This is a genomic window from Streptomyces sp. NPDC017520 (assembly GCF_044329855.1).
Taxonomy (GTDB): domain Bacteria; phylum Actinomycetota; class Actinomycetes; order Streptomycetales; family Streptomycetaceae; genus Streptomyces.
In genome coordinates, this window is record NZ_JBIRKB010000010.1 from 115344 (window position 1) to 173014 (window position 57671).

The window sequence follows — 57671 nt, forward strand, 5'->3', positions numbered from 1 at the left end:
CGCCACCCGGCACATCATCGCCACCCGCACCCCCGATCTCGCCCTCTGCTACCTGCCCCACCTCGACTACGACCTCCAGCGCTTCGGCCCCGACGACCCCCGCTCCCACCGGGCAGCCGCCGACCTGGACCGGGCCATCGCCCCGCTGCTGGCCGACGCCCGCGCCGAGGGACGTACCGTCGTCGCCCTCTCCGAGTACGGCATCACCCGCGTCGACCGCCCGGTCGACATCAACCGCGCCCTGCGCCGGGCGGGCCTCCTGGAGGTCCACACCCAGGACGGCATGGAATACCTGGACCCGATGACCTCCCGGGCCTTCGCGGTCGCAGACCACCAGCTCGCCCACATCTACGTACGCCGCCCCGAGGACCTGGAAGCAACCCGCGCGGCCCTGGCGGACCTGCCGGGCATCGAGCAGCTCCTCGACGACGAGGGCAAGAAGGCGCACCACCTGGACCACCCCCGCTCCGGCGAACTGGTCGCCGTCGCGGAGAAGGGCGCCTGGTTCACGTACTACTACTGGCTCGACGACGCCCGCGCCCCCGACTTCGCCCAGCTCGTCGAGATCCACCGCAAACCCGGCTACGACCCCGTCGAGCTCTTCATGGATCCCCAGGACCCCTACGTCCGGGTCAAGGCCGTCTCGGCGGTCGCCCGCAAGAAGCTCGGCATGCGCTACCGCATGGCGGTCGTCCCCCTGGACCCCTCACCTATTCGCGGCAGCCACGGCCGCCTCCCCGAGAGCGACGACGAAGGTCCGCTCATCCTCTGCTCCACCCCCCACGCGTTCCCCGACCGGGTCAGGGCCACCGAAGTGAAGTCCCTGCTCCTCCAGCTTGCCGGACTGCACTGACAATCCCCGTCACGCGCCCGGCACCGCACCACTCACCCCGTCAGGTCACCAAGGGAGATACCCGAACATGAGCCGCACCCCCAAGGACACCGAACTCGCCCGCAGACTGAGCCGCCGCAACATCCTCGGTGTCGCCGCCGGAGCCACCGCCGCCACCATCATCGGCACGGCGAGCGCCCAGGCCGACAGCCGCGACCGAGGCCAGGGACACGGCAACGGTCACGGCCATGACCACGGGCACGGCCACGGCCACGGCAAGGGCAGGCCCGTCCTGCCGCCCGGCCGCCTCGGCATCCAGCTCTACAGTCTCCGCGACCAGATCTCCACGCTGGGCTTCGCGCCGGTCTTCGCCGAACTGGAGAAGTACGGCTACGACGAGATCGAGCTCGCCGGCTACACCCAGGGCTCGGCCGGTCCCATCACCCTGGCCCAGCTCAAGCGGCTGGCCCGGGACCACGGCCTCAACCCGATCGGCAGCCACGTCGGCTACTACGACGACAACCCCGGCGCGTACACCTTCGCCCAGAACCTGGAGAAGGTCCTCGACGACGCCCAGGCGCTCGGCCTCAAGCACATCGGCACGGCCTCCGGCCCGTTCCGTTACGGCTCCACGGTCGACGGCTGGAAGCGGGCCGCGGAGGAGTTCAACACCTACGGGGCGGCCGCCCGCAAGCGCGGCATGAAGTTCTACCAGCACAACCACGCCGAGGAGTTCTCCTTCGCGACCGACAAGCCGAACGTGCGCCTCTACGACGTCCTGCTCGCCGAGACCGACCCGGACCTCGTCTACCTGGAGCTGGACATCTACTGGGCCTACTGCGCGCAGTTCCGGTTCAGCAAGCGGGTGGACGGCAGCCCGGCCCCGCTCGACCCGCTGAAGTACGTCCTGAAGCACCCGGACCGCTACCCGCTCTTCCACGTCAAGGACGGGGTCCGCGACGAGACGACCCGCGACGGCTACCGCATGTCGGACGTGGGCGACGGAGACATCGACTACAAGACGTTCCTGTCCAAGGTCACCCAGCGCACCCACCGCGGCCGGACCTACCACCACTGGCAGGCGGAGCACGACAACCCGGTGGAGTCGCTCGCGTTCGCCCGCAAGTCGAGCGAGCACCTGCACTCGCTGCGCGAGGGCCGCTGCGCCGACTGACGGGCGAAGCCCGGACCGCCGGAGCCCCTCCGGCGGTCCGGTCGCACCGCTCACCACGGTCCGGCCCCTACCCGATGCCCTGCCGGTCGGGCAGCAGGGCGAACTCCCGGTCGGCGGCCACCGCCACCGTGCGCTCCACGGTCTGGACGAGCAGCGCACGGTGCCTGACCAGCGGCCTCTTCCGTTCCTCCGGGACGAGCAGCAGCAGGTCGTCCAGCCCCGCCAGGAGCCGGCGCGTCACCTGGGGACTGCCGGCGACACACCACCGGATCTCCTCGAAGGCGAGGTCGACCAGGTCGTCCCACTCCGGACCGGCCTGCACCAGTCGTACCCGCCCGTCCCGGTCCCGGTGATGAACGGCGCCGAGCGGCAGGTGCGCCGCGGCCGCCAGGAACTGCACGATCCGGTCCAGGCACTGCACGGCGGTGGTCGGATCGTTCACGGACGTCGACAGGGCCCGCAGCGCGATGTCCGCGAGCTGACGCAGCCCGAACGCCGGATCCTGGTGCAGGGTCCGCTCCACCGAGACGGAGACCGCGTACCGCAGTCGGCGCGGCGGCGGCACGGACCCGCCGTGGACGGCGAGCACCGGCGTCCCCGGCACCACGAAGTCCCCGATGCGGGGAATGAGCCGCAGCACGACGTCCTGTCGCCGCGCGGCCCGGACCAGCCGCGCCGTGTTCACGTCCCGGAGCACCCCGGCCCGCCCCTCGTGCAGCACCCGCGAGGTCTCCGGCCCCGGCTCGTCATCGCCCCGCGGCCCCCTCGGCATCCGGCCCAGCACCCGGAACGAGTCGCGCGCGATCCGGTCCACGACCGGCCCCACCTGCATCAGCCGCAGCGTCGCACTCACGTAGACGACGAAGAGCAGCAGACTCAGCCCGAGCATCACCAGGATGAGCAGGCTCTGCACCAAGGGGACCGAGACCACCCGGCGCGGATCGCTCTCGCTCTCGTACGAGGAGAGCACCAGCAGCGAGAAGAGGAACGTCGCCAGGAACACCGTCAGCGTGAGCTTGCTGATCCGGCTCCTGACGAAGATCCGCACCACCCGGGGCGTCAGCTGGCCGCTCGCCATCTGCACCGCGACCAGCGAGATGCTGAACACGACGCCGATGAAGGTCATCATCGCCGAGCTGATCGTGGTGACGATCGTCTTCGCGTCCTGGGAGAACGCCATCAGGTCGCCCAGGACGTCGTACGCCTCCTCCCGCTGGAGCAGCGTGACGATCGCGTCGTCCAGTTCGGTGGCGATCAACCACAGCACGAACACGCAGGCGAACCCCATGATCGGGGCGGACCAGAACGTGTCGCGCAGATGCTCGCGCAGAGGGGACAGCGGACGGGGCCGGCGGTAGCCGCGATCACTCATGGACGCGAAGGTAGCCCCGGGACCTCCGAGGACCGGGGAGGCCGAGCTCCCACCGGCACGCCGCACCGCACTGACCACCGGATATGCGGGTGAAGGGCGCGCCGAACCCCTGGTATTGTTTTCCATGTCGCCGCGGGGAACACGCCGCGAACGACAGACACCTTGTCCGGGTGGCGGAATGGCAGACGCGCTAGCTTGAGGTGCTAGTGCCCTTTATCGGGCGTGGGGGTTCAAGTCCCCCCTCGGACACCAGCCAGGGGGACGTTCATGCGATCGTCCTCGATACGTTCACGAATTACCGGTTGAGTCACATGACTCGCCGGTTTTTCGTCGTTCCTGGGGCCTTCGGGTCGTTGATCGGCTCGGTGAGGGGTCCATCGTGGGGAGTATGGGGAACAAGAAGCCTCGGCGCCCTCGCCGCTCATTCACGCCGTAGTTCAAGGCCGAGATCGTCGGGGTGTGCCGGCGAGGTGACCGTTCGGTCGGCCAGGTCGCCAAGGACTTCGAGCTGACCGGGACGGCGGTGCGGGACTGAGTGAAGCAGGCTGAGGTCGATGCGGGCGAGCGCACCGGGCTGGCCAGCAGTGAACGCGAGGAACTGGCCGCGTTGCGGCGGGAGAACCGCCGGCTGCGCGAGGACGTCGACATCCTCAAGCGGGCCACAGCTTTCTTCGCGAAGGATGCCCGGTGACGGTGCACCCGTTCATCGAGGCGGAGAAGCGTACAGGTCACAGCGTCAAACGGGCGTGTGAGCTGATGAAGGTCTCCAGGACCGCCTTTTATGCCCGTCTCTCCGGACCGCCCGGCCCCCGTGCGATGCGGGATGCCGAGCTGACCCAGCAGATCACTGAGGTCCATGCCGAATCGCGCGGAACCTATGGGTCCCCGCGTGTGCATGCCGTGCTCACGCGCGAGGGGAGGTACTGACGGAGGTCCGAGCGATCGCCACTTCGGTTTCTGAGATTCGTTTCGAGATCGATGGATACATCGGGGAAAACGACTATATGGCCGTTGAGCGCTCCGCTTACGAGCTCCGTGGAGCAACTGACACCGGTCGGCTACTACCTGTACTGCGGCAGGCCTTGCTTCTCGTGGCACTCCGCGACGGTTCTTCGCTCCCGGACCCCACCTCAATCGAGTCGCTGCCCGAGCTGTCTGACACAGTGATGGAGCACCCGACTCTCAGCCTGGAGGAACTTCTCCGCGACTCCAAGCAGGAGTTGGAAGCACAAGAAGAGTCCTTGCGGACGATCTGGTGTGACGAGGACGACGAGCCCGAACTTGAGGATCACCTTCACGAGGCCCGTTTGGATGCCGTCCGTGATCGCGCGACCCGTGCTGGGCGGCAGCTCATGAAACTGTGTGAGTACATCAGCGAAGTGCTCTGCCCAGAGCTGGTTACCAGCACGGAAGCTGGCAATTCCGAAGTCGCTCTTCGTGCGCTCGCCGCTGTCAGCGCCGCCGGCGAGGAAGCCGTTCCGGCATACAAGATCTACGAAGTGGCGCTCTCGGAGCAGTACGAGCGCAGTCCCACCTCGCTGGGAGCCATGGGCGAGCACCTCATGCTGTTCGAAGGATGGCTGAACACTCAGTAATCGAGCGATGGACCGAATGGGTCGTGGTGAGCTTGGTGCGTGAACGGGAAACGTCTCGGGAATTCGTCCATGATCAGACGGGAGCAGCATGATCGTCAATGCGGGTTTCGCCTGGCAGTTGGATCTCGTGAACGACCCACCAGGGTCAACTGACCAAACGAAGCCGGTCAAAGCGACACTCTGTCGCCTTGACCGGCTTTGTTGTTGTGGTGGACGTGATGTGATCCGGCCCTCTGCGGGTTCGCCGAGAACGCATCCGGGTCCCGCGGTTCGCTTCCGCCGTCCCTGCGCGCCGGAGCGTCCGGACCTCGTCCTCAGCGGGGCTCGTAAGCCTTCGGCAGGTGCATGCCGCGACCGGCCATGATCTGGCGGACCCGGTTCGGGTAGTCGGAGATGATGCCGTCGATGCCCATGTCCATGAGCGCTGCGATGGTGGCCGGGTCGTTGCAGGTCCACGGAATGACCTTCAGGCCCCGTGCGTGAGCCTTGGTGATCATGGCCTTGTCGGGGTAGAAGCGGAAACCCGGGTCGCCGATCTTCCCGTTCTGCGGGAAGCCGTAGTTGGGTGACAGTGCCTTGACGCCCTCGATGGAAGCAGCCGCGTCCACGAAGTCACCGCCGAAGTCGTCGACGTCGATGCCGCCGAGCCACGGGGAGGCACCTGGCCTGCCCACCTGGAGGAAGTCGTAGTTGGTCAGGGCCACCAGTGGCCAGCGGGGAGCGAGCCGGTGCATCGCCCGCAGGGAACCCCAGTCGAAGGACTGGACCGTCACCTGATTCGCCATCCCTGAGCACTTGATCTCCTCGAACACGCGTCGGACGAACAGCTCGCGCGGTGCGGTTTCCTCAGGCGCACCGGCCTCGATCTTGGTCTCCACGTTGAGGGTGACCTTGTGGGCCTTGTAGCGCTTGACGAGGTGCAGGACGTCCTGGAGCTCGACCATCCGGAAACCCTTGACGACCTCCTGGTGCGGGTGTGCGGGGAGGTTCTGGAATCCGCAGTCCAGGGTCTTGACCTGCCGCAGCGTGAGGTCCTTGATGAGCTTGCCGGCATAGGGGTACATGGCGTCGCCCGGCATGACCGGTGCGGTGTCACGGCACTTCTGGGCGCTCACCTTGCGATCGTGGGTGACGACGACCTTGGAGTCCTTGGTGACCTGGGTATCCAGCTCCAGGGTGCTGACACCGAGGCGCAGCGCCTTGCTGAAGCCCTCCAGGGACCCCTCCGTCGTCATACCGAGACCACCTCGGTGCGCCTGAAGGTCGAAGCGCTTCTTCTGGTGCGACGTCTTCTCGGGACCGTCGGACGTTGCCGCGCGGGCGGTGACCGGAGCGGCGAGCAAGGGCACCAGCACCAGGCTCAGCAGAACACGGCGCAGGGACATCAAAGCCTCTATTCAGTCGTTCTACACTTCCGCCCGAGAATCTAGGCGAGGGAGCGAACGCGATAGACATCCGACTCTGACCCAGACGTGAACAGTGGCCTGCCAACCCGAGTCGGTACGACCGGCGTCGAGGTCGGAGGCGTAGGGGTATGAACAGGCTTGTCGAGCGGGCGGGTGCCAGTGCATCCGGTGTCCGACCAGGTTGCGGGTGCGGGTGCGCTGGGTCACGGGTGGGGGCGGACGGGCAGTTTGGCCAGTTTCCAGGAGTTGCAGGCCGCTTCACGGACCAGTTCGTCCGGGGTGACGGCCAGAGCGAGACCGGGGAAGCGGTCCCACAGCGCGGTCCAGGAGAGCTGGGCCTCCAGGAGGGCAAGGTGGTCGCCGACGCAGCGGTGGGGGCCGTGGCCGAAGCCGACGTGCGGGGAGCTGTGGCGGGTGGTGTCGAGGCGGTCGGGATCGAGGTTCCAGAGCCAGCAGCGCGGCCCTCGCCGCGTCACGGACCTCCAGATACGTCCACAGGCCCCTCGCCCCCGCCGCCGGGTCGGCCGTGAGCCGGGCGGCGTGTGCGCGCAGCCGTTCCTCGAAGCCGCCCACATACGGATAGCGCAGGCCTACCACGCTCATCCCGTGCCGCCGCGCCATCATCCGCGCGGTCGCCCGTCGACCTGCTTGGAGCGGAAGCCGTAGCCGTCGTCCATGCACAGATTCGCACGGCTCCACCTCGGCGCTCGGCAGTGGGGGCGCACGGGATCACTCCACCCGCAGCGGCCTGGAAAGCCCTTCTCACCACTCCGTCCGTGGCGCTAACCTGCACCTCGCATGTGCACGGCTACTTTGGGGGAGGGGCCACCATGCCCATCAGACCGCAATACCGGCGGGTATCGGCGCTCCAGCGGCAGTTCTTCAACCGGGAGGGGGTGCTCTCGGCCTACAGCGAGGAACTGCACGCTCTCGGCGAGGGGCCTCGGATTCTGAACGTGGTTGGTGTGGGTGGCATTGGCAAGTCGCGGCTTCTCCAGGAGTTACGCAACCGCACCCCGGACGGATTTCGCACGGCAGGGGTGGACCTGCAACTCCCGACGATGCGGCAGCAGGAAGACGCGTTGGCCGTGCTGCGTATGGATTTCGGCGCGCAGGGAGTTCAATTCGACCGGTTCGATATCGCCTACGCGGTCCTCTGGCAACGGGTGCACCCCCAGTTGCAGCTGAGTCCGAAGAACACGCCGTTCGCCGAGGAGAGCGACATCCTCTCCACGATCCTGGACGATGCGATGGGCCTGCCGGTGTTCGGGACGGCGGCCGGGCTGACGCGACTGGCCGGACGCGCGATCAAGAACAGGCAACGCCGCCAGCAAGTGGAAGCCGACCCCACACTGAGTGAGTTGGACAACCTCAGCAACGCGGAGTTGGGCCACGCGGTCTCCTACCTCTTCGCGCAGGACCTGTGCGCCTCGGCCGCGTCCCGGCCGTACGCCGTGTATGTGGACGCCTACGACGCCCTCGTGCCCACGCCGCTGCCGGGTGGGCGCAGCTACGGGTCCGACGCCTGGCTACGCGACCTGCTGGGCCAGCTCCAGGGCGGCCTCACCGTTCTCGCCAGCCGTGAGGCCCTGCGATGGGCGGCGTACGACTCCGAATGGGAAGCGGTGATCAAGCGCGTAGACATCGACGGCCTGCCCATGGCGGCCCGGCTCGACCTCCTTACGCAGGCCGGCATCACGGAGATTCCGAGGCAGCGGTCCATCGCCGAAGCCAGTGAGGGTGTCCCCTTCTACCTGCACCTTGCGGTCGACACGCACCTGCAAAACCCTGCCAGACTCGAGCACGCCGGCACGTCCGAGGAGATCGTCCAGCGATTCCTCCAGCACGTCGCCCCCGACGAAGTACGGATCCTTGAACTGCTGAGCGTGGCCCGTACCTTCGACTTCGAGGTGTTCCAGGCCATTGGGCGGGCCTTCGATCTGCCGACGAACCTGCTCATGTGGGAGTCGCTCACCGCCTATTCCTTCGCCTACCCGCTGCCGGATGGCTGGCACCGACTGCATCAGTTGATGATTACCGCTCTCCAGCGGCATCTCTCACCGGCGGTCCAACGGCACGTCCACGCTACGTTGCGGACTCACTGGGAGACGCTGGCCGGGCGGGTGGAGCACGGAGAGCGTCGTACTTCTGGCCTGGCCCGAATCTCGCCGCTGCGAGAAGCGGTCTATCACGGCCTTCGCGCTGGTGACATCACACCGGAACAGATCCAGCTCCATGCCGACCGGGCCGTCGTGTTGAACGGGAGGCAGGCGGTGGACGGCGTGGTGAAGGATCTTCGGGACCACCTTGCCGCGCCTGGTACGGGCCAGGCCGGTGCGGGTCTGTCAGCTCTGCGTGATGCGGCGGACTGCCTCGACGCCGAGTCCAGGCTGGAGCTTGGCGACACGGCCGGAGCGATCGGACTCACCCCACGCCTGGATCGTCCCGTGTGTTCTCTCGTCGCCGCGCGTCTGGCCCTGGCCGGTGCCAATGCCCGGCGTATTGCGGGGGAGAGTGCCCTGGCCGCGTCGATTTTCGCGCGGGTCTGGGAGCAACACGAGGGTGAGGCCCGTCCGGCGGCCGGGTATTGCGTGGCTGACATCCGGATGTGGCAGGGCGATTTTCATGGTGCGTTCGAGCTTGCGGAGGAGGTTTACGAGATCTGCTCGCCCCAGGGCCGGGTAATCCGGGGCGATCTCAAGCGGCTCATGCACCTCGGTCACAGGTTCCTGATGAATTTCGACAGTTCATCCCGACTGCTGGCCGGTGCGGAGGCCGAGTACCGGGCGGCGAACGCGGCCGTCGGCCTGGCCAATGTCCTGACGAACAAGGCCGAGCTCTACGCCTTCACCGATCCGGCGGCGGCGATCGAAGCTGCCACCGCGGCCTTGGCGGTCCAGCGTGACCTGGGTGCTCAGCACGAGATCGGAAAGGCTTTCACGGCCATGGCCATGGCCCAGACCCGGCTGGGCCAGCACGACAGAGCGGCTTCCTCCTTTCACAATGCCAACGCGGCACTGGACCGAGCGGGGTACCGATCGGGGAGGGCTAGGGCCGACATGTTCCGTGCGGTCCTGATGCTGAAGCAAGGGGACCGGCGGGCGGCCCGGGAGTTACTGTTCCACGCTGTGCGGGAGTTCGAGGCGTGTCAGGTCTATCCGTCGCTGATCCTGACGATTCATCGCACCGCCGAGCGGATGGATCTGAGTGGTCCCGAGCTGGTGGCAGCGGCCGAGCGGGCGCGCCCTGCCGTGCGACCGCTCGGCTCATTGGACGACTTGTTGATCCGCATGGACTCCGCTCTCTCACTGTTCTTCGAGGAGACCGCGTGAACTGGCTGGATCTCTACGAGCAGGCACGGGCATCCGACGAAGCGGCGGCCGGCTACTACAACCGCAACGTAGCGGTGCGGACCTCGGAGGGGGTGGTAAACGTCCGCATCCCTCTGGAAGCCGCGGACTCCATGGACGTACGTTTGTGGACGGAACAGGATGTGCTGGGCTGCATCCGGCCGTACGTGAGCCGGGCGCCCGAGCTTCGCCATGCCTCTTGGGATCCCCGCTTCCAGGTGCACCACTTCATCGATGGACGAGTGCTGGACAGCTTCTCGCCCCGCGGCAGCGCCGTCCCCTCGCATGTGATCGGCGACGTCGTCGCGGTGATGGATCAACTGGTCCGCATTCCGCAGGAGAAGGCGCCGAGGCTGCCAGCCGACTGGCCGGACTCGGGCGACGTCGGCGGTTTCGGCCGACGACTCGCGAAGCTGACACAGCAGGTGTACGACGCGCACCGAGAGGCGTGCGCGGACATCTTCGAGGATTTCGGCATCCCGGCCGAGCCGCTCGCGGTCCTGGAACCGCTGTGGGACGGGCTGACCTCTCGGCCCTTCGCGGTCCTGCACTCCGACTTGCACCGCAAGAACATGATCGTCTCCGGCGGGCTGACCTGGTTTCTCGACTGGGAGCTGGCGCTGTGGGGTGATCCTCTCTATGAACTCGGTGTCCACTTCCACAAGATGGATTACCCCGCAGACCAACGGTCAGAGGTGCTGCGCCGTTGGCGCGAAGGTCTGCCCGAAGCGTCGACGACCGGCCCTCCGGCCGACCTGGATCTCTATCTGGCTCATGAGCGCGTCAAATCAGCGATTGTCGACACAGTTCGCTATTCGAAGCAACTCGTCGGAGCCGACCGTTTCATGCGTGACTACCTCACGGACCGCCTGGCTCGCAAACTCAACGCGGCCCGTCCCATGTGGGGTGCGGCCCCTGACATGACCCGAGGAAGGGTTGCTCAAACTCTGGCTCCGTGGGTAGAGAGACAGTCATGGACGCCCTAGCCTTGTACGAAGAGTCTCGCGCGCAGAAGACGGCGCTCTCCGGCTTCTACAACCGCAATGTGCGTGTGCGGACGGATTCGGGTCCTGTGCTGGTGCGGATTCCCGGTTCGGCGGCCGAGCCCATGGACCTCACCCTCTGGCCGGAGTCGGCGGTACTTGCGGCGATCGGCCCGTATGTCTCGCATGCGCCGCGACTGCTTCACACCAGTACCGAACCGCGTTTTCAGATCCATGAATTCATCGAGGGGCGCAGGGTCGACGACCTTGCCCAGGATGGCAAGCCCGTACCCGATGCGGTCCTCGACGGCGTCGAGCAGCTTTTCGGGGAGCTGCTGCGCGTCCCCTTCTCCGCGCTTCCCGCACTGCCCGAATGGCCTGACGATGGAGACACCAAGGGGTTCGCGCTGCGCCTGCTGTCCTTCGTCCGTCAGATCCGGAGCCGCGCGGATGCGCCGCTGGACCATCTGTACAGGGTGCTCGGAGTCCCGCCGGACCCCTGCGGTCCGCTGGCGGAACGCGCCGAGCGAGAGCTCACCGAGCGGCCTTTCCGGCTGCTCCACGCGGACATCCACCGCAAGAACATGCTCCTGACCGATCGCCGAGGAGTCGCTTTCCTCGACTGGGAACTCGCCCTGTGGGGCGATCCCGTGTACGACCTGGCCGATCATGTGCATAAGACCGCCTACGCCACGGGCGACCGGCCCAGGGTGCTGGCGGGCTGGGAGGCGGTGGCCCCCGTTGAATGCCGTACGGCGTGGAGGGCGGATTTCGACTTCTACTGCGCCTACGAGGCGCTGAAGTCCGCCGTGGTGGACACGGCCCGGTGGGGGCGCCGGATTGCCGACGAGGCCGGGGCGCAGGAGCGACGCCTGCTGGCAGAGGAACTCCGCGCCAAGCTCGTCGCGGCGAGCCCGCACTGGGGCGGTGGTCGCCCCCCCGCAGCGGAGGTGATCGAGCGCGCTGCGGCTTCCTGGCAAGGCACCGCGGAGACAGGAGCCGCGCAAACCTGACCCGGGCTGCTCGGCCCGGCGAGCCCGATAGATGTTGCCCGTGCAGCGCCACCAGGGCCTCTGGCGGGCTCCCCTCCATCCCGCACCGCTCCCGCCCTCCTCCCGTCACGATCCGGTCTCGGACGCGGGAGGGGGGCTTGTTTTTGGTCGTGTAATCGATTCCAATCGTCCGTGTAATCGATTCCATGGCGTCGAGCCGCTGGTCCGCCACCGGTCGGCGCAAGGGTTTCGAGGTGTACGGAAACCACAAGGAGGTGGTCCGGACATGGCGGGCATCAAAGATGTCGCGGCCGAGGCGGGTGTGTCCGCCGCCACGGTGTCGCGCGTGCTGAACAGCCATCCGTCCGTGAGCGCAGAGGCGCGTACTCGCGTCCTCGCCGCCGTCGAGGCCCTCGGCTACCGGCCCAACGCGGTCGCCCGTTCATTGCGCACCGCGCAGACCCGCACGCTCGGCCTGGTCATCAGCGATGTGCTCAACCCGTACTTCACCGAGCTGGCCCGCTTCGTCGAGGAGGAGGCCCGCGCGCTCGGCTACAGCGTCATCATCGGCAACGCCGACGAGCGGCCCGAGCTCCAGGACCACCACATCCGCACGCTCATCGACCGCAGGATCGACGGTCTCCTCGTCTCGCCCGCCGACGGGGGTTCCCCGCTGATGCGGGACGTCGCCCTGAGCGGCACGCCGATGGTCTTCGTCGACCGCTGGATCCCCGGCATCGACGTCCCGGTCGTCCGGGCCGACGGTACGGGCGCGGTCAGGGATCTCGTCGCGCATCTGCACGGCCTCGGTCACCGCCGGCTCGCCATCATCGCCGGGCCAGCCGCCACCACCACCGGCAACGAGCGCGTCGAGGCCTTCCGGGACGCGATGCGCGAGCTCGGGCTCGACCTGCCCGACGCCTACATCGGGCAGGGTGACTTCCAGGCGGCCAGCGGTCGCCGGGAGACCGAGCGCTTCCTCGCGCTGGCCGAGCCGCCCGAGGTCGTGTTCGCCGCGGACAACCTGATGGCGCTCGGCGCGCTGGACGCGATCCGGGCCCGAGGGCTGCGGGTACCCGACGACATCGCGCTCGCCGCCTTCGACGACATCCCGTGGTTCGTCCACACGGACCCGCCGATCACCGCCATCGCCCAGCCGACCGCCGACCTCGCGCGGGCCGCCGTGCGCGCGCTGGCCGACCGGATCGAAGGACGGGCCCCGCAGTCCGTCGCCCTGCCCGCCCGCCTCGTCGTACGCCGTTCGTGCGGCGGGGCCGCATCGAACCAGAGGAGCGACCGGTGACCGCACCGGAGAAGCCACGGGTGACCGCACCGGACGAGTTGCTGCGCATCGAGGGTCTGCGCAAGACCTTCCCCGGTGTGGTGGCCCTCGACAACGTCGACTTCGACCTCCGCAGAGGCGAAGTGCATGTCCTGCTCGGCGAGAACGGCGCGGGAAAGAGCACCCTCATCAAGATGCTCTCCGGCGCCTACCGCCCCGACCGCGGCCACATCCTGGCCGAAGGGCGTGAGGTCCGCATCGAGGGCGCGCAGGACGCCGAACGGCTCGGCATCGCCACCATCTACCAGGAGTTCAACCTCGTCCCCGACCTCACCGTCGCCGAGAACATCTTCCTGGGCCGCCAGCCGCGCCGCTACGGGCTCGTCGACCACCGCAGGATGCGCGAGGACGCGCAGAAACTGCTGCGCCGGGTCGGCGTCAACGTGCGACCCGACGCCAAGGTCCGTGAACTGGGCATCGCCCGGCTCCAGATGGTGGAGATCGCCAAGGCGCTCAGCCTGGAGGCACGCGTCCTGATCATGGACGAGCCGACCGCGGTGCTCACCTCCGAGGAGGTCGACAAGCTCTTCGCGATCGTCCGTCAACTGCGCGAGGACGGCGTCGGGATCGTCTTCATCACCCACCACCTGGAGGAGATCGCCGCACTCGGCGACCGTGTGACCGTCCTCCGTGACGGCCGCAGCATCGACCAGGTCCCGGCGTCGACCCCCGAGGACGAACTCGTCCAGCTCATGGTCGGCCGCAGCATCGAACAGCAGTACCCGCGTGAACGCCCCGAACACCCCGACTCCGCAGACGCGTTGCTGTCGGTGCGCGGACTCACCCGCCACGGCGTCTTCCACGACGTCAGCTTCGACGTGCACGCCGGCGAGGTCGTCGGCCTCGCCGGGCTCGTCGGCGCCGGGCGTACGGAGGTGGCGCGCGCCGTCTTCGGCGCCGACCCGTACGACGCGGGCACCGTCGACGTACGCGGCGAGCGCCTGGTCCGGCACGACGTGCCCGCCGCGATGGGCGCCGGCATCGGACTCGTACCGGAGGACCGCAAGGGCCAGGGCCTGGTCCTCGACGCCTCCGTCCAGGAGAACCTGGGCCTGGTCACCCTGCGCTCCGCGACCCGCTCCGGGCTCGTGGACCTCAAGGGACAGCGCACGGCCGCCGCCCGCATCGCCAAGCAGCTCGGCGTCCGCATGTCCGGCCTCGGCCAGCATGTGCGCACCCTCTCCGGCGGCAACCAGCAGAAGGTCGTCATCGGCAAGTGGCTGCTGGCCGACACCCGGGTCCTCATCCTCGACGAACCCACCCGGGGCATCGACGTCGGCGCCAAGGTCGAGATCTACCAGCTCATCAACGAGCTGACCGCGTCCGGGCACGCCGTCCTGATGATCTCCAGCGATCTGCCGGAGGTCCTCGGCATGAGCGACCGGGTGCTCGTCATGGCCCAGGGCCGGATCGCCGGTGAACTCCGCGCCGGCGAGGCCACGCAGGACGCCGTCATGGCCCTCGCCGTCGGCACCCCGGCCACGGCCCAGGGCCCCGCCCTCACCGACGTACCGACGTCCACCGACCACCCCGCACCGAAGAAGGAAGAGGAGGGCCCCCGTGGCCACTGAGACAGCCAAGAGTGACGCGGGAACGGGCGGCGGAGTCTCCGTGATACGCCGCGTCCTGCTCGACAACGGCGCGCTCAGCGCACTGGTCGTCCTGGTGGTGGCGATGTCGCTGCTCTCCGGCGACTTCCTGACCACCCAGAACCTGCTGAACGTCGGCGTCCAGGCGGCCGTCACCGCCATCCTCGCGTTCGGCGTCACCTTCGTCATCGTCTCGGCGGGCATCGACCTGTCCGTCGGTTCGGTGGCGGCCCTGTCCGCGACGGTCCTCGCCTGGTCGGCGACCTCGGCCGGCGTGCCGGTCGTCCTGGCCGTCGTCCTCGCGATCCTCACGGGCATCGCCTGCGGCTTCGTGAACGGAGCCCTCGTCTCGTACGGCAAACTCCCGCCGTTCATCGCGACGTTGGCAATGCTCTCGATCGCCCGCGGGCTCTCCCTCGTCATCTCGCAGGGCAGTCCGATCGCCTTCCCCGACTCCGTCTCGGTGCTCGGCGACACCCTCGGCGGATGGCTCCCCGTACCGGTCCTCGTGATGATCGCGATGGGCCTGATCACCGCACTGATCCTCGGCCGCACGTTCATCGGCCGCTCGATGTACGCGATCGGCGGCAACGAGGAAGCGGCCCGGCTCTCCGGGCTCCGCGTCAAGCGCCAGAAGATCGTCATCTACGCGCTGTCCGGCCTCTTCGCCGCCGTCGCGGGCATCGTCCTGGCCTCGCGCCTCGTCTCCGCCCAGCCGCAGGCCGCCCAGGGGTACGAACTCGACGCCATCGCCGCGGTCGTCATCGGCGGGGCGAGCCTGGCCGGCGGTGTCGGCAAGGCGTCCGGCACCCTGATCGGCGCGCTCATCCTCGCCGTCCTCCGCAACGGCCTCAACCTCCTCTCCGTGTCGGCGTTCTGGCAGCAGGTCGTCATCGGCGTCGTCATCGCGCTCGCCGTCCTGCTGGACACCCTGCGCCGCAAGGCCGGTTCGGGAACGGCCTCCTCCGCGGGCACCACCCCCGGCGCACCCGGGGCCGGCCGCAAGGGAGCGCTCAAACTGGCCGGCGCGGCACTCTGCGTCGCCCTCGTCGTCGGCGCGGTCTCCTTCTTCAACTCCGGCTCGTCCGGCGGCACGACGAAGGTCGGCATGTCCCTCTCCACGCTCAACAACCCCTTCTTCGTGCAGATGAAGGAAGGCGCACAGAAGGAGGCGGAGAAGGCGGGCATCGACCTCACCGTCACCGACGCCCAGAACGACGCCTCCCAGCAGGCCAACCAGCTCCAGAACTTCACCAGTTCCGGCGTCTCGTCGATCATCGTCAACCCGGTGGACTCGGACGCCGTCGGTCCCGGCGTCCGCAGCGCCAACAAGGCGGACATCCCCGTGATCGCCGCCGACCGCGGCGTCAACAAGGCGGAGACCGCGACGCTGGTCGCCTCGGACAACGTGGCGGGCGGCAAGCTCGCCGCCGACGCGCTGGCCGGCAAGCTCGGCGGCAAGGGCAGCATCGTCATCCTCCAGGGCACGGCGGGCACCTCCGCCAGCCGTGAGCGCGGGGCCGGTTTCGCCGAGGGACTCAAGGCGTACCCGGGCATCAAGGTGGTCGCCAAGCAGCCCGCGGACTTCGACCGCACCAAGGGCCTCGACGTCATGACCAACCTCATCCAGTCGCACCCGGACGTCACCGGCGTCTTCGCCGAGAACGACGAGATGGCGCTCGGCGCGGCCAAGGCACTCGGCGGCAAGGCCGGGAAGTCCGTTTCGGTCGTCGGCTTCGACGGAACCCCGGACGGCCTGAAGGCGGTCGAGGCCGGAACGCTCTACGCGTCGGTGGCGCAACAGCCCGCCGAACTGGGCAGAATCGCGGTACGGAACGCCGTGAAGGCCACGAAGGACGAGAAGGTCGAGAGCATGGTGAAGGTGCCGGTCAAGGTGGTCACCCGGGAGAACGTCGCCGACTTCTCCTGACCGCCGCCCGGCTCGTGAACCGGCCTGTTGGGCGCGGCTCGTGAACCAGCCTGGTGAACCAGGCGCGTGAACCGGCCCGACCGCCGCGCGGCTCGTGAACGAGTCTGCTGAACTCCCTTCGCGAACCGGCATGTTGACCCCGGACCGACGAAAGCAGGAAGCACGCACATGCATGACAACGCCCCCGACGACCGGTACCGGTACGACCTGCTGGTCGTCGGGTCGGCCAACGCCGACCTCGTGATCGGCGTCGAGCGCCGCCCCGCACCCGGCGAGACGGTCCTGGGCTCCGACCTCGCCGTCCACCCCGGCGGCAAGGGCGCCAACCAGTCGCTGGCCGCCGCCCGCCTCGGCGCCAGGACCGCCCTCCTCGCCCGGGTCGGCGACGACGACCACGGACGCCTCCTGCTGGAGACCCAGCGCGCGGCGGGCGTCGACACGGATGGCGTCCTGGTGGGCGGGGCGCCCACCGGCGTCGCCCTGATCACCGTCGACCCCTCGGGCGACAACAGCATCGTGGTCTCCCCGGGAGCCAACGGCCGCCTCACCCCCGAGGACGTCCGGGCGGCGGCCCCGCTGCTGGCAGCCGCCCGGGTCATCTCCGTACAGCTGGAGATCCCGCTCGCCACGGTGGCCGAGACGGTACGCGGCCGGGGGCCGGACACCCGGCTCGTCCTCAACCCGTCCCCGCCCGCGCCGCTCCCCGAGGAGGTGCTCGCCGCCTGCGATCCGCTGGTGGTCAACGAGCACGAGGCGCGGTACATCCTCGGCGACGGGGCGGGGGAGTCCCCGCACGACTGGGCGCCGGCGCTGCTCGCGCTCGGCCCGCGCTCGGTCGTCATCACCCTGGGCGCGGCCGGGGCCCTGGTGGCGGACAGCCGTGCGGAATCCCTGGACCACCTGGTCAGCCCGAAGGTCGAGGCCCTCGACACGACCGGCGCAGGCGACGCGTTCACGGCGGCCCTGGCCTGGCGTCTGGGCCGTGGCGACGAACTGAGGGAGGCGGCGGCCTTCGCGGTCAGGGTGGGCGCGGCGGCGGTCACGGCGCGGGGGGCGCAGGAGTCGTTGCCGACGCTGGAGGAGGTCGACGCGCTGTGAAGAAGTCGGGCATCCTCAACCGCCATCTGGCGGGCGCGATCGCCGAACTCGGCCATGGCGACGGCGTCCTGATCTGCGACGCCGGCATGCCGATCCCACCCGGCCCCCGCGTGATCGACCTGGCCTTCCGCGCCGGGACCCCGTCGTTCGCCGAGGTGCTGGACGGCCTGCTCGACGAGCTGGTCGTGGAGGGCGCGACGGCCGCCCGGGAGATCCATGACGCCAATCCGGAGGCCGCGGCGCTCCTGGACGGTCACTTCCCCTGGCTGGAAGTGGTCCCGCACGACGAGCTCAAGGCGCTCACGGCGGCGACCCGCCTGGTCGTACGGACGGGGGAGGCCCGGCCGTACGCGAACGTACTGCTGAGGTGCGGGGTCTTCTTCTGACCAAGCGATCAAGCGAGCTAGCGATCAAGCGGGCTGGAGCTCAAGCGAGCGAGCGCGCGGCCCGGACCCGTATCACGACGGTATCGGTACGGGTCCGGGCCGTCGCCGTACGCGGGGCGATGCGGGGCGGCTTCCGGCCGAGGAACGGTGCTCAGCCGGCTCTGCCGGGGGCGAGTCCGCAGGTGCCGGACCTCTTCGCCCTGTCCTGCCCCGTCAGCGTCACGACCCCCCGGCCGTCGGTGGCCTCGTTGTAGGCGATCGTGCAGGTCAACTGATGCAGGGCCGTGGCGTTCAGTCCCCGCACGGCCAGGGGCAGGCGAACCGCGATCCCGCCGTCCGACGAGACCTCGACCGCTACGGCTCCGCTCTCGCGGACAGCGGGAAGCGCGGTGGTCAGACCGGCGACCCGGTCCGTCTTCCCAGGGCCGGAGAGCAGCGCCAGGACGACCTCCTCCGTGGGCGCGGGGCCCGCCGGCCCCGTGGGGTCCCGGTCGCCGGAGCCCAGCTCCACGTACTCGTCGCCGAACCCGGGCGAGGGCCTGATCTCCCGGATCACGGGACTCAACCCGCCGTCGGGGGAACGGAAGAAGAGCAGCATGTCGTCGTCACGGTTGAGGAAGGCGTCGACGGTCGCGGGTCCGCCCGCCTCGATGACATCGGACGCCTGGATGCCGCAGCCGCCGACCAGGGACGCGCAGACCATGACGAGGGGGCCCACCACGCGTCCGCGCCACCACGCACGCCTCATCTGCCGGCCTCCTCGACCCGGAGCGGTATTTCGACGGTGAAGACAGCACCGCCTCCGGGCAGGTTCCCCGCACGGATCGTTCCACCGTGCAGACGCACGTTCTCCAGGGTGATCGCCAGCCCCAGGCCGCTGCCCGGCGATCGGGTGCGGGCCGCGTCGGCCTTGTAGAAGCGGTCGAAGATGTGCGGGAGCGAGGCCGAGGGGATGCCGGGGCCGCTGTCCGCGACCTCGGTGATGAGCACCTGTGTGCCGGAGGAGCTCGCCTCGGTGCGCAGGCGCACCGTGACGGGCGCGCCGCCGTGCCGCAGGGCGTTGCCGACGAGGTTGGCGACCACGATGTCGTAGCGGCGTGGGTCGAGCCGGGCCCGGATACCGGTGGGGAGCTCGACGTGGATCCGGTCGTCGTTCGACCAGCGCCGGGTCTGGAGGGACTTGCGGATGGCCTCGGCGACGTCGATCTCGTCGGAGTTCAACTCGGCCGCGCGGGCGTCGAAGCGGGATATCTCCATCAGGTCCTCGACGAGTACGGCGAGCTTTCCGGTCTCCGCGCTGACCAGCCGGACCGCCTGGGCGGTGTCGGTGTCCAGACGGTCCGCGTCCTGGTCGAGGACCTCGGTGACGGCGAGCATCCCGGCCAGGGGGGTGCGCAGTTCGTGCGAGACGTCGGAGGCGAAGCGGCGCGCCCGTGCCTCGGCTTCGCGCAATTCGCCGACGGACCGCTCCAGTTGTCCCGCCGACTCGTTGAAGGTGTCCGCCAGGTCGGCCAGTTCGTCGTTGCCGCGTACCGGGATACGGGTGTCGAGCCTGCCGCTGCCCATGCTCCTGGCCGCGCGGCGCAGCTCCCGCACGGGACGCAGCACGCTGCGCGCGGCGATCAGGCCGGGTACGAGCGCGATGGCGAGGCCGGGCAGGGCGCCGTTCCGGGCGGCGACGAGCAGGGCGTCGACGTTGACCTGCTCGTCGGTCATCCGCATGACGGCGTACAGGACGAGTCCCGTGGGCAGCACGCTGTCGGGGCCGGTCCTGAAGACCGTGGGCATGCCGACGGTCAGGTACGGGACGCCGTCCTTGACGACCCGCTCGAAGCTTCCGTACCGGTCGGCCGACGCGGCCCGCCGCAGTTCGGGGGTGATGACGGTGGAGACCGGGTTCTCGCCCGAGGACGCGCGGAGAGCGCCGTACTCGGCGAACACCACCCAGGGGCGCGGTTTGCCCGTACGGGCGAGGTCGCGCAGGAATTCCTCCAGCCCCTCCTCCTGAACGGGCAGCCCCCAGCCCGTCCGCTGGACCTGGTCGCGGAACGTCGAGACCGCCGTGTCCTGGGCGGTCTTCAGCAGAGCGTTGCGGGCCTCGCGGTAGGTCAGCGCGGACGTCGTGCCGGCGCTGACCACGGCGACCAGCAGGAAGGCGGCCAGGAGCCGGGTACGCAGGCCGAACGCCCTGGTCCGCGGACGCCTGCGGGTGCTCGCGGCTGAACCCGCGCCGTCCTGTCCATCGCTCCCGCCACCGCGCGGGCGGCCGGGCCGGGGGGCGGTGATCACAGCGGACCGAAGCGGTAGCCGAAGCCCCGCAGCGTCTGGACGTAACGCGGGCTGCCGACCTCGTTCTCGATCTTGCCGCGCAGCCTGGCGACACAGGCGTCGACCAGCCGGCCGTCGGCGTGGAAGGTGTGCTCCCAGACGTTCTCCAGGAGCTGCTGCCTGCTGAACACCTGCTCGGGGGCGGCGGACAGGTGCAGGAGCAGCCTGAGCTCCGAGGGAGCGAGCGTCAGAAGCCGGCCCGCTCTGGAGACGGTCAGACCGACCCGGTCGATGGTGAGGTCGCCGTAGACCTCGATGGCCGGGCGGCCCGTGGAGCCGTCGTCCATGCGGCGCAGCACGGCCCGGATCCGGGCGTCGATCACCTCGGGCCGGGCGGGTTTGACGATGTAGTCGTCGGCGCCGGCCTCCAGGCCGATGACCACGTCGAAGTCGTCGCCGCGCGCGGTGAGCATGATGATCGGCAGCTGGCTGTGCTCGCGGACCTGCCGGCAGACCTGGACGCCGGTCATTCCGGGCAGCATCAGATCCAGCAGCAGCAAGTCGGGGCGGAATTCGGCCAGGGCGGCGAGGCCGTCCTCGCCGGTCTCGGCCGCTCGTACGTCATGGCCGCGGCGGCGCAGACCGAGCTGGACCCCCTCGCGTACGAAGGGGTCGTCCTCGATGAGGAGCACGCGGGGCATCGGTTGTTCTCCCTCGGTGGTGGTGATGGTGGTGGTCAGGTCCGGGGCCGGGTCCGGGCCCGGGGCCGGGGCCGCCGACTGTGTACACGCAGGAGCAGCGCGTTCAGTTCGGCGAGCCGCAAGGGACGGGCGAGCAGGGCGAAGGTGAGGACGACGACGGCCGCGCCGGCGACGGTGGCGGCCAGGGCTCCCGCCCGTGCCGCGCCCAAGGCCGCGAGGTGGCCGAGGGCGGTGGCGGGGACGGCGGCGAGCAGCAGGCGTGCGTGGGCGGCCGCGGAGGACGACCGCCGCAGGGGGCGTACGACGTCGAGCCGACGGCTCAGCACCCTGCCGGTCAGCGCCCAGCCCGCGCACAGAGCCAGTGAGTAGGCCGCTGCCATGCCCGTGACGGCCCAGCGGGCCGGCAGCAGGTGCGCGGCGGTCAGGGACAGTCCCGCGTTGAGGGCGACGATCACCAGGTTGAGCAGGAACGGCGTGCGGGTGTCGGAGAGCGCGTAGAAGGCGCGGGACAGGACGTACTGGCCCGACAGGGCAATCAGTCCCGGTGCGAAGGCCATCAGGATTCCGGCCAGTGCGGCCGTGTCGGCGGCGCTGGTCCTGCCGTATCCGAAGACGAGGGACGTCACCGGCCCGGCGAGGGCGAGCAGCGCGCAGGCGCCGGGTACGACGCCGGCCGCGCATACCCGCAGAGCGTGGGAGACGTCGTGCCGCAGGCCGGTGTTGTCCCCGTCGGCCGCCGCCGCACTCATCCGTGGCAGGAGCGCGGTCACCACGGACACGGTGATGACGCCGTGCGGTACGACCCACAGGGCGTAGGCGTTGTTGTAGGCGCCGAATCCGGGTCCGCCGTCGAGGCCGGCGTCCGTGGCGAGCCGGGTGGTGACCCAGTAGGCGGCCTGGTTGGCGACGACGAGCAGTACCAGCCAGCCGGCCGCTCGCAGGGGGCGGGTCAGTCCGCTGTCGCGTCGGGCGAAGCGGGGCCGCCAGCGGAAGCGGGCAGCCCGCAGGGCCGGGACGAGGGCGAGCGCCTGGACGGCGATACCGGCGGTCGTGCCCCAGCCGAGCAGGGCGGTCCCGGTCGGTGTGAGGGTGTCCCCGCCCCCCAGGGAAAGGACCAGGTACAGGCCGAAGACGGCCATGACGACGATGTTGTTCAGGACGGGGGCCCACATCATCGCGCCGAACCGGCCCCGTGCGTTGAGTATCTGGCCGAGCAGGGTGAACAGTCCCAGGAAGAAGATCTGGGGCAGGCAGTAACGTGCCAGCGCAAGGGTCATGGCCGCCTGGCGGCCGGTGTAGTCGGTGTACACGTCGACGATCATGGGGGCGGCCCACACGGCGGTCGCGGTGATGATCAGCAGGGCGACGACGCAGACGGTGACGAGCCGGTCGGTGTACGCGGCCCCTCCGTCGGAGTCTTCCTTCGCGGCCCGGACCAGCTCGGGAACGAAGACGGCGTTCAGCGCGCCGCCCAGCAGCAGCATGTAGATGATGGTGGGCAGGGCGTTGCCGACCGCGTAGCCGTCGGCACTCGGCCCGATGGTGCCCAGAGCCGCCGCGACCACGGCGGTCCGGGCGAAACCGGTGGCGCGGGAGACGACGGATCCGGCGGCCATGACAGCACTGCCGCGCGGAGCGGAGACCGCCTCTCCGGCTTCCGGGCGGGTGATGACGGTGGCGGCGTGCGTCGTCGAGGACGTCTTCGTCGGGGATGTCTGCTTCATCTTCTTCATCGGCGGTTCAGGTACGCCTGGAAGGCACGGTGAAGCGCGAGGTTGGCGCTGCCCCCCAATGGCCTCTCCCATTCCCCCAACGTCTCGACGACCTGCCCACCGGTGCCGAGCTTCCACCGCAGCAACCCGTAACCACGTTCTTCCGGATCGAGAGTGGAGGCTACCCCGCGCATGTCGTAGACGTCCGCTCCGAGGGCGTGGGCATCCAGCAGCATCCGCCATTGAAGGGCGTTGGAGGGGCGGACCTCGCGGCGGTGGTCGGCGGAGGCGCCGGTCTGGTACCAGGCGCGGCGGCCCACGGTGATCAGCGTGTGGGCGGCCAGGATCTCGCCCCGGTGCCGGGCCAGGTACAGCTTCATCCGACCCGGTTCCTCGGCGTTGAGCGCGGCGTACTGGCGCTCGTAGTAGGCGAGCGAGCGGCCGAGGCGGAAGCCGTCACGCCGCTCGGTGACGGCGAGCAGCCGGCAGAACTCGGGAAGGTCCGCCGCACTGCCGACCACCACCTCCACGCCCTCCTTCCGGGCCCTGCGCACATTGCGTCGCCACTCCTGGTTGAACCCGGCCCACACGTCGTCCGTGGTGCGTCCGGCGAGCGGCACCCGGAAGACGTGGCGGGGCTGGGCGTCCCCGCCCTGCCCGGACCCGTCGCCACCGCAGCGGCGCCAGCCCCTGGCCCGCAACCGGTCGGCGACGGCGGAGCCGAGGGGGTCGACCTCGCTGGCCAGGACGTCGCCGAGGCGGCGGCCCGGGCCGGCGAGCGGCTTGAGCCGGGTGGCGTCCCAGCGCCGGTAGGCGGGCGACGGGCCGATGCGCACGGCGAAGGCGCCCGCACGGCGCAGGTGCCCCAGGAGCGGATCGAGCCAGCCGTCGACGTCCGGGTCGCTCCAGTCGGCGACGGGCCCTTCGGGGAGGTACGCGAAGTACTTGCGCGTACCGGGGAACGGCCGCAGCAGCACCAGCGCCACGCCCGTCAGTCCACCCGCCTCCGGATCCGGCCCCCAGCCGATCAGCCGGGAGTCCCATCCCTCCTTGACGCCGGCCCAGGACGGGCACTGGAGGAAGCCGGCGCCCAGGGCCTGGCCCTCGGGGGACGCGAGAAAGCCGCGGTACGTCTTCGGGGTGATGGTTTCCAGGGCCACGCCCCGGTTCCGTGCTCGGGGCACGGAGCTGGACGACGACGGCACGAGCAGAGCTGACACGGTCTGGCCTCTCCTTCTCCCCGGACCTTCGGCGGGGACGGCTCCCCGGACCTTTCGCGGGGATGCGGAGGATGTTCACAGCGCTTCATGACCGCTCCGACCGGCGAATGTGACCGGACCATGACCGTTCCTCAACAGTCGGCATCACATCGCTCCGCAGCGTCTGACCTCGACTTTTTCGGCTCTACAGTCGCAGCATCGCCGACTCGTCCGGCTCTCTCGCGGCTCTCCCGGAGGTCCCTTTGTCCCGCTCGTCACGCACACCCGTACGCATCCGTGCCCGCGTCCGGGCCGCCGCCGCGGCCACCCTGCTGGCACCCCTCGCCGCCTGCTCGTCGAGCGCTCCTCCCGGCGCCCCGGTCGCCGAGGTGACGCCGAGCCCCGACGACCGCCCCGTCACGGTCTCCGTCACGCCCGCGGGCAGGAAGGTCCCGGCCGGTGAGCCCGTACGGGTCACGGTCGAGGGCGGCAGCCTCACCTCGGTGACCGTCACCGACGCCGACGGCCGCCGGCTCGCCGGAAAGGTCGCCGCCGACGGCCGGTCCTGGGTCTCCGACCGCAAGTCCGCACCCGGCACGGCGTACGAGGTGACGGCTGCGACCCGCAGCGTGGGCGGAACCGCCCGGAGCGCCCGGGCCGAATTCACCACGGCGAAGGCGGACAAGGTCAACAAGGTCGACTGGAGACCGGGCGCCGGCACCACCGTCGGCGTCGCCCAGCCGATCTCCCTGGTATTCGACAACCCGGTCAGGAACCGGGCCGAGGTCGAGAAGCACCTCAAGGTCACCACCTCGAACGACACCGAGGGCTCCTGGGGCTGGATGCGCGACTGGTCGGGCCGGGACCGGGTGGACTGGCGGCCCCGGGCGTACTGGAAGCCGGGGACCGAGGTCAGGCTGAACGCCGAGTTGAACGGCACCGACTCGGGCGCGGACGGCGGCTGGTTCGTACGCGACTACACGACGTCCTTCACCGTCGGCGACCAGCAGATCGTCGAGGTCGACCTCGACCGCCATCGGCTCTCCCTCGTACGGGACGGAAAAACGGTCCGCAGGATCCCGGTCTCCGGCGGCACGCCCGGCGGCGACAAACGATCCTGGCGAGGAACCGCCGTGCTCATGGCCAAGGAGGGCACGATCAACATGAACTCCGAGACCGTGGGCCTCGCCGACGCCTACAACAAGATGGTCGACCACTCGATGCGGTTGACCTGGTCGGGCATGTACGCGCACGCCGCCCCGTGGAACGCCCGCTATCTCGGCATGGCCAACCGCAGTTCCGGGTGCATAGGAATGAGCGACGCGGACGCGGCCTGGTTCTACGGTCAGGTCCAGCCCGGCGACCCGTTCGAGATCACCGGCAAGGACACCAAGGGCGTGGTCGCCCCCGGGAACGGCTTCGGCGCGTGGAACGTCTCGTGGACCGAGTGGCAGGGGATGAGCGCGTTGCGCTGAGACGGGCGCCGGTCAGGAACGGGCGCCGGTCAGGAACGGAAACCCCTCGGTAGCCAAGGGGGTGTTCCGCGGGCTCCGGAGGCCAGGTCCACCGGCGGGCGCGGAGCGACGGGCGAGCCGTCCTGCTCCGGTCAGCGGATGGCTCGTCAGGGCTGCTCAGCGGTGATGTGGGCGCCCTGTCAGGGACGGGCGGCGCTCCGGCGGGAAAAAAAGTTCTGGCAGATCGCGGCGACCGGAGTTAGGCTCCCCGCGATGACTCACTCCATGAACAGATTGGGGGACCCGTCCGCGCAAGGTGAGTGCTGATGCTCACTTCGACCGCGAACCGGGATTCCTACCCGTCTCCTCTCTCCTCCCCGTCCTTCTGGCTGCGCGTGCGCGAGTTCGCCGTGCCGGCCCCGATGATCGAGACTGCGACCGCCCGCCGTGAGGCCGGGGACTGGGCAGGAGCGTGCGCCGCGGCAGGCGTCGACATCGATTTCCGCCTCCGGTCCGTGGTGCGCAGCCACGGCCCGGAACTCGCCGCCCGCATCCGGGCGGACCTTCGCCATCTGGCTCCCGACCTGCTGCGCTGGCACATGCCGAGAATCGCCCCGCACGGGCTGCTGCGCCCGGGGCTGACGATCGAACTGGCCCGCTACGACCCACCGGAGCGTGCCGCCCCGGTCCCCCTGCACCTGGTCGTCCGGACCCCGCCCGCCTGGGCGGACGCCGGGCAGCGGATCAGCCTCGCCCTGTGGGACGGGTCGCACACCGAACCGGGCGCCCGCCGCCACCCCCACCCACGTCCGAACCAGCGCTTCCGCCTCGATCTGCACCGCCACCTGTGGGATGCGCGCAGGACCGATGAGCTACGGATGCGCTGCGGCCTCGACGACCTGCCGTCCGCCCGTGCCGCCGAAGCCGCCGACCCGGAACCGTGGAGCGCGGTCCCGCCGGATCGACGCTGCGCCGTCGACCGTTGGGCGGCGGAGGCGGCGATCCTGCTCCGCGCCGAGGGGCAAGGGCCGGACAGAGCGTTCAGCGTGCGGCTGGGCGGCCGACGCCGGCTTCTCCTGCGACTGGAGGCCGGCACGGACGGTCGGGGGACGCCTGTCGCGCGGGTCGCGGAAGCCCCGGACCCGGGCGCGTCCACACCACCGGTGCTGCCGGACGCGGCGACCTGGGTGCTGCCCGACCTCGACCTGCTCCGGACCGGGGAGATCGAAGCCGGCCAGCTGCACCCGCTGGTCGCGCGGGCCCTCGTCCCGGGCTGGCCGCCGCCTGCTCCGACATCGGCTCGTCCGGATGGCGGTGACCGGGCGGGAGGGTCGCGCCTCGTGGAATGCCGGGGAGAGCAGCACCGGATCGGCCTCGTCGCAGGGGCCCTCGCGCCGCTGGACCACGACCCGGCCGAGGTCCGTCGCGAAGAACTGCTGGTCGCCCTGAGCGGTACTCCGCTGCCCTGCCTCCAGGCCATCGACGAGGCGCACCGGCGGCCGGACTGCCTCACCGGTGTGCGGGAACGCCTCGACCACGGCGACATCGCCGGTGCGCTGGCCGTCGTCGAGGGGCTGCTCGGCCGTGAGGCGTTGCTGCGCGACGGCCCTCTGCGGGACGAACTGGAGGCCGCCGCGCAACGGCGGATCACCTACGGACTGTTCCGGGCCGACCTGCTCGGCCCCGGACCTGTCCGCCACCGCTCCGACGCCCGCCGACCCATCGACCCCCGCCCCCGCCGGGCCCGGCGCCCGCGCCACACAGCCGTCCGCTGACCTCGGGGGGTTGCCGGTCCTGTCAGCTCCCGCGCCGTGACCGTCCTGGCCCAACCCCGCGCCCACCCCTGCTCATTCGCCCTCCCTCATACCCCCAGGTGATCACTCATGTTCACGAGCACCCCGTCCGCCGCACTCGCACCCGAGTCCACGGACTCTGTCCCTACCCCCCAACTCGACGTCGCCGAGGCGCTGATGAGCTTGCTGCGCGACACCACCACCGAGCCGCGCCCCGACACCCAGCTGGAGGCGCTGACCCTGGCGGTCTCCGCCGACCTGCCCGTGTTGCTGTGGGGTGAGCCGGGGATCGGCAAGACCGCGGCGCTCACCCAGCTCGCCGCCTCCCTGGACCTGCCGCTCACCACGGTCATCGCCAGCGTCCACGAGCCGTCCGACTTCTCCGGACTGCCCATCGTCGGCGACCATCCCGCCGAACAGGGCGTGCCGATGGCCCCGCCGGACTGGGCCGTCCGCCTCGTGCGGGCCGGGCGCGGGCTGCTGTTCCTCGACGAGCTCTCCACCGCACCGCCCGCCGTGCAGGCCGCGCTCCTCCGCCTCGTACTGGAACGGCGGATCGGATCGCTGCAACTCCCGCCCGGCGTACGGATCGTGGCCGCCGCCAACCCGCGCTCCTCGGCGGCCGACGGCTGGGAGCTGAGCCCGCCGCTCGCCAACCGCTTCGTCCACCTCCAGTGGACCCACGACCACGAGGTCGTCGTACGCGGCCTCGCCGGCACCTGGCCCCGCGCGACCCTGCCCCGCCTCGACCCCGAAAAGCTGCCCGAGGCGGTGGACTTCGCCCGGCGCGCGGTGTGCGGGCTCCTCTCCGCCCGCCCCACGCTCGTCCACCGGCTGCCCACGACGGAGACTCGCCGGGGCGGCCCGTGGCCCTCGCCGCGCAGCTGGGACATGACGCTGAGCCTGATCGCCTTCGCGACCGCGGCCGGATCCTCCCGGGACGTGCTGTCCTTGCTGGTCAGGGGGACGGTGGGGGACGGCCCGGGTCTCGAACTGCTGGCGAGCCTGGACCGGATGGACCTTCCGGACCCCGAGGACCTCCTCGCCGACCCGGCAGGCGCCGTCCTGCCCGAGCGCGGCGATCTCCGGCAGGCCGCGCTGGACGGGGTCGTCGCGGCGATCCGTACCCGCCCGGACCGGGCCCGTTGGGACGCGGCGTGGGCGCTGCTCGTCCGGGCGCTGGAGGGCGGAGCCCCGGACCTGGTGGTCGTTCCGGCGACGACCCTCGCCGCGCTGCGCCAGGAGGACTGGGACGTACCGGCCTCCATCGAACAGCTCGCGGGAGTCGTGTCCCTGTCGGGACGCGCGGACCGGGCGACGGCCCGCGTCACGGCGAAGGCGAAGACGAAGGCGACGGCCGGCCGATGACGACGACGGACGCGTCGCGCGCGCTCGACCTGGACAAACTCTTCGCCGCCCGCCTCCAGGCCGCCCGGGTCCGCCCCTACCTGGCGACCGCGCTGTTCGCCCTGCACACCGTGGAGTCACGGCAGGTCCCGACCATGGCCGTCGACCGGTACTGGCGGGCCTACGTCTCGCCGTCCTTCGTGGCCCGTACCCCCGTCGAGGAGTTGGCCGGAGTCTGGGTCCACGAGGTGTCGCACCTGTTGCGCGACCACCACGGCCGCAGCGACCGGGTCGCCCGGCAGCGCGGACTGACCGGACCGGGGGAGCGGCTGCGGATGAACATCGCCGCCGACTGCGAGATCAACGACGACGTGTACGGCGACGGCCTGGCCCGGCCGAAGGGCATCGTCTACCCGTCCACGCTGCACCTGCGACCCGGCGAGCTGATGGAGGACTACCTGTACCAGTTCCGCCTCGGCTCCCGCACCCAGGACCTCGCCTGGCTGGACTGCGGAAGCGGCGCCGACGGGCTGGAGAGGGAATGGGACGTGGGGCCCGACGGCGCGCACGGGCTCAGCGCCCATGAACAGGACGCGGTCCGCTTCCGGGTGGCGCAGGGCATCACAGGCCGGCCGGGAAACGCCTCGAAGGGGTGGAAGCGGTGGGCGGAGGAGGCGTTCCATCCGCCGCAGCCCTGGCGGGACCTGCTGGGCGCCGCCGTACGTTCGGCCGCATCAGGGCCCGGTGCGGGGGAGGACTACACCTACGGCCGCCCGTCGCGACGCTCCACCGGACTGCCCGGCGTCGTCCTTCCGAGCCTCCGCCGCAGACCGCCCCGGGTCTCCGTCGTCATCGACACGTCCGGCTCGGTCAGCGACGCCGAACTGGGCAGCGCCCTGTTGGAGGTCGCCGCCATCTCCCGCGCGGTGGGCGGCCGCCGCGACCTGGTCACCGTCCTCGCCTGCGACGCGGCGACCCGGGTCGTCCACCCGCTGTGCCAGGCCGAGGGCATCCCCCTGGTGGGAGGTGGCGGCACGGATCTGCGTACGGGCTTCGCGAAGGCGCTCCGGTCCCACCCCCGCCCCGACGCCATCGTGATCCTGACCGACGGACAGACACCCTGGCCGACCGCGCAACCGGCCTGCCGCACGGTCGTCGGCCTGTTCCCGAGGGACCACAGGCGCCGCTCCTGGGACGAGGACAACCCCGACTACGTCCCACGCCGGCCGCCGGCGTGGGCGCGGGTGGTGGAGATCGGTTAGCAGCGACACCTTCTGCGCCGCCGGGGACAGGGCGGTGGGGCGGTCAGGAGAGGAGAGCGATGATCATACGCCCAGGAATCAGGTACAGCGTGACAACCGTGCTGCTCAGTACGACCGGCAGGCCGCCGAGAATACGCAGAGGGAGCCAGAGGGGGGACCAGGAGCTCAGCGCTTTGCCTGTGCCGCCCGTCTTCGGCAGATACCAGACGGACCGGATCGGCACGGGCTTCCCGGTTCCGCTCCCCGCCGCCCGCGGACACTCACGCTGTCGGCCAGAAGCGTCGGTGACCACGTAGACGTGCTGGGCAGCGCCGTGCGGACTGACCGCCGATCGCGCGAAAGTCGCCTGCGTCCGATGGCCACGGCGCATCAGTGCCCACAGGTCGGCTGCGGCACTCGCGACGAGAAGGCCCGAGAGAGCAGCCAGTGCGCCGGAGTTCCCAGCAACGACGAAGGCGACAAAGGCTCCTGGTACGTCGCCCGCGGCTGCTAGAGCGCCCGCGTAGCCGATGAGCAGTGCGAGCAGCCCGATCGCCCACGGAAGGGGCAGGCCGCCGTCAGGGCGCGGCGGCAGGCTGTCAGCCTCTTCGGCCGAGGTGGGATGCCCGCTGGGCAGATGGGGCGCACCTTCGCGGAGCCGTACAGCGTCGGCCGCGCACACGGCGATGAGGCGCTTCGCACCGCCGCTGGGGGCCCACCTGACCTCGACGGTCGCCGGCCCGTGCCGCGAGTCGAAGAAGCAGGGCGGAAGCCGCTGGGGCAGCGGCTCGCCGGCGACGCGGGCCTCCAGGTCCACCAGAGCGCTCATGCCCTGCTGCAACAGCTGGGGAACGAGCTTCACCTGCTTGAGGCGGTGCAAGGCCCTGGAGGCCGCGTCGTACGCGTCGAGGGCACGTGCCCAGTCGTCCACCGCCTTCGACGGTGCTCCGGGATCGCCCGGAGCGAAGCTGTGCTCGGCCAACAATTCGCCGAAGGCCGTCACTTCGGCTTCCAGCTCCCGCTCACGTTCTCTTCGCCCCGCCCCACGCATCCCTGGCCCCCTTCGCCCCGCGATGACTCTTGGAGCCTAGGCGTTCCGCGTGCCGGGGCGCGTCGGCTTCCCCCCGCCGGGTTTCGCCGCCGTTGCGGGTGTCGGCACCTCTGCCGACAGCGAGCGCATGCGTTTCGGACCGGATCAGACGGATCGTACGTCGAGCGAGGCCCACACGGTCTTCCCGGGGCCGTCGGTGCGGGGGAACCAGCCCAGGTTATCGACCAGGGCGGCGACGAGGAGCAGCCCTCGGCCGCCTTCCTGGTCGTCGGCCGACGATGAGTCGTTCAGCACGGGGAGGCGCTCGCCCCGGGTGTCGGTGACCTCCACGCGTACGGTCGCGTCCTCGACGGAGAACCGGAGGTGGAAGTCACGTCCCGGTACGAGGCCGTGGCTGACCGCGTTGGCGCTGAGCTCCGCCACGACCAGCGTCAACGCGCGTGGGCGCCACTCCCGTATGCGATGCCCCAGGCGTCGAGCCGTTCGCCGGCCAGGTGTCTGGCGAGCCGGGCGCCGCGAGGCGTGGAGCTGAACCGCATCGCGAAGTGGTGCCAGGTGAAGCGGGGTTGGGCGGGCCGCGCGTTGCGAACGGGGAGGGGTGAAGGGTTACTGGTCATGCCTCCACGGTGACGGCTCGTGGCGTAGCGTGACCAGAGGTGACGCGCCGTCGTGAGGTGGTTGTACGCGGCGACGCGCGGTGTGTACGCATGTGGGACAGGCGGTGGCGAGAATGGCGCAGGACAACGAGGCGGGCGGCACGGGGAGCGTGGCGGGCCCGGAGCCCGGAGCGCGGCCCGAGGACGAGCCGGGGTCCGGGGTGATGGTCGCGTTCGGCCGGCAGTTGAAGCTGCTGCGGGTTCGGGCGGGGCTGGACCGGACGGAGTTCGGTAACCCTGAAGGCCGCGTCCGGGGCCGTGCGCCGCCACGCCGAACTGCGGTCGCTGGTCCAGCGGTCGCTGAAGTCCACGCAGAAGGGGAAGAACGTCGGCTCGTACGCCGAGTACATCGCCGACGGTGTCAAGGGGGAGCTGGGCGCCGGCTGGTCCACCCCGCCCATCACGTTCTGGCACGCGGGACCGCTCGCCGCCCTCAGCGACGAACTGGTGGCCGGCACCGGACTGCGGACCCTGACCATCACGCCCGGCACCTCGATCGTCGCCATCGACGGCGAGACGCAGACCACCGCCTGGCACGAGCTGTACGACGACCCGGAGCGCTTCGGCCTCACGTACGCCGAACTCGCCGCCGTGCGTATCCCCTTCGAGCTGTACGTGGACCTGTCCGTGGCCGACGCCCGGCAGATCTTCTACGACCGGAACGTGCAGGGCGTCGTAGTGGCCAAGAACCTCGCCATGTCGATGGACCAGCGCGACTTCGCCACGCGCCTCGCCCACCGTGTCGCCGACGCCGTCAAGGTCGAGATCGACGACAGGATCGTGTCGTTCGCCAAGCTGGTCAACGCGAGCAAGCGCCAGGTGGGAAAGACCGACCCCGAGGTGATCACCCTCTCCGCGCTCCGGGCCCTCGTGATCACGTCGATCTACGGGCGCGGTGGCCTCTCGCGCTCGGCGGAGACCGTGCACGAGGACGAGCTGCCCGCCGGGTCGGACGCCCAGCAGGTGGAAGCGTGCGTCCTGCCGCTGCTCGCGGGTCTGATCTCCGGCCACAGCGCCCATTTCCTCGCACGGAGCGCCCTCACCGCCCCGGCCGTGCTTGCCGGGCTGGGCATCGCGGTGCACCACACCACGCCCTGGGCCGAGCCGTCGAACGCGCTCGGCGCCGATCAGTTGAACCGGCTGCTGTCGGACATCCGATGGGAGCGGGACGCCCGCTACTGGGACGGGGTGGCGGCGAAGGCGGGCGCCTCCGGGCGGCTCAACTTCAGCGGTGGGGTCAAGGACTCCGGAGGGCGCGTCGCCGACGCGATCCTCTACCCGGCCACGGAGACCGGGCGCCGGATCCGCGGCCGGTGACCGCCCACCCCCGCCTGCCTGTCGCACGGATCGGCGTCGCCCTGCCAGGCACTGGGCCCGCGTGTCGGTGGACGACGCGTCCCAGCGGCCTTCCACCTGTTGTCGCATCACCACGACCTGGAGCACACACATGAACCCGCACCAGCCCGACCAGCACGCGCACCAGGGACCGCTCGGTGGGCACCCCGAAGAGCGCGGCCGCCCCACCACGCCCTGGGGAGCGCCTCCGCAAGGGGCTCTGCCCGATCCCTCCGCCCCGCGGAAGCCGTCGCGAGGCAAGGCATGGGTGACCCATGGAGCCGTCGGCGCCGTCGCCCTGTTCCTCGGCGTCGGCATCGGCATCTCGGACGACGAGGCCCGGGCCGAAGCCTCGGACGCCGGTCCCACTCCGAGGATCACCGTGACCAAGGAGGTGGAGGTGCCCGGCCCGGAGGTCACCGTCACGAAGACGGCCACCGTCACCGCCAAGCCGCCCAAGCCGCCGAAGCCCAAGGGGCCGCCCACCACCGTGGGCGGGGACGGCGAATACCTGGTGGGTGAGGAGATGCGCGCCGGGACCTACAGGACGGGCGGCCCCGGTGAGTCCTTCGGGTGCTACTGGGAGCGGGCGAGGAACTCCAGTGGGGAGTTCGACGCGATCATCGCCAACGGCAACCTGGAAGGCAGCGGGCGGGTCACCGTCAACAAGGGGGAGATCTTCAAGTCCACCGGTTGCCAGGACTGGAAGAAGGCCGACTGAGCGCCTCCACCAGCTCCGCCAACGCCCCCGCCAGCAAGTCGAGCCCCGGTCCCGCCGGGCCGCCCGGCTCGCTCATGTACGTGTCGCGGCGGATCTCGATCATCAGCGCGGTGACCCGGCGGTCCGTTCCGTAGTGCCGGAGGGGGACGTACGTACCCGAGAACGGGGTGTCGTGCCCGATACCGTCGTGACCGACGCGGCCGCCGAACGCCGCCTCCGCCGCCGCGAGAAGCTCCGGCGGGGTGTGGAACGGGTCGGTGCCCAGGCAGACGGGCGGGCGGGGGCCGGCGCCGTGGAGTTCGTAGGGGAGGGGCACGGTCGGGTACGAGTGGACGTCGATGATCACTGCGCGGCCCGCAGCCGCGAGGCGCGACTCGACCGCCGCCGTCATCGCGGCGGCGTACGGGTGGAAGTACGCCTCCAGCAAAGGATCCGGGTCCGCCTCCTGCGGGCGGAGCGGTTCGCGGTGGGTGGTGCGGGTGTAGACGGCGCCCATGCCGACGGCGAGCATCTCCTCCCGCTCGTCCGGGAAGCGTTCCGGGTCGACGACCAGCCGGGAGAGGTTGTTGACGAGACGCCACGGGGTGGCCGGGGCGATCACCGCTGCCGCGGCGGCCAGTTCGGCGGTGTGGGCGTCGGTGATGTGGTCGAGTTCGCGCTCCAGTGCGGCATCGTCCAACGAGATCCCCTCGCGTACTTTCCGTGGGATGCGGCGGGCCCCGTGCGGGACGTGCAGGAGGACCGGTGAGTCGGCAGCTCCCGGGATGAGCGTGAACGGCTGCGGATCACTCACGAGTACTCCTTCGGTGTGTTTCGTTCGTACCCGCACCAGCATTCCGGACCGTGGCCGGAACGCACCGGGCGGCCTCCCCGTTTCTCCTGGCAGCCCGTCAGCGCCCCTCGCGGGCGACTACCGTTGATCTCGCGATCGGTCGTGACGGTGCCCGGGAGGGGTGTACCGGGCGAACCGGCGGAAGGCAGGGGGCGCACCGCATGCTGGATCCCATATCGATGGCCGCCATCACGGCGGTCCTCGGCGCCGTCGGTTCGGGCGTGGCGAGCGAGGCCGGCAAGTGGGCCTGGGAGACCGCGGGCGGGCTGGTGCGGCGGATGGCCGGACGCGAGGTCGTCGCGCCGACCCGGCCCGAGGAACGGGACGCCGTGGCGCGGATCGTCCACGACAGCGTGCGGAGCGACCCCGAACTGGCCCGCACCTGGAGTGCGTTCGCCCGCACGGTGGAGACCACGGGAGCAGCGGTCGGGCGGCCCCGGCTGCCCTCCTCCGTACGCTTCTTCACGGACCGGAAGGGGGCGATGAGGCTGCTCGACCGCGAGGCGGGCCGCAAGGCGGACGGACGTCCCCGGGTCGCCCTTCTGTACGGGGACGACTCCATGGGCACCAGTGCCCTCGCCGTGCACTGGGGCTGGCGGGCGGAAAGCCTCTTCCCGGACGGGCAGCTCTACGTGGACCTCGGCCGCCGGGGCACGGGAAGTGCCCACACCGCCGGCAGCGCCCTGCGGGAAATGCTGCTCCGGCTCGGGCTGCGCGACGAGCGGATCCCGCCCTCGCAGACGGAGCGCATCGACACCTTCCACCGAGTCGTCGCGGACCGCAAGCTGCTCCTCGTCCTCGACCACGCCCGGTCCGCCGCGCAGATCGCGCCGCTGCTCACCTCCGCGCCCTCCGTCCTCACCCTGGTCGTGGCCCGGCGACCGCTCTCCGGTCTCGACGCGTTCCCGGTGCCCGTGGGCCCCCTCGACGACCGGGACGCGGCGCGCCTGCTCACCAAGATCGTGGGCAAGCAGGTCATGCGCTCCGCCCGTGCGGCTCTCCCCGCAGTGCTGGCACGCTGCGGCGGATCACCGTACGCCCTGCGCGCCGCGGCGCCCCGGCTCCTCGATCCCGGGCGGTTCACCGCGGCCCCGCCGCCCCCACCGCCCCATGACGAACCGACGGACGAAGCGACGGGAGTGCTCACCATGCGCGACAGCGACCCGGTGCGTACGGCCGCCGAGGACGCCTACCGGCTGTTGCGGCCGGACGCCGCCCGGCTGTACCGCCTGATGGGGCTGCGGCCGTGGCCTGCCTTCGACGCGGAGGCCGCGGCGCGGGTCGCGGGCATCGACGTCGACGCCGCCGAGGAACTGCTGGGCGGGCTGGCCGACGTACTGCTGCTGGAGCACGCGGACAACGGGCGCTACCGCTACCGGCCGTCCGTACGCGCCCACGCCGAGGAAGCGGCGTTCCGCCACGAGGGCATCGCAGGCTGCTCGGCGGCCACGACCCGCGCGGTCGAGCACTACCTGCGGCTGTCGGTGACGGCGGCGCGGGCCGCACTCCCGGAGAGCTGGCGGGTGCCGGAGGCCCTGACGGACGGAATGGACGGCGCCTACGCCGGGCGCGGCGACGCCGTGGCGCGTCTCGCCGCCGAACTGCCCAACCTCGTCGAAGCCGTCGCGACCGCCGAGGAGTTCGGACAGCCGGACACGATGCTGACGCTCTGCCGCGCCCTGTGGCCGCTCCAGCTCAAAGCGGGCCACCACGAGGCGGTGCTGCCGGCTCTGCGGATCGGAGCGGCCGTCGCCGACGCACAGGTCCCCGGCAGCCGGACCGCAGGCGCCCTTCACGTACAACTCGCCCACACGCTGGGCGAGTTGCAGCTCGGAGACGAGGCCGGTGCGGAAGCGGCGGCGGCCGCACGCGACGAGCGGGCGGCGGGGCACACCCGCGGTCTGGCCTCCGCCATCGAGATCCTGGGGCTGCTGCGACTGCGGCAGTGGCGCTTCGCCGACGCGTACGACTGCTTCGGCGAGGCGTACACCGTCCTCGACGGCATCGGGCCGGACGACGAGGGCGCGGCGGATGTGCCCCGGGCGCGGGCTCTGCTGGAACGCCACAGGGGCCGGGCCCTGCGGGGGCTCGGGCGGCTGGGCGAGGCCCAGGAGCACGTGCGGCGTGCCCTGGCCGTCTTCCGGGCGAACGGCGACGCGTACAACACCGCACGGGCTCTCACCGACCTCGCCGAGATCCTGCTCGCCGGTGAGGAGCCCACAGCGGCGCTGCCGTTGACCGACGAGGCGATCAGGATCCTGTCCGAGGAGAACGCCGACCAGCACGTGGAGTACCTGCGTCGTTTGCGTGAGCGCTGCTCCGGTCCGCGGGAGTAGGCGAGGGGCGCTGCCGTGTTCCGCCCGCCGCCGACCCGTCCGCCTCGGCCGTGACGACCACGTGGTGGGCGGTGCTGCCCGTACGGACGGTCAGACCGTCCGTGACCAGAGTGGCAAGGGCTCTGCCCGCCGCGAGCCAGGCGTGCACCGCCGACGCGTACACCGCCGGGTCCGCGTCGGCTTTTGGCCCTCCGGTCAGCCGGAGCAGGGCCCCGCCGCGGGTCCGGACGACGCAGGACGAGGTTCCGGTGACGTAGGCCGCGAGTGCGCAGTGCGCGTGCCGGTCCAGTACCTCGGCAGCCCATCGGCCGGGCGGGCCGAACCGCGGGTCGTCCGAAGCTCCGTCCCTGAAGACGACGTCGGCCAGACCGAGTTGCCCCGGATCGCGGGTGTCCTCGTGGACGGCCAGATGGGCGTCCCCCGCCCCGGCGGGCTCCCGGGCGGGATCGGCGTACCGGATCACGACGACCTCCGGTCCCGGGAGGCAGCGCGTCAGCACGTACAGGGGAGCCGTATGCGGGGCGGATTCCCGGTCCGGCAGCGGCAGCGGCAGGAGCAGGGCGGGGCCCGGCGGCTCGGGGGCCGCCATCAGTTCGTAGAAGGCCCGCCTCAGCCGCACCGCCGCCTCGCCGGGCACGGAGGAGGTGAAGCGCATCGGACCCGGCTGCGGGACGTGGCTTTCGATCAGCGCGTCCAGTTGGCCGCGCAGGGGCGCCCGCGCGTCGAGTCCGGGCGTGGTCCGGATGAAGTCGGCGATGGGCGCGTCGGGATCGAGGCTGTCCAGGGGGGCGGCTCCGAGGAGTACGGGGGTGCCGAGCGCCGCCGCGTAAAAGGTGACGGAACCGTGGTCCCCGATGACCACGTCGGCCGCGAGCAGCGCCTGACGCCAGTCCTCCAGCGGGTCGACCAGCGCCAGGCCGGCGCGTCTGGCCCGGTCCAGCCAGGCCCTGATCTGGCCGGGGCCGTGACCGTGCCAGATGTTGGGATGGAGGACGGCGGCGATGCGGTACTCGTCGGCGGGAAGCTCCGACGCGAGCCGCGGAAGCAGCGCGGGCAGCGTGTCGTCACCGTACCCGCCCTCGCCGGAGGCTCCTTCCCCGTCGCCGTCGCCCAGCAGCGACTGGGGGCTCCAGGTGGAGTTGAGCAGTACGAGCCGCTGCCCACGCCCCACACCGAGCGCCCTGCGAAACCGGTCGCGGTAGGGACGTGCCGCCAGCATCCGGTCGAAGCAGGGGTCGCCCCCGAGCACGGCGGTGGGCAGCGCTTCGGGGCAGGCGGCGGCCAGTCGGTCGAACTGCTCGGGGTGGGAGAGGACGAGTGCGTCGGCGAGAGGGACACCGTCCGCGAGGAGCCAGTCCGGCGCGAGTCCGAAGACCGGGGGAGGCGCGCCCTGGGGCGGGCCCTCCACCCCCGACGCCTCCGCATCGGTGCTCGGTGCTCGGTGCTCGGTGCTCGGTGCTCGGTGCTCGGTGCTCGGTGCTCGGTGCCGCCAGCCTTTTAGTATAGCCGATACCGTGCGAGAGTATGATCAACGGCCCCTGAATCGCGCTGAGTTCACCGCCGAAGCTGGCCGAGATCGCAAGATCCACCGGTGTCGCGAGAGCCTGTTCCCACGGCAGTACGGGCACCCCCGTGTCCGCGAGCAGTTCCGCGACGCCCGATCGGAAGGCCGAGGACCCCGTGCAGGTGGCGAGGAGCTGCACCCCGAGGTCGTCGTGGAACAGCGGCAGGACGTCGAGCAGCCTGGTCGCCGAGGTGACGTTGTGCACGACGAGCAGGACGCGACGGCATCGCACCCGCGTGGCCCAGCGGGCCGCGTCGTCCCCGACCGGCACCCGTATCCAACGGTCCCGCCCCTCGTCCATACCGGCCCTCTCGCGCGCTCCCGGACACAAGCGCTGGCCACGATATATCGGCAGGATCCGGGCGACGCGCCGTTCCCCTCCGGCGACGAGCGGAGGGGGACGGCGAGGTCATGGTGCGGTCACCGGCCGGAGCCGATCACCGGGTAGTGGTCGGAGAGGTTCGTGTACGTGTAGTCCTTGCCCCAGCTGGACACCGTCCACGGGGCGCTCTCCTCCTTGATCACGTCGTTCTTCCAGCCCGCCGGCTTGGCGTGGCCCGCGCGGTGCAGGACATGGTCCAGGTCCTCGCGCGGGTCGTCGGGGTAGCGCTCGGAGGCTATGGAGTTGTCGCGGGTGTCGAAGGAGTACGGGTGGCCCGTCCGGGTCTCCGGTGCGCTCAGGCCGGCGTCGGAGAGGAACGAGGCGTACTCGGCCGAGTGCCCGTCGACGTTGAAGTCGCCCGCCACGACGACCTGTTCCGAGGCCGGGATGTTCTTCGCGTCCAGGAACGCGTCCATCTGCTGGAACTGCCGACTGCGCACCTGCGCCGCCTGGCCCGCCGAGCAGCCGGGGTCGGTCGACTGGGCGTGCGTGCCGACGACGTGGACCCGGGCTCCGTTGACGTTCAATACCGTGTAGGCGAAGCCCTTGTTCGAGAACCAGTCGCCGCCGCAGGCATCCTTGAAGACGAACTGCTCCTTGCGCACGATCGGCCACTTGCTCAGGATCGTGACGCCGCCGTCCTCCGGCGTCGTCGCCGCGTACGAGCCGCCCGTCGCGTCCCAGCCGCTCTTGCTCCGCCCGACCACCGGGGTCTGGTACGGGTACGGGGACGCGGAGTTCCGCAGCAGCGCGTCGGAGGCCCCGTTGTCGAAGGCCTCCTGGATCACCACGACGTCATTGCCCCGGAAGAACGAGGTCTTCGGGATCTCGGCGGCCCGGTGGTCCTGGCCCCAGTTGGGGTACAGGGCCTTGCTGAAAATGAACGCGTTGTACGAGAGCACCCGCAGCGACGGGGTCTCGACAGCCGCCGCCTGCGGCGCGTTCACGGCGAGGGTGACGGCGGCGAGGGTGGCGGACAGGGCCACGCCGGTCAGGCGGCGGAACGCGGGGTTCGGCACGGGGTCTCCTGTGGTCGAGTGGGGGGCGTACCGGTCGATCCCATCCAAGCAGCGGGAGTTACCCACGGGTAGACGTCGGGTGGCCCGAGTCTGTCCGGTCGGCTGCCATCCGTCGCGCCACCGCCATGTGCGGCCGTCGCTCGCGTGATTCCCGTGGCGGCAGATCGTTTCAGGCGAGAGCGGCGTACACGACGAGGTTGTCGACCGTATGACCGTCCGCGTCGAACTCGCCGTCGCAGGTGATGAGCCGCAGCGTGCTGTCCTTCGTCGGGCCGTAGACCTTGTCGGTGGGGAACGCCTTCTTGCTGACCGTCTCCTTGCCCGTGACCGTGAAGCGCAGGGTCTTGCCCGCTCCGTCGCGGACCAGCACTTCGGCGCCCTCGCGGATGTCCTTGAGGTCGTGGAAGACGGCCCGGCCGAAGCGGGTGTCGTTGTGGCCGATCAGAACGGCCGGCCCCGGTGCCCCGGGCACGGAACCGCCGCTGTACCAGCCCGCCGTCATGCCCTTCTCCGCGGGCGGGACCTCGACCGTGCCGTCCGGGTTGAGGCCCAGCTCCATGAGTGTGCTCCGTATGCCGACCGAGGGGACGGAGACGTGGGCGGGAGCCGGCTGACCCGGCTCGCCCGTCCTGGACGGCCCGGTCGATCCGCTCGATCCGGATGCCGCCTCGCCCTGTGCGGAAGACGCCGAGGCGGAGGGCGCGCCCGATGCGGCGGAGGAGGACGAGGAGGAGGGCACGGCGGACGAGCACCCCGCCAGTGCGACGCAGGCCACGACGGCGGTCAACAGGGCGGCGGTCCGCCGGAAGCGGTGGGGCGTACGGGACGGCACAGAGAACTCCGGGATCGGGGCGGGACAGGGCGGTGGGACAGGGCGGTGCGGGCCGGGGAGCGGGCGTGGCGCCGCCCCGGCGTGGGGGCGGCGCCACGGTCAGCTGTGGTGAGCGGCGCGGGTCAGCCGTTGAGGCCGGCCGCCGAACGGCGGCGCAGCACGATCGTGCCCACGCCGGCGAGCAGCGCGGTCCCGGCCACCGAACCGGCCAGCACCGCGGTGCTGTTGTCACCGCCTCCGGCCGGGCGCTCACCCGCGGCGACACCGCCGCGCGGGATGACCACCGGGGCGGCCTCCTTCGCTGCGGGCGCGGGAGCGGGCGCGGGGCCCTCGCCCGCAGCGACGCCGCCGCGCGGCGTCACCGCCGGCCGGGCGGCGTCCTTGGCGGCGTCATCGGCTGCTTTGCGCTCGGACAGGTCGACGACGGGGGGCTTGCTCTCGGACAGGTCGACGACGGCCGGCTCCGACGGCTTCGGGGAGGAGTCGGCGAAAGCGGCGGCGGACGGGACCAGCACCGCGCCGGCCGCGACAGCGGCCAGGACGGCGGCACGCAGGGTACGTCGAGAGGTGAAAGCGGTCATACGGACGGCTCCATTCCATAGTCGCCCCGTGACGGCCCCGGACGACGGTTCGCACCGGGGACGGGGCATGCCGCCAGGCTGGCGTGGAGATATGAAGAAGCTGTCAGAGCGCTGTGGTCATCCCATCAGGGCCGGACGGCGTGGTTCCGGGCAGCCGAAGGACGAACGTCGACCCCTTGCCCTCGACGCTCGTCGCTTCCACCGTGCCACCGTGGGCCTCGACGAGTTTGCGGACGATGGCGAGGCCCAGGCCGCTGCCGCCCGTACGGCGGCTGCGGGACTTCTCCGCGCGCCAGAACCGGTCGAAGACATGGGGCAGGTCCTCGGACGGGATGCCGGAACCGGTGTCCGCCACCTCGACCAGCACCGCCCCGTCGCCCTCGTCGGAGACGTACGCGCGCAGCGTCACCCGCCCGCCCTCCGGAGTGTGCCGTACGGCGTTGGACACCAGGTTGCCCACCACCTGCCGGAGCCTGACCGGATCGGCGCGCAGGGCCGGCCCCGGGGCGGTGCCCGTGACGGCGAGGGTGACGCCCGCGTTCTCCGCCCGCGCCTGGTGGGCGGCGGCGGCCTGACTCAGCAGCTCCCGGGCCTCTACGGGCCCGGGGTGCAGCCGCAGCGCGCCGGCGTCGGCGGCGGCCAGGTCCTGGAGGTCGTCGATGATGTGCTGGAGCAGCACGGCCTCCTCCAGCAGCGAGGAGACGAACGCCGGGTCGGGGTCGGCGAGCCCGTCCTGGGCGGCCTCCAGCCAGCCCCGGATGTTGCTCAGCGGGGTGCGCAGCTCATGGGCGACGTCGCTCACCATGGCCTTGCGCTGCTCCTCCAGCCGCGCCCGGTGCGCGGACATGTCGTTGAACGCCGCGGCGAGCCGGCCGACCTCGTCGTCCCCCGAGACGGGCACCGACTCCGGCTGCTCCCCGTCGCGCATACGCTGCGCGGCGCCGGTCAGCGCGTGCAGCGGGCGCACCAGCCGGGCGCCCGCGAACACCGAAGCGCCCACGGTGAGGGCCAGCACGAGCGCCGCCGCCCCGGCGATCCTGGCCGTGTTCGCGGGGGACAGATCGAACCCGGGCAGCGTCGCGCCGCCCTCGTCGCCGATGAAGAGCAGGGCGGGGGAGGCCACGTACGAGCTGAGCTGTTCGCTCCGGGCCGTGCCGACACAGGACGCGATCGCCCGGTCTCTCTCCCCGGTGCGTTCCGGCGTCACGACGGATGGCCCGGCCTCCTCCGCAGGGGCGTCGCGCGGCATCGGCACAGGCGCGGGCGCCGGCACCAGCGGCCCGGGTTCGCCCGGCCGCGGGCCGGACTCGGGTCCCAGGGACGCCCGGGCCGGATCCCCCCAGGACAGGTCGCTGTTCAGCGGTACGCCCTCGCGGCCCTGGCGCTCCAGACAGGCGTCGGCCAGCTCGGTGAGCGCGTCGAGCGCTTTGCGTTCCGAAGGGGTGGGGGTGTCCAGAGCGGCGAGATCACAACGCGTGCCCAGCGCGCGTTCGGGGTCGTTGCCCACGATCTGCACCCGGGGGCGGCCGCTCGGGCCGACCACCACGTCCGAGGCGATACCCGCCCGGTTCAGGCACTCCACCTTGCTGTCGGCGGTCCGTCGCAACGCCTTGCTGTCCGCCGCCGACAGCCGGAACGGCCCCACCGCCCGGGGGTCGATGCGGTCGGCCGCCGTGCCCTGCCCGTCGGTCCCGCGCGCCGCCAGAACGGTGTCCACGGACAACGGGTCGACCACGGCGGACGCCTGCGGCCCGAGCGCCGGGGCGGTCGCCGCGGTGGCCGAGTCGGCGAGCGGCTGTCTGCCCTGTGTGGTCAGGGCGACCCGGCGGCCCGACTCCCGGGCCAGTTCGCGCACCGTCGCACCGACCCCGTCCCAGGTCGGATTGCGGGCGGCGTAGTCCAGCAGGGTGTCGTAGATCCGGGCGTCCGCGGTGAGGTTCTGCCCCTGCTCCTGCTTGATCGCACCCGAGGTGGTCTGCACGGCGATCCAGGCGGTGGCCGCCACCGAACACGCGGCCACCAGCGCCGAAACGGCGAGCAGCCGCCCCAGCAGGCTCCGGCGCAGCGGCAGCCGCGCCCGGCCCGCCATCTCCCGCCGGCCGTCGCGCCGCCCGCGTCGGCCGGCGCCCCTGCCGTCCTCGCCCGTCCCGCGCACGACCGCCCCGTCGTCCCCGTCGCGCACCCTACGCACGCCGGGCCGCCTTCGCCGGATCGGTGAGCTTGTATCCGACGCCGAACACGGTGAGCAGGCGCTCCGGCCGCCGCGGGGCCCGCTCGATCTTCTTGCGCAGGTTCATGACGTGCACGTCGACGGTTCGGGCGCTGATGTAGCGGTCGAACCCGTGGAGCTCCTCCAGCAGCCGCTGACGGGTGAACACCCGGTCGGGTCCCGCCGCCAGGGCCGCCAGGATCCGGAACTCGCCCGGGGTGCACTCCACCGCACCGCCGCCCACGGACACCTCGTGCCGCGCCGGGTCGACCACCAGGGCGCCGACACGCAGAACCGGGTCCTCGGCCACCGGCTCCGGGGCGGCGGCGCGCCGGGTGCGCCGCAACAGGGTACGGACGCGGGCCATCAGCTCGCGCGGACTGTAGGGCTTGGTCATGTAGTCGTCGGCACCGAGGTCGAGACCGAGCAGGAGGTCGTCCTCGGTCGAGCGGGCGGTCAGCATCAGCACCGGCAGCTCGCGGTTCTCGGACCGCAGTACGCGCACCACGTCCAGGCCGTCGGCCCGGGGCATCATCACATCGAGAACGAGCAGGTCGGGTTCCTGGTGCCGGACGGCGTCGAGCGCGGCGAGGCCGTCGCCCACGATCCGTACGGCGTGTCCTTCCCGTTCCAGATAGCGGCGTACGAGCTCGGCCTGCTTCTCGTCGTCCTCGGCAACTATGACGTCAGCGCACACGCCCCGATCGTAGAGCGGCGGGACAGCGGTGCGAGTCCGGGGCGGCCCCCGTGCCGTCCACATCCCGGACGCGACCCCGACCGGGGCCGACGGCCGCCGGTGCCCGGCCGCGCCCTCGCGGCGATGCCGACCTTGTGATCAAAGGTGTGCAGATGTCATGGGAGAACGGGCGGAACGTGAGGTCGAAACGTTCGGAGTTCGGGCGAAGATGAGCGCGAACACCTCCGGTGTTTCACGCAACCTCCCTATAGTGGTGCCGCGTTGATCGTATGGTCGCAACGCGCGAAGCCGCCGCCCCTGGAGTCCGTACGATGACGAACCCCTCGTCCGCCACGCCCGCGTCCACGGCCGGCGCCGGCGGAGGCTGCCCCGCGGGCGCCGGTACGGGCGCCGTCGCGCTGGGCGGGCCCGGCTTCCCCACCGAGCCGCAGGAGCTCTACCGGTCCATGCGGCGCGACCACGGCCCCGTCGTCCCCGTCGAACTGCCCGGCGGCCTTCCCGCCTGGCTGGTGATCGGCTACCGGGAACTCCACCAGGTCACCAGCGACGGGGAGCTGTTCCCCCGGGACGTCTCCCTGTGGAACCAGTGGGGACACGTGCCCGCCGACTGGCCGCTGCTGCCGATGGTGGGCACCCCCATGCCGTCCATCTACTTCACCGCCGGAGCCGAGCACCGCCGGCACGTCGACATGGTCGTACCGGCTCTCGAAGGGGCGGACCCCTTCGAAATCCGACAGCACTGCGAGCAGTTGGCCGACCGTCTCATCGACGCCGTCTGCACCCGGGGCACCGCCGACCTCGTCGCCGAGTTCGCCGAACCGCTGCCCGTCCTCGTGCTCGCCCGGCTCGTCGGCTTCCCCGACGACGAGGGCGCCGACATCGCGCGGGTGCTCAAGGACCTCGCCGACGGCGGCCCCGGCGCGCAGAAGGCGCACCTGAGCTTCGGTGAGCACATGCGGCGCCTGGTCGCGGCCAAGCGGGCGCGGCCCGGCGACGACGTGACCTCCCGGATGCTCGCCCACCCCGAGCCGTTCACGGACGAGGAGTACGCGCTCGACCTGATGGCCATCACGGCCGCCGGCCACCTGACCACCGCCGACTGGATCAGCAACTCCACCCGGCTGATGCTCACCGAGGACCAGTTCGCCGACGCCCTGTCCGGCGGCCGGCACAGTGTCGCCGAGGCCATGAACGAAGTGCTCTGGGAGGACGGGCCCACCCAGATCCTGGCCGGCCGCTGGGCCGCGCGCGACACCCGGCTCGGCGGCCGGAACATCGCCCGCGGCGACATGCTGCTCCTCGGCCTCGGCGCGGCCAACGCCGACCCGCACATCCGGCAGCAGGTCACCGCCTCCGCCGTCCGCTCCGGGCAGGGCGGCAACAGCGCGCACCTGGCCTTCAGCCACGGCGAGTACCGCTGCCCCTTCCCCGCCCAGGAGATCGCCGAGATCATCGCCCGTACCGGCATCGAGGTGCTGCTGGACCGGCTGCCCGACCTCGAACTGGCCGTCCCCGCCACCGAACTGGTCCGCCGGCCGTCCGCGTTCCTGCGCGGGACGACCGCCCTGCCCGTCCGCTTCACCCCCGTACGCACGACAGGAGACGCGTTGTGAACTGCCCGCACACTGCCGCCGCGCCGGCCGGCCGGGGGGCCGGGACCGTCGTCATCGACCCCATGGTCCAGGACCTGGACGGCGAGACCGCACGGCTGCGCGACGCCGGGGTTCTCGCCCGGATCGACCTGCTCGGCGTACCGGCCTGGACGGTCACCCGGCACGCCGAGGCACGCCAACTCCTCCTCGACGCGCGGCTGGTGAAGAACATCGACGCCTGGGGCCTCTGGCAGAGCGGCGCGGTGACCCACGCGTGGCCGCTGATCGGCATGATCGACGCCGGGCGCTCCATGTTCACCGTCGACGGAGCCGAGCACCGGCGGCTGCGCACCAAGACCTCGCAGGCGCTCACCCCCCGCCGCCTGGAGGCGATCCGCCCGCAGATCGAGAAGTTCACCCAGGAGCTCCTGGACGCCCTCGACGCCGCGCAGGGGGACGACGGGGTCGTCGACCTGAAGGCGGTCTTCGCCCAGCCGCTGCCGATGCGGGTGGTGGGCATGCTCATGGGCGTGGACGAGTCCCAGCACGCCATGCTGACCAGGCAGTACAAGGCGTTCTTCTCCATGCTCACCCCGCAGGACGAACGCCTCGCGCTGCTGGCCGAGTTGGACGTCTTCTACACCGACCTCGTACGCGAGAAGACCGCCCGGCCCACGGACGACCTCACCAGCGCGCTCATCCTGGCCGAGGAGGGCGGCGAGCCGCTCACCGAGGAGGAGGTGGTGGGCAACCTCAAGGCCATGGTCGCCGCCGGGCACGAGACCACCATCGGGCTCGTCCTCAACGCCGTACGCGCCCTCCTCGCCCACCCCGACCAGCTGCGCATGGTGCTCGCCGGGGAGGCCGGCTGGGACGCGGTGATCGAGGAGACGCTGCGCTGGGACACCCCCACCACCCACCTGCTGATGCGGTTCGCCACCGAGGACATCGCCGTCGGAGACGAGGTGATCCGCAAGGGCGAGGGAGTCGTCGTCTCCTACCGGGCCATCGGACGCGACATCGAGCAGCACGGCCCCGACGCCGACGCCTTCGACATCACCCGGCCCACCCGGAACCGCCACATGACCTTCGGCCACGGCCCGCACATCTGCCCCGGCGCCGCCCTGTCGCGCGTCGAGGCGGGCATCGCCCTGCCCGCTCTGTTCACGCGGTTCCCCGGACTCCGCCTCGCCGTCCCGGACGCGGAGATCACCAAGCTTCCGGTGATGACGCAGAACGACATGACCGCCTTCCCGGTCCTCCTGGGCTGACGACGGAACCGGCCAGGGGTGGGGAGGGGAGAGGCCGCATGCCCTCCGGACCGGGCTTCCTGGCGCTCCCGCCGCATCGCTCCGGCACGGCCTCCCTCCTGTCCGGCGCGGCACGCCGACGCGGCTTGGAGGTGACCGTGCTGCCCGCCGACGGAGTCCCGGAGCGGTACCGGGGGAGGGAGGACGGGCACTACTACGGCGGCCCGAGCTTCGGTGCCCGGGTCGCGGGTCCGCTCGGGGTGGCGCTCCTGGAGCCCCACGACGGGCGGCTGGACGCCCTTCCCGGCGCCTTCACCGGCCGGAGCGTCAGCCGGGTGCCCCTCTCCGAGGCCCGCCGCCGAACCGGCCCGCCCGGACCGTGATCGTACGACGTGATCGCACGGGTTTCCGGAAGGCAACCCATTCGTCATGATGGGAAGGGACGGGTGGCATCGTGTGCCGCCGGACCGAAAAGGGGGGAAACGCCTTGCACCGGCTCGTCGCCGGACTGACCCGCACCGTCGACGGCTGGCTCCGCGAACCCGTGGACGGGCCGTGGCACGGGCCCGCGCGGCGGCGGCCGGTCACCGGGTCGAGTGGCGGCTGCGCAATCTGCGGTGCGCGGACGAGGAGCGCGCCGGCCTGGACACTGCGCTGCGCACGGGGGCTCCGCCGCCGCCCGTAGGACAGCCCCTGCTCGTCCCGGCCTCGGAACGTACCCACTGGCAGGATGTGTGGGGCGCCCTCCGCCCGGACATCGCGCTGTACCTCCGCCCGGACAGCGCGCCGGACAGCGCGCCGGACAGTGCGAAGGTCGACCGGCACCGGGCGGCCCGCACGGAGGGGCCGGGAGCCTCTCGGGCAGGTCGTGTCCGCGTGAGGCGCATCACTCAGCGTGAAATTCTCGGCATACATTCCGCCGGACCGGGGAGGGGACCAGGCCGCTGGTGCGGCCGTACCCCGGTTCACCGCGCAGCATGCCCCGGCCGAACCGGAGGGGGCATTTCAGGCACGGAAGGCGAAAATCGACATGTCGGCGCTCAATACCATCCACATCGACGGCACCTGGCGGGCCGCCGGATCAGGCGCGACGCGCGAGGTCATCGACCCCGCCGACGCCACCGTCCTGGCCGTCGTCGCGGAGGGCGGGGCCGAGGACGCCGACGCGGCGATCGCGGCGGCGCGACGCGCCTTCGACGACGGCCCCTGGCCGCACAAGCCGGTCGCGGAGCGGGCCGGGCTGCTGCGCCGCGTCGCCGAGCTGCTCCAGCGGGACCGCGAGGAGATCGCGATCACCGAGAGCCGCGACACCGGCAAGACCCTCGAAGAGGGCCGGGTCGACGTCGACGACGTGACCAATGCCTTCCGCTACTTCGCCGACCTCGTGATGAACGAGAGCGGCGGCCGGGTCGTCGACGCGGGCGACCCCGACGTCCACAGCATCGTCGTCCACGAGCCCGTCGGCGTCTGTGCCCTGATCGCCCCCTGGAACTACCCCCTCCTCCAGGCCAGCTGGAAGATCGCCCCGGCCCTCGCCGCCGGCAACACCTTCGTGCTCAAGCCCAGCGAGGTCACCCCGCTCTCCACCGTCCACCTGATCCGGCTGCTCTCCGAAGCCGGTCTCCCCGACGGTGCGGCCAACCTCGTCACCGGCGCGGGCGACCCGGTGGGCGCGCGCCTCTCCGAGCACCCGGACGTGGACCTGGTCTCCTTCACCGGCGGCCTCGCCAGCGGTACGAAGGTGGCCCAGGCCGCCGCGCCGACCGTGAAGAAGGTCGCCCTGGAGCTGGGCGGCAAGAACCCCAACGTGGTCTTCGCCGACGCCTGCGCCACCGACGAGGGCTTCGACACCGCCGTCGACCAGGCGCTGAACGCCGCGTTCTTCCACAGCGGCCAGGTCTGCTCCGCCGGGGCCCGACTGATCGTCCAGGACTCGGTCAGCGACCGGTTCGTCACCGAGCTGGCCCGCCGCGCCGACGCCATCCGCCTCGGCCGGGGCACCCTCGACGGCGTCGAGTGCGGCCCCCTCGTCTCCGCCCAGCAACTCGCCAAGGTCGAGGCGTACGTCGCCTCCGCCCGCGAGGAGGGCGCGATCGTCCGGGCCGGCGGCGAACGCCCGGCCCCCAGTGACGTACGGCCCGAGGGCGGCTACTTCTACCGGCCGACCGTCCTCGACGGCTGCCACCGCGAGATGCGGGTGGTCCGCGAGGAGACCTTCGGCCCGATCCTCACCGTCGAGACCTTCCGCACCGAGGAAGAGGCCATCACGCTGGCCAACGACACCGACTACGGCCTCGCGGGCGCCGTCTGGACGACCGACGCGGGCCGGGCCCGCCGGGTCGCCGGACGGCTGCGCCACGGCACCGTCTGGATCAACGACTACCACCCCTACCTGCCGCAGGCCGAATGGGGCGGCTTCGGAAAGTCCGGCACGGGGCGCGAGCTCGGCCCGACGGGGCTCGCCGAGTACCGCGAGTCCAAGCACATCTACCAGAACCTGAACCCGCGCCCCCAGCGCTGGTTCGCCGGCTGACGTCCGCGGGGGCACGGAAACACTCAACCCCGTTCCCCCGCCCGGCTGTTCGCAGCATCACGTACACGCACGAACCTTGCAGAAGGAGCAGTGACCGATGCCTTCCACCCCCCGCAGCACCGCAGTCCCCGACGGCCCCGTGGCCGACTACGTGATCGTCGGCGGCGGCACCGCCGGATCAGTCATCGCCTCCAGGCTCACCGAGGACCCGGACGTCACCGTCACGGTCATCGAGGGCGGCCCCACCGACCTCGGCCGCGACGACGTGCTGACCCTGCGCCGCTGGCTCGGCCTGCTCGGCGGCGACCTGGACTACGACTACCCCACCACCGAACAGCCGCGCGGCAACTCCCACATCCGGCACAGCCGGGCCCGGGTGCTCGGCGGCTGCTCCTCGCACAACACCCTCATCAGCTTCAAGCCGCTGCCCGGCGACTGGGACGAGTGGGCCGAGGCGGGCGCCGAGGGCTGGAGCGCGGCCGCGATGGACCCGTACTTCGCCAAGCTGCGCAACAACATCGTCCCGGTCGACGAGAAGGACCGCAACGCCATCGCCCGCGACTTCGTCGACGCCGCCCAGCAGGCGGCCGGGGTCCCGCGCGTGGACAGCTTCAACAGCAAGCCGTTCCACGAGGGCGTCGGCTTCTTCGACCTCGCCTACCACCCCGAGAACAACAAACGCTCCTCCGCCTCGGTCGCCTACCTCCACCCCCACATCGAGGCCGGCGACCGCCCCGGCCTCCGCATTCTGCTGGAGACCTGGGCGTACCGGCTGGAGTTCGACGGCACCCGCGCCACCGGCGTACACGTGCGAACGAAGGACGGCGAGGAGATACTGCTGCGCGCCGCCCGCGAAGTCATCGTCTGCGCGGGCGCGGTGGACACCCCCCGGCTGCTGCTGCACTCCGGGATCGGTCCGCGCGAGGACCTGGCCGCACTGGGCATCGACGTACGCCACGACCTCCCCGGCGTCGGCGAGAACCTGCTCGACCACCCCGAGTCCGTCATCGTCTGGGAGACCGACGGGCCCATCCCGGAGAACTCCGCGATGGACTCCGACGCGGGACTTTTCGTGCGCCGCGACCCCGGATCCCGGGGCCCGGACCTGATGTTCCACTTCTACCAGATCCCGTTCACCGACAACCCGGAGCGGCTCGGCTACGAGAAGCCCGAGCACGGGGTGTCGATGACCCCGAACATCCCCAAGCCGCGCAGCCGGGGCCGCCTCTACCTCACGAGCGCCGACCCCGAGGTCAAACCGGCCCTGGATTTCCGCTACTTCACCGACGAGGACGACCACGACGGGCGCACCCTGGTCGACGGCATCAAGCTCGCCCGTGAGATAGCGGCCACCGAACCGCTGGCCCACTGGCTGAAGCGCGAGGTCTGCCCCGGGCCCGAGGTCACCTCGGACGAGGACATCAGTGAGTACGCCCGCAAGGTCGCCCACACCGTCTACCACCCGGCCGGCACGTGCCGGATGGGCGCGGCCGACGACCAGCAGGCCGTCGTGGACCCGCAGTTGCGCATTCGGGGCCTGGAAGGCATCCGGATCGCCGACGCCTCCGTCTTCCCGACCATGCCGGCCGTCAACCCGATGATCGGGGTCCTGATGGTCGGCGAGAAGTGCGCCGAACTCCTCGCGGACCGGGCGCGTGACACCGCGCCGGCCACCAGCACCAGCACCGGAGGCGATGTCCGATGACCGGAACCGAGACCCCCAAGGCCACCGGGCCCGCCGATAAGGCCAAGGCCCCCGGGCCCGCCGGGAACGCCGCGTCCGCCGGGAACGCCGGAACCACCGCCACCGACGAGAACCCCGTGTTCTCCGTGCGCGACCTCTGGAAGGTCTTCGGCCCCAAGGCCGACCGGATCCCCGGCGGCGAGCACGCCGCGCTCCCGCCCGCCGAACTGCGTGCCGCCACCGGCTGCACCGCCGCCGTGCGCGACGTCTCCTTCGACGTCCGCAAGGGTGAGGTCTTCGTCGTCATGGGCCTGTCGGGCTCCGGCAAGTCGACCCTCGTACGCTGTCTGACCCGGCTGATCGAGCCCACCAGCGGCACCATCGCCATCGACGGCGAGGACGTCCTCGCGATGGACCGCTCCCGGCTGCGCGAACTGCGCCGCCACCGTGCGGCAATGGTCTTCCAGCACTTCGGACTGCTGCCGCACCGCACGGTGTTGGACAACGTCGCCTACGGCCTGGAGATCCAGGGCCTGAGCAAGCCCGAACGCCGGGCCAAGGCAGCGGAGTTGGTGGCAAAGGTCGGTCTCGCGGGGCTGGAGGACCGCCGACCGTCGCAGCTCTCCGGTGGCCAGCAGCAGCGCGTCGGGCTCGCCCGCGCGCTCGCCGTCGACCCGTCCGTCCTCCTCTTCGACGAGCCGTTCAGCGCGCTGGACCCGCTGATCCGCCGCGAGATGCAGGACGAGGTGGTCCGGCTGCACCGCGAGGAGGGCCGCACCATGGTCTTCATCACCCACGACCTCGGCGAGGCACTGCGCCTCGGCACCCGGATCGCGCTGATGCGCGACGGCGGCATCGTCCAGCTCGGCACCCCCGAGGAGATCGTGGGCTCGCCCGCCGACGACTACGTGCGCGAGTTCGTCCGCGACGTGCCGCGTGAGCAGGTCCTCACCGTCGCCACGGCCATGCGGCCCGCGCTCGCAGGGGAGAGCGAGCGCGGCCCGGCCGTACGCCCCGGGGCCACCGTCTCCGAGGCCATCGAGGCGGTCTCCCGCTCCGGCGACCCCGCCGCCCGGGTGATGGACGGCGGCCGGCTCGTCGGCGTCGTCGACCACGCGGGCCTGCTCGACGTCGTCGCGGGAACGACCGGACCCGGCCACGCGACCGCCTCCGCGTCCGGTGCCCCGGACATCCCCGCCGGCCCCGACGCTCCGGACGGCTTCCGCGAGGTGACCCTCTGATGGCCACCGCACAGGCCACCCCGGCCCGCCCCGCGCAGGCGGGCGCGCGCCGGGGACCACTGGCCGTACTCCGCGACCGCCCGGCGGCGGCGAAGCTCCTGCTGCTCGCGCTCGTCGCCGTCGTCGTCGTCCCTCTCGTGCACGGCCGCTGGGGCGGCGGCGTCTGGCCCGACGCGCTGACCGCCGACCTCTCCGCGCCGCTTGGCGACGTGACGGACTGGATCGTCACCAACCGCGACAGCCATCCGCTGTTCCTCTACTTCTTCGGCCACATCAGCAACGCCGTCGTGCTCTCCGTACGCGGGGTCTACCTGGTCCTCCTGGCCCTCGGCTGGGCCGGCGTCACCGTGTTCGCCGCCGCCGTCGCCTGGCGCGTCGCGGGGATCCGGCTCGCCCTCACCGCTGCCGTCTCGTTCCTGGTCTGCGGGCTGCTCGGCATGTGGGTGCCGACCATGCAGACGCTCGCGCTGATGGCCGTCGCCGTCCTCGCCTCCGTCGTGCTCGGACTGCTCCTCGGACTGGCGGCCGGCCTGTCCGACCGCACGTTCCGCGTCCTGCGCCCGGTGCTCGACACCATGCAGGTGCTGCCCGCCTTCGCGTATCTGCTCCCCGTGGTGCTGGTCTTCGGCATCGGCGTGCCCGGAGCCGTCCTCGCCACCGTCGTCTACGCGGCTCCGCCGATGGCCCGGCTCACCGCGCTCGGCCTGCGCGGCGCGGACGCCGGCGTGATGGAGGCCGTCGCCTCGCTCGGCGCGACCGGACGGCAGCGGCTGCTGAGCGCCCGGCTCCCGCTGGCCCGCAAGGAACTCCTCCTCGGCCTGAACCAGACCATCATGATGGCGCTCTCCATGGCCGTCATCGCCTCCGTGATCGGCGCGGGCGGCCTCGGCGACCGCGTCTACCAGGCGCTGTCCTCCGTGGACGTCGGCGCCGCGCTCGCCGCGGGCATCCCGATCGTGCTGCTGGCCGTCGTCCTGGACCGCACGACGGAGGCGGCCGGCCGCCGCATCGGCGCCGAGCCCACCGGTCCGGCCCTGCTGCGCGGTTGGCGCGGCTGGTCCCTGGCCGCCGTGGTCACCGCTGCCGTCGCCGTCGTCGGACGGGCCACCGACGGCCGGGTGTGGCCCGAGGACGTGACCGTGGCCATCGCCGGACCGGTCAACACCGCCAAGGACTGGATGGTCGACCACCTCTACACCGGGGTGCCCGTCGTCGGCGGGACCGCCGACCTCGCCTCCCACTTCACCAGCGGCGTCCTCAACCCGCTGCGCAGCGGGCTCACCGGCCTGCCCTGGTGGTCGGTGCTGCTGATCGTCGCCGCCCTCGCCTGGACCATCGGCACCTGGCGCACCGCCGCCACCGCCGTCCTCGCCATGGCCGCGATCGGCGTACTCGGCGTGTGGGAGCCGTCCATGGACACCCTCAGCCAGGTGCTCGCCGCCGTCGCCGTCACCCTGGTCCTCGGCTTCGGCGTCGCCGTCGGCGCGGCCCGCAGCGAACGCCTGGAACGGCTGCTGCGACCGGTCCTGGACGTCTTCCAGACCATGCCGCAGTTCGTCTACCTGATCCCCGTCGTCGCCCTCTTCGGCGTCGGCCGCGCCCCCGCCGCCGCTGCCGCCGTGATCTACGCGCTGCCCGCCGTCGTCCGCATCACCACCCAGGGCCTGCGCGGCGTCGACCCGGCGGCCATGGAGTGCGCCCGCTCGCTCGGCGCGACCCGCGGCCAGCAACTGCGCCAGATCCAGATCCCACTGGCCAGGCCCGCCCTGCTGCTCGCCGTCAACCAGGCGGTCGTCCTGGTCCTCGCCGTCGTCATCATCGGCGGACTCGTCGGATCGGGTGCGCTCGGTTACGAGGTGGTCCTCGGCCTCGCCCAGGGCGACCTGGCCACCGGCCTCGTCGCCGGAGCGGCGATCGTCTGCCTCGGCCTGATGCTCGACCGGGTCACCCAGCCCACCACCCGCCGCCAGCGACAGGAGAGCTGAGATGAACCGCTCCCGCACCCGCCTGCTCGTGGCGCTCGCCTCGGCCGGGGCCCTGCTGGTCACGGCCGGCTGCGGCGCCGCCGACATGACCAAGCAGGCCTCGCCCTTCGCGGCCCCCGCCGGCGTCAAGACGGTCACGCTCTCCGTGCAGTCCTGGGTCGGCGCCCAGGCGAACGTCGCCGTGGCGGAGCACCTCCTCAAGGAGAAGCTCGGCTACCGCGTCGACCTCGTCCAGACCGACGAGGTCCCCGCCTGGGACGCCCTCAGCCAGGGCCGCGTCGACGCGATCCTGGAGGACTGGGGCCACCCGGACCAGGAGAAGCTGTACGTCGACGAGAAACAGACCATCGTCCGGGGCGGCGACCTCGGGGTCACCGGCCACATCGGCTGGTACGTGCCGAAGTACTGGGCGGACGAGCACCCCGACGTCACGGACTGGAAGAACCTCGACAAGTACGCGGACCAGCTGAAGACCGCCGAGAGCGGCGGCAAGGGCCAGCTGATGGACGGCTCGCCCTCCTACGTCACCAACGACGTGGCCCTGGTGAAGAACCTGGACCTGGACTACAAGGTGGTCTTCGCCGGCTCCGAGGCGGCCCAGATCACCCAGATCCAGCAGTTCGCCAAGGAGAAGAAGCCCTTCCTCAGCTACTGGTACCAGCCGCAGTGGCTGTTCAACGAGGTGCCGATGGTCGAGGTGAGACTCCCCGAGTACACCGACGCGTGCGCGGCCAAGGACCCGGCGGACATCGACTGCGCGTACCCGACCACACCGCTGCAGAAGTTCCTCAACGCCGACTTCGCCGAGCGCGGCGGCGAGGCGTCCGCGTTCCTGAAGAAGTTCCACTGGTCGGAGAAGGACCAGAACGAGGTCTCCGAGATGATCGCCTCGCAGAAGCTCGACCCCCAGGAGGCGGCGAAGCGCTGGATCGAGCGCCACCCGGACGTCTGGAAGAAGTGGCTTCCGCAGGACTGAGGTCGCGCCGCCCGGCTCCCGGAGGGGAGCCGGGCATGATCCGAATCCGGACGAGAGGCCCTACCGCGCCCGGACCGTCGCCAGCACGTCCCGGTCCGGCTGGAGCGTCAGACCCGTCAGCGGCCTGATCTCGCCAGGGTCCACGTCCAGGGTGAATCGGCGGGCCAGCACGGCGAGGAGGAGGACGGACTCCACCATCGCGAAGCGCGTGCCGATGCAGACCCGGGGACCCCCACCGAACGGGAACCACGCGTACTCCGGGATCTCGTCCCCGTCCTCGGCGTCCCAGCGTTCGGGCCGGAACTCCTCCGGTTCGGGGAACCAGCGGGCGTCGCGGTGCGTGGCCCACTGACTGCTCCACACCCGGGTGCCCTCCTCGACCGGCAGACCGCCGATCGTCGCCCCTTCCTTCGCGATCCCGGTGATCAGCCAGATCGCCGGGAACAGCCGCAGGGTCTCCTTCACCACGGCCTGGGCGTAGGCCAGTTGTGCGTAGTCGTCGAAGCCGGGCTCCCGGTCGCCGAGTACCCGGTCCAGCTCCTCGGCGAGCGCGTCGCGGACGCGGGGGTTGCGGGCGAGCAGGTACCACGCCCACACCAGCGTCGTGCTCGTCGTCTCATGGCCGCCGATGTACAGCGTGACCGCCTCGTCCCGGATCTCCTCGTCGCTGAGGTGCGTCCCGCTCTCGTCGACGGCGGTGAGCAACCGGCTGAGCAGGTCGGGGCGTTCCTCCTCGCCGCCCCGGTGCCGGGCGACGACCCGGCGTACCTCGGCGTCGATGACGGCCGCGGCCTTCCTGATCCGCGCCCGGCCCGGTGTCGGCACCCAGTCCGGCAGCAGTGCCCCGAGCCCGGCGAACTCCTTGCCGATCTCCATCTGGGCGACGTCCATCGCCCGGCCCATCGCCTCGGAGTCCGCGGGGGTGTCCACCCCGAAGATCGTGCGTACCGCGATCTTCTGGGTCAGTGCGGACATCTCCCGCTTGACGTCGACCCGTTGGCCGTCCGCCAGGCTGTCCGCGAGCTCCACCGCACAGCCCGCCATCGTGGCCGCGTACGACGTGACCTGCTTGGGCCGCACGGAGGGCTGCACCAGCGAGCGCTTGCGCCGCCAGTCCCGGCCCCGCGCCACGAGCATCCCGTTGCCCAGCACCGTACGGAACGCGATGCCGAGCTTCGGCTGGTCGAAGGTGCGCTCCGTCTCCGTGAGCAGCTCGCCCACCAGGGCCGGGTCGGCGAGGAAGACGCACCGGTTGCGTCCGAACCGCCAGCGCACCAGGTCCCCGTGGCCACGCAGGAGTTCGAAGAAGGCGAGAGGGTTCTTGCCGAACTGCGGCAGGTTCCCCACGAGCGGCAGCCCCTTGGGCCCCGGCACGAACGCATGGCCGCGAGGCTGGGTGTCGCGTGCCGGGCCGGTCTGCGTGGACATCGAGGAACTCCGCTCCCTGGGGCACGCCACTGCCGGCGCGCGACTGTTCGAGCACCATCGAACAGGATGGTGGCAGCGCTCCACCAGGGCGACGGCAGGCGTGGCCGGAATCCGTCAGGTGCCGTGCGGCGCGGGCGGGTCGAGGACAGTGGCCGGACGGGTGCTCCCGGAGCGGGGCACCACGACGACCTGGTGCTCGTCCTCGTACACGATCCGGCCGGGATCCGCCGACTCCAGCCGCACGCACGGCACTCCGTGCGCGGTCAGCAGCGCGAGGTAACCGGGGATCCTGTCCAGCAAATGGGCCGCCGTCCCCTTGAACCAGGCCACCGCCCCAGGGTTGACCCCGGGGTCGTACACCGTCGGGTCGATCCGCGAGGGGTCGGTGTAGGCGGCGTCGTACCAGTCGTTCGCCGCCCGCCAGAAGCGGTGCTGCTCCTCGGTCAGGCGGCCCTCCCGGGCCAGGCCGTTGGCCAGCGCGAAGATGCCGGGGAAGTGGCCCCGGGGGCTCCGTACGGTGCTCTGGAACCGTACGTACGTCGTCGTCCCGCCCATTCCGTCTCCCTCCGCCAGGACCGTGAAGGGCTCAGCGTAGGTCCGGCTCGGGCGGCGCGGTTCAGAGACCGACGATCAGCTGGATGCAGACGATCTTGACCAGGATGGCGAGCGCGAACAGCGTCGAGTAGCCGTTGTTGATCCGGCTGTCGCTCGCCCGGCTGTTGGCGTACGCCACGATCGCCGGGTTGCCGACGTAGCCCGACAGCAGCCCCATCGTCCGCTCCCGGCTCTGCCCCAGCGCCTTCGCGACCAGCACCATCAGGGCGTAGCTGACGACCGCGCCGATCGCCAGCACGGCCGCCAGCTTCAGCCCGAAGAGGGAGAAGGCGTTCTCCCGGAACGAGTAGCCCGAGGTGAGCCCGACGACGGCGAGGAAGAGCAGCAGCCCGATCTGGCGGAGGGTGAGGTTGGCGCGGGTCGGCAGGGTCCACACCAGCGGGCCGGT

General features: G+C 71.4%; 47 protein-coding genes, 1 tRNA gene and 1 pseudogene (2 of these 49 cut by a window edge). 29 read left to right on the forward strand and 20 right to left on the reverse strand.

Annotated features, from left to right (window positions below; translation table 11 throughout):
* Both ACH4KB_RS24040 and ACH4KB_RS24045 read left to right on the forward strand, forming a co-directional pair.
* Positions 1 to 853, forward strand: the 3' portion of a protein-coding gene (locus tag ACH4KB_RS24040) for a nucleotide pyrophosphatase/phosphodiesterase family protein (protein ID WP_398067954.1). Its footprint begins 566 nt before the window's first position; only the last 853 of its 1419 coding nucleotides appear in the window; the start codon falls outside the window, past its left edge; the stop codon is at positions 851 to 853.
* Positions 854 to 920: 67 nt separating this feature from the next.
* Positions 921 to 2006, forward strand: a complete 1086-nt coding sequence (locus ACH4KB_RS24045; RefSeq protein WP_398067955.1) for a sugar phosphate isomerase/epimerase family protein — start codon at positions 921 to 923, stop codon at positions 2004 to 2006.
* 67 nt (positions 2007 to 2073) lie between these two features.
* Here ACH4KB_RS24045 and ACH4KB_RS24050 read toward each other — a convergent pair whose 3' ends face one another.
* Positions 2074 to 3378, reverse strand: coding sequence for a DUF2254 domain-containing protein (locus ACH4KB_RS24050; RefSeq protein WP_398067956.1), 1305 nt, complete (start codon positions 3376 to 3378; stop codon positions 2074 to 2076).
* 164 nt (positions 3379 to 3542) lie between these two features.
* Here ACH4KB_RS24050 and ACH4KB_RS24055 point away from each other — a divergent pair.
* The 4 genes from ACH4KB_RS24055 to ACH4KB_RS24070 all read left to right on the forward strand — a co-directional run bounded on the left by ACH4KB_RS24055 (position 3543) and on the right by ACH4KB_RS24070 (position 4973).
* Positions 3543 to 3630, forward strand: a tRNA-Leu gene (locus ACH4KB_RS24055).
* Between the two features lie 283 nt (positions 3631 to 3913).
* Positions 3914 to 4069 carry a hypothetical protein gene (locus ACH4KB_RS24060; RefSeq protein ID WP_398067957.1) on the forward strand — a complete coding sequence of 52 codons (156 nt, stop codon included), beginning with the start codon at positions 3914 to 3916 and terminating at the stop codon, positions 4067 to 4069.
* Positions 4066 to 4305, forward strand: a complete 240-nt coding sequence (locus ACH4KB_RS24065) for an IS3 family transposase (protein ID WP_398067958.1) — start codon at positions 4066 to 4068, stop codon at positions 4303 to 4305. The genes ACH4KB_RS24060 and ACH4KB_RS24065 overlap by 4 nt, the downstream gene beginning before the upstream one ends.
* A gap of 164 nt (positions 4306 to 4469) precedes the next feature.
* Positions 4470 to 4973, forward strand: a complete 504-nt coding sequence (locus ACH4KB_RS24070; RefSeq protein WP_398067959.1) for a hypothetical protein — start codon at positions 4470 to 4472, stop codon at positions 4971 to 4973.
* A gap of 314 nt (positions 4974 to 5287) precedes the next feature.
* Here the strand turns inward: ACH4KB_RS24070 and ACH4KB_RS24075 are convergent, their stop codons facing one another.
* Both ACH4KB_RS24075 and ACH4KB_RS24080 read right to left on the reverse strand, forming a co-directional pair.
* Complete coding sequence (locus ACH4KB_RS24075) at positions 5288 to 6358, reverse strand: glycerophosphodiester phosphodiesterase family protein (protein ID WP_398067960.1); 1071 nt, start codon at positions 6356 to 6358, stop codon at positions 5288 to 5290.
* A 224-nt stretch (positions 6359 to 6582) separates the two neighbouring features.
* Positions 6583 to 6855 carry a cytochrome P450 gene (locus ACH4KB_RS24080; RefSeq protein WP_398067961.1) on the reverse strand — a complete coding sequence of 91 codons (273 nt, stop codon included), beginning with the start codon at positions 6853 to 6855 and terminating at the stop codon, positions 6583 to 6585.
* A 354-nt stretch (positions 6856 to 7209) separates the two neighbouring features.
* Between ACH4KB_RS24080 and ACH4KB_RS24085 the strand changes: the two genes are divergently transcribed.
* From ACH4KB_RS24085 to rbsD, 8 genes are all read left to right on the forward strand, one after another.
* Entirely contained in the window at positions 7210 to 9711 is a 2502-nt protein-coding gene (locus ACH4KB_RS24085) for a hypothetical protein (RefSeq protein ID WP_398067962.1), read from the forward strand.
* A complete protein-coding gene (locus tag ACH4KB_RS24090; protein ID WP_398067963.1) occupies positions 9708 to 10715 on the forward strand; it encodes a phosphotransferase family protein in 1008 nt (335 codons plus the stop codon). The genes ACH4KB_RS24085 and ACH4KB_RS24090 overlap by 4 nt, the downstream gene beginning before the upstream one ends.
* On the forward strand, positions 10703 to 11725 hold the full coding sequence (locus ACH4KB_RS24095) for an aminoglycoside phosphotransferase family protein (protein WP_398067964.1): 1023 nt from the start codon (positions 10703 to 10705) through the stop codon (positions 11723 to 11725). The genes ACH4KB_RS24090 and ACH4KB_RS24095 overlap by 13 nt, the downstream gene beginning before the upstream one ends.
* Before the next feature lie 265 nt (positions 11726 to 11990).
* Positions 11991 to 13007, forward strand: a complete 1017-nt coding sequence (locus ACH4KB_RS24100; RefSeq protein WP_398067965.1) for a LacI family DNA-binding transcriptional regulator — start codon at positions 11991 to 11993, stop codon at positions 13005 to 13007.
* Positions 13004 to 14617, forward strand: coding sequence for a sugar ABC transporter ATP-binding protein (locus ACH4KB_RS24105; RefSeq protein WP_398067966.1), 1614 nt, complete (start codon positions 13004 to 13006; stop codon positions 14615 to 14617). The genes ACH4KB_RS24100 and ACH4KB_RS24105 overlap by 4 nt, the downstream gene beginning before the upstream one ends.
* Positions 14607 to 16565, forward strand: a complete 1959-nt coding sequence (locus tag ACH4KB_RS24110) for a substrate-binding domain-containing protein (protein WP_398067967.1) — start codon at positions 14607 to 14609, stop codon at positions 16563 to 16565. The genes ACH4KB_RS24105 and ACH4KB_RS24110 overlap by 11 nt, the downstream gene beginning before the upstream one ends.
* Before the next feature lie 168 nt (positions 16566 to 16733).
* Entirely contained in the window at positions 16734 to 17663 is a 930-nt protein-coding gene (locus tag ACH4KB_RS24115; protein ID WP_398067968.1) for a ribokinase, read from the forward strand.
* Complete coding sequence (gene rbsD, locus ACH4KB_RS24120) at positions 17660 to 18049, forward strand: D-ribose pyranase (RefSeq protein WP_398067969.1); 390 nt, start codon at positions 17660 to 17662, stop codon at positions 18047 to 18049. The genes ACH4KB_RS24115 and rbsD overlap by 4 nt, the downstream gene beginning before the upstream one ends.
* 151 nt (positions 18050 to 18200) lie before the next feature.
* Here the strand turns inward: rbsD and ACH4KB_RS24125 are convergent, their stop codons facing one another.
* The 5 genes from ACH4KB_RS24125 to ACH4KB_RS24145 are packed head-to-tail and all read right to left on the reverse strand — an operon-like array spanning position 18201 to position 23950.
* On the reverse strand, positions 18201 to 18797 hold the full coding sequence (locus tag ACH4KB_RS24125) for a hypothetical protein (protein ID WP_398067970.1): 597 nt from the start codon (positions 18795 to 18797) through the stop codon (positions 18201 to 18203).
* The gene (locus tag ACH4KB_RS24130) at positions 18794 to 20338 is read right to left on the reverse strand and encodes an ATP-binding protein (RefSeq protein ID WP_398067971.1); all 1545 of its coding nucleotides are present in this window, start codon (positions 20336 to 20338) and stop codon (positions 18794 to 18796) included. Before ACH4KB_RS24130 ends, ACH4KB_RS24125 begins: the two co-directional genes overlap by 4 nt.
* Positions 20335 to 21018, reverse strand: coding sequence for a response regulator (locus ACH4KB_RS24135; protein ID WP_398067972.1), 684 nt, complete (start codon positions 21016 to 21018; stop codon positions 20335 to 20337). The genes ACH4KB_RS24130 and ACH4KB_RS24135 overlap by 4 nt, the downstream gene beginning before the upstream one ends.
* 35 nt (positions 21019 to 21053) lie before the next feature.
* On the reverse strand, positions 21054 to 22742 hold the full coding sequence (murJ, locus tag ACH4KB_RS24140) for a murein biosynthesis integral membrane protein MurJ (protein WP_398067973.1): 1689 nt from the start codon (positions 22740 to 22742) through the stop codon (positions 21054 to 21056).
* A 5-nt stretch (positions 22743 to 22747) separates the two neighbouring features.
* Positions 22748 to 23950, reverse strand: a complete 1203-nt coding sequence (locus ACH4KB_RS24145; protein WP_398067974.1) for a lipid II:glycine glycyltransferase FemX — start codon at positions 23948 to 23950, stop codon at positions 22748 to 22750.
* 242 nt (positions 23951 to 24192) lie between these two features.
* Between ACH4KB_RS24145 and ACH4KB_RS24150 the strand changes: the two genes are divergently transcribed.
* The 4 genes from ACH4KB_RS24150 (at position 24193) to ACH4KB_RS24165 (ending at position 29785) form a co-directional block, all read left to right on the forward strand.
* Positions 24193 to 25404, forward strand: a complete 1212-nt coding sequence (locus ACH4KB_RS24150; RefSeq protein WP_398067975.1) for an Ig-like domain-containing protein — start codon at positions 24193 to 24195, stop codon at positions 25402 to 25404.
* A 305-nt stretch (positions 25405 to 25709) separates the two neighbouring features.
* On the forward strand, positions 25710 to 27158 hold the full coding sequence (locus tag ACH4KB_RS24155; protein WP_398067976.1) for a hypothetical protein: 1449 nt from the start codon (positions 25710 to 25712) through the stop codon (positions 27156 to 27158).
* A gap of 108 nt (positions 27159 to 27266) precedes the next feature.
* A complete protein-coding gene (locus tag ACH4KB_RS24160) occupies positions 27267 to 28544 on the forward strand; it encodes an AAA family ATPase (RefSeq protein ID WP_398067977.1) in 1278 nt (425 codons plus the stop codon).
* Positions 28541 to 29785, forward strand: a complete 1245-nt coding sequence (locus tag ACH4KB_RS24165; RefSeq protein ID WP_398067978.1) for a VWA-like domain-containing protein — start codon at positions 28541 to 28543, stop codon at positions 29783 to 29785. Before ACH4KB_RS24160 ends, ACH4KB_RS24165 begins: the two co-directional genes overlap by 4 nt.
* A gap of 43 nt (positions 29786 to 29828) precedes the next feature.
* Here ACH4KB_RS24165 and ACH4KB_RS24170 read toward each other — a convergent pair whose 3' ends face one another.
* Positions 29829 to 30767, reverse strand: coding sequence for a hypothetical protein (locus ACH4KB_RS24170; RefSeq protein WP_398067979.1), 939 nt, complete (start codon positions 30765 to 30767; stop codon positions 29829 to 29831).
* A 192-nt stretch (positions 30768 to 30959) separates the two neighbouring features.
* Positions 30960 to 31432, reverse strand: a pseudogene (locus ACH4KB_RS24175) (ATP-binding protein).
* 297 nt (positions 31433 to 31729) lie between these two features.
* Between ACH4KB_RS24175 and ACH4KB_RS24180 the strand changes: the two are divergent.
* Both ACH4KB_RS24180 and ACH4KB_RS24185 read left to right on the forward strand, forming a co-directional pair.
* Complete coding sequence (locus ACH4KB_RS24180; protein ID WP_398067980.1) at positions 31730 to 32788, forward strand: DNA sulfur modification protein DndB; 1059 nt, start codon at positions 31730 to 31732, stop codon at positions 32786 to 32788.
* Positions 32789 to 32918: 130 nt separating this feature from the next.
* A complete protein-coding gene (locus ACH4KB_RS24185; RefSeq protein ID WP_398067981.1) occupies positions 32919 to 33527 on the forward strand; it encodes a hypothetical protein in 609 nt (202 codons plus the stop codon).
* Here the strand turns inward: ACH4KB_RS24185 and ACH4KB_RS24190 are convergent.
* Positions 33487 to 34320 carry an N-formylglutamate amidohydrolase gene (locus tag ACH4KB_RS24190; protein ID WP_398067982.1) on the reverse strand — a complete coding sequence of 278 codons (834 nt, stop codon included), beginning with the start codon at positions 34318 to 34320 and terminating at the stop codon, positions 33487 to 33489. The genes ACH4KB_RS24185 and ACH4KB_RS24190 overlap by 41 nt on opposite strands.
* A 200-nt stretch (positions 34321 to 34520) precedes the next feature.
* On the opposite strand from ACH4KB_RS24190, the gene ACH4KB_RS24195 reads away from it, so the two are divergent.
* Positions 34521 to 36695: a tetratricopeptide repeat protein gene (locus tag ACH4KB_RS24195; RefSeq protein WP_398067983.1), complete on the forward strand. Its 2175-nt coding sequence runs from the start codon at positions 34521 to 34523 to the stop codon at positions 36693 to 36695.
* Here the strand turns inward: ACH4KB_RS24195 and ACH4KB_RS24200 are convergent.
* The 6 genes from ACH4KB_RS24200 to ACH4KB_RS24225 all read right to left on the reverse strand — a co-directional run bounded on the left by ACH4KB_RS24200 (position 36610) and on the right by ACH4KB_RS24225 (position 43979).
* Positions 36610 to 37914 (reverse strand): hypothetical protein, encoded by a 1305-nt coding sequence (locus ACH4KB_RS24200; protein WP_398068141.1) that lies wholly within the window; start codon positions 37912 to 37914, stop codon positions 36610 to 36612. The two genes, ACH4KB_RS24195 and ACH4KB_RS24200, sit on opposite strands and share 86 nt — an antisense overlap.
* A 765-nt stretch (positions 37915 to 38679) precedes the next feature.
* Positions 38680 to 39660 (reverse strand): sphingomyelin phosphodiesterase, encoded by a 981-nt coding sequence (gene sph / locus ACH4KB_RS24205; RefSeq protein WP_398067984.1) that lies wholly within the window; start codon positions 39658 to 39660, stop codon positions 38680 to 38682.
* A 169-nt stretch (positions 39661 to 39829) separates the two neighbouring features.
* Entirely contained in the window at positions 39830 to 40492 is a 663-nt protein-coding gene (locus ACH4KB_RS24210) for a class F sortase (protein WP_398067985.1), read from the reverse strand.
* Between the two features lie 122 nt (positions 40493 to 40614).
* Positions 40615 to 41073 carry a hypothetical protein gene (locus ACH4KB_RS24215; protein ID WP_398067986.1) on the reverse strand — a complete coding sequence of 153 codons (459 nt, stop codon included), beginning with the start codon at positions 41071 to 41073 and terminating at the stop codon, positions 40615 to 40617.
* 103 nt (positions 41074 to 41176) lie between these two features.
* Positions 41177 to 43162 carry a sensor histidine kinase gene (locus tag ACH4KB_RS24220; RefSeq protein WP_398068142.1) on the reverse strand — a complete coding sequence of 662 codons (1986 nt, stop codon included), beginning with the start codon at positions 43160 to 43162 and terminating at the stop codon, positions 41177 to 41179.
* Between the two features lie 94 nt (positions 43163 to 43256).
* On the reverse strand, positions 43257 to 43979 hold the full coding sequence (locus ACH4KB_RS24225; RefSeq protein ID WP_398067987.1) for a response regulator transcription factor: 723 nt from the start codon (positions 43977 to 43979) through the stop codon (positions 43257 to 43259).
* A 311-nt stretch (positions 43980 to 44290) separates the two neighbouring features.
* On the opposite strand from ACH4KB_RS24225, the gene ACH4KB_RS24230 reads away from it, so the two are divergent.
* The 8 genes from ACH4KB_RS24230 (at position 44291) to ACH4KB_RS24265 (ending at position 55240) form a co-directional block, all read left to right on the forward strand.
* The gene (locus ACH4KB_RS24230; RefSeq protein WP_398067988.1) at positions 44291 to 45592 is read left to right on the forward strand and encodes a cytochrome P450; all 1302 of its coding nucleotides are present in this window, start codon (positions 44291 to 44293) and stop codon (positions 45590 to 45592) included.
* Complete coding sequence (locus tag ACH4KB_RS24235) at positions 45589 to 46842, forward strand: cytochrome P450 (RefSeq protein ID WP_398067989.1); 1254 nt, start codon at positions 45589 to 45591, stop codon at positions 46840 to 46842. Before ACH4KB_RS24230 ends, ACH4KB_RS24235 begins: the two co-directional genes overlap by 4 nt.
* Before the next feature lie 38 nt (positions 46843 to 46880).
* Positions 46881 to 47204 carry a hypothetical protein gene (locus ACH4KB_RS24240; RefSeq protein ID WP_398067990.1) on the forward strand — a complete coding sequence of 108 codons (324 nt, stop codon included), beginning with the start codon at positions 46881 to 46883 and terminating at the stop codon, positions 47202 to 47204.
* Between the two features lie 647 nt (positions 47205 to 47851).
* A complete protein-coding gene (locus ACH4KB_RS24245) occupies positions 47852 to 49354 on the forward strand; it encodes an aldehyde dehydrogenase family protein (protein WP_398067991.1) in 1503 nt (500 codons plus the stop codon).
* A gap of 97 nt (positions 49355 to 49451) precedes the next feature.
* A complete protein-coding gene (locus ACH4KB_RS24250; RefSeq protein WP_398067992.1) occupies positions 49452 to 51059 on the forward strand; it encodes a GMC family oxidoreductase in 1608 nt (535 codons plus the stop codon).
* Positions 51056 to 52279 carry a glycine betaine/L-proline ABC transporter ATP-binding protein gene (locus tag ACH4KB_RS24255; protein WP_398067993.1) on the forward strand — a complete coding sequence of 408 codons (1224 nt, stop codon included), beginning with the start codon at positions 51056 to 51058 and terminating at the stop codon, positions 52277 to 52279. The genes ACH4KB_RS24250 and ACH4KB_RS24255 overlap by 4 nt, the downstream gene beginning before the upstream one ends.
* Complete coding sequence (locus tag ACH4KB_RS24260) at positions 52279 to 54264, forward strand: ABC transporter permease (RefSeq protein ID WP_398067994.1); 1986 nt, start codon at positions 52279 to 52281, stop codon at positions 54262 to 54264. The genes ACH4KB_RS24255 and ACH4KB_RS24260 overlap by 1 nt, the downstream gene beginning before the upstream one ends.
* A gap of 1 nt (position 54265) precedes the next feature.
* Entirely contained in the window at positions 54266 to 55240 is a 975-nt protein-coding gene (locus tag ACH4KB_RS24265) for an ABC transporter substrate-binding protein (protein WP_398067995.1), read from the forward strand.
* Positions 55241 to 55300: 60 nt separating this feature from the next.
* Here ACH4KB_RS24265 and ACH4KB_RS24270 read toward each other — a convergent pair whose 3' ends face one another.
* The 3 genes from ACH4KB_RS24270 to ACH4KB_RS24280 all read right to left on the reverse strand — a co-directional run.
* Positions 55301 to 56668: a cytochrome P450 gene (locus tag ACH4KB_RS24270; protein ID WP_398067996.1), complete on the reverse strand. Its 1368-nt coding sequence runs from the start codon at positions 56666 to 56668 to the stop codon at positions 55301 to 55303.
* 114 nt (positions 56669 to 56782) lie between these two features.
* On the reverse strand, positions 56783 to 57223 hold the full coding sequence (locus tag ACH4KB_RS24275; protein WP_398067997.1) for a hypothetical protein: 441 nt from the start codon (positions 57221 to 57223) through the stop codon (positions 56783 to 56785).
* 61 nt (positions 57224 to 57284) lie between these two features.
* Positions 57285 to 57671, reverse strand: the 3' portion of a protein-coding gene (locus tag ACH4KB_RS24280) for an aspartate:alanine exchanger family transporter (protein WP_398068143.1). The gene runs 1194 nt beyond the window's last position; the window shows 387 of its 1581 coding nt (coding positions 1195–1581); its start codon lies beyond the right edge, outside the window; its stop codon occupies positions 57285 to 57287.

Excerpts from the sequence above, each read along its gene's own strand:
- ACH4KB_RS24045 (WP_398067955.1), top strand. The coding sequence starts at position 921 with ATGAGCCGCACCCCCAAGGACACCGAACTCGCCCGCAGACTGAGCCGC.
- ACH4KB_RS24050 (WP_398067956.1), bottom strand. The coding sequence starts at position 3,378 with ATGAGTGATCGCGGCTACCGCCGGCCCCGTCCGCTGTCCCCTCTGCGC.
- ACH4KB_RS24075 (WP_398067960.1), bottom strand. The coding sequence starts at position 6,358 with ATGTCCCTGCGCCGTGTTCTGCTGAGCCTGGTGCTGGTGCCCTTGCTC.
- ACH4KB_RS24085 (WP_398067962.1), top strand. The coding sequence starts at position 7,210 with ATGCCCATCAGACCGCAATACCGGCGGGTATCGGCGCTCCAGCGGCAG.
- ACH4KB_RS24095 (WP_398067964.1), top strand. The coding sequence starts at position 10,703 with ATGGACGCCCTAGCCTTGTACGAAGAGTCTCGCGCGCAGAAGACGGCG.
- ACH4KB_RS24100 (WP_398067965.1), top strand. The coding sequence starts at position 11,991 with ATGGCGGGCATCAAAGATGTCGCGGCCGAGGCGGGTGTGTCCGCCGCC.
- ACH4KB_RS24115 (WP_398067968.1), top strand. The coding sequence starts at position 16,734 with ATGCATGACAACGCCCCCGACGACCGGTACCGGTACGACCTGCTGGTC.
- ACH4KB_RS24125 (WP_398067970.1), bottom strand. The coding sequence starts at position 18,797 with ATGAGGCGTGCGTGGTGGCGCGGACGCGTGGTGGGCCCCCTCGTCATG.
- ACH4KB_RS24135 (WP_398067972.1), bottom strand. The coding sequence starts at position 21,018 with ATGCCCCGCGTGCTCCTCATCGAGGACGACCCCTTCGTACGCGAGGGG.
- murJ (WP_398067973.1), bottom strand. The coding sequence starts at position 22,742 with ATGAAGCAGACATCCCCGACGAAGACGTCCTCGACGACGCACGCCGCC.
- ACH4KB_RS24155 (WP_398067976.1), top strand. The coding sequence starts at position 25,710 with ATGCTCACTTCGACCGCGAACCGGGATTCCTACCCGTCTCCTCTCTCC.
- ACH4KB_RS24160 (WP_398067977.1), top strand. The coding sequence starts at position 27,267 with ATGTTCACGAGCACCCCGTCCGCCGCACTCGCACCCGAGTCCACGGAC.
- ACH4KB_RS24165 (WP_398067978.1), top strand. The coding sequence starts at position 28,541 with ATGACGACGACGGACGCGTCGCGCGCGCTCGACCTGGACAAACTCTTC.
- ACH4KB_RS24185 (WP_398067981.1), top strand. The coding sequence starts at position 32,919 with ATGAACCCGCACCAGCCCGACCAGCACGCGCACCAGGGACCGCTCGGT.
- ACH4KB_RS24195 (WP_398067983.1), top strand. The coding sequence starts at position 34,521 with ATGCTGGATCCCATATCGATGGCCGCCATCACGGCGGTCCTCGGCGCC.
- ACH4KB_RS24200 (WP_398068141.1), bottom strand. The coding sequence starts at position 37,914 with ATGCTGGCGGCACGTCCCTACCGCGACCGGTTTCGCAGGGCGCTCGGT.
- ACH4KB_RS24215 (WP_398067986.1), bottom strand. The coding sequence starts at position 41,073 with ATGACCGCTTTCACCTCTCGACGTACCCTGCGTGCCGCCGTCCTGGCC.
- ACH4KB_RS24220 (WP_398068142.1), bottom strand. The coding sequence starts at position 43,162 with ATGGCGGGCCGGGCGCGGCTGCCGCTGCGCCGGAGCCTGCTGGGGCGG.
- ACH4KB_RS24230 (WP_398067988.1), top strand. The coding sequence starts at position 44,291 with ATGACGAACCCCTCGTCCGCCACGCCCGCGTCCACGGCCGGCGCCGGC.
- ACH4KB_RS24240 (WP_398067990.1), top strand. The coding sequence starts at position 46,881 with ATGCCCTCCGGACCGGGCTTCCTGGCGCTCCCGCCGCATCGCTCCGGC.
- ACH4KB_RS24245 (WP_398067991.1), top strand. The coding sequence starts at position 47,852 with ATGTCGGCGCTCAATACCATCCACATCGACGGCACCTGGCGGGCCGCC.
- ACH4KB_RS24250 (WP_398067992.1), top strand. The coding sequence starts at position 49,452 with ATGCCTTCCACCCCCCGCAGCACCGCAGTCCCCGACGGCCCCGTGGCC.
- ACH4KB_RS24255 (WP_398067993.1), top strand. The coding sequence starts at position 51,056 with ATGACCGGAACCGAGACCCCCAAGGCCACCGGGCCCGCCGATAAGGCC.
- ACH4KB_RS24260 (WP_398067994.1), top strand. The coding sequence starts at position 52,279 with ATGGCCACCGCACAGGCCACCCCGGCCCGCCCCGCGCAGGCGGGCGCG.
- ACH4KB_RS24265 (WP_398067995.1), top strand. The coding sequence starts at position 54,266 with ATGAACCGCTCCCGCACCCGCCTGCTCGTGGCGCTCGCCTCGGCCGGG.
- ACH4KB_RS24270 (WP_398067996.1), bottom strand. The coding sequence starts at position 56,668 with ATGTCCACGCAGACCGGCCCGGCACGCGACACCCAGCCTCGCGGCCAT.
- ACH4KB_RS24275 (WP_398067997.1), bottom strand. The coding sequence starts at position 57,223 with ATGGGCGGGACGACGACGTACGTACGGTTCCAGAGCACCGTACGGAGC.